Below are 56229 nucleotides of genomic sequence, written 5' to 3'. Positions count from 1 at the left end.
GGCCGAGGATGGTTTTTTTAAGCAGTGCCAGGTAGCTCGCTTTATCCAGCCCGTTAAAATAAACAGTTTGGTTGCCCGGGATATGGAAAGTATGCCTGTAATTCTCTCCCAGGTGTACCTGGAAACCATACAGCGAGGGGAAGCCCTGCAGCTCTATCAGCTTGGGGACAATGTTACCAGCGGCATCCTTACAAACGCCAAAATCTAAAGCGATAAAGTGCGAATGGTCGTTTTCTTTGGCCACCCGCCATTGTTCGGGGATGGCCCGTTCGGTAAGTTCTTTAAACCCGGGTTTTAGTATGGTGGCCACTATCTCCTCACCTGCCTGCAGCAGCTTATCCCTGAAATCATCCGTCAAAAAAACCGGCGTTTCGGCAATGCGGAACTCAATGGGGTTCTTCAGCCCGTCGTTTAGCGACAGTAAAAACTCCGCGTACTTTTCTTCGGTGAAGTTTTGGTTGTAGGCGCTTCTGATAGTTGGGTTCATGGTGGTTTGTTTTTCAGTAGCAATATGTTTAAAACGTCGAAAAAACGTCATGCCGAATTTATTTCGGCACCCCACATGCAAAGTTAACGTTCATGCAAAACGGATTAGCATAGTGGCTACCGTTAAGATGGGGTGTTGAAACAAGTTCAACATGACGATTATTTAATATTATGCCTCTAATCTCTCCACTCCCAATATCGCCTCATCTAAAAAATTAGGAATGATGGTGCTTTGCGTATGTGCTATTTTATCCGGGTCGTCCAGCCGCTGTAGCATCTCTTTGTATTTTGCTTCGCCGTGCTCGTTTATCACTTCGTCTTTTTTCTCCTCGCGCAGCAGCATGGTTTTGATACCCAGTGGGTCTGCCTCGGGGTGAAACTGCGTAGCGATAAAATAATCGTTGAAACGGATGGCCATCATGGCGCGGGGCAGATCAACATGAGGGCGTTCCTTCTCCCAGGCGAGTATTTTCATTCCCAGTTCGTCAAATCGTTTCATATCGGGGTTGATCACCTGCCAGCTCCGCGAATCTACGGTGTAGAACGGGTCGTACAGGTTCTCGAAAACCTGGTCCTGCTTCCCTTCTTCGGTTAAGTGCACCGGCAATATCCCAAACGATGGTGAGCGGCGCAGGCCGATCTCTCCCAACCCGTATTTGCGGCACATCAACTGGAAGGAATGGCATACAAAAAACACGTGTTTTTTATTGGTGCTTGGGCTTTTGTTGTGCGCGTCTAATTTATCAATCAGCCTGAAGTATTTCTTCTCCCACTCGGTACCTTCGCTATCAATCGGGCTGCCCGGGCCACCACTGGAGATGTAAGCATCAAAATTGGTACCCGGTACCTGCGCTTTGCGGCGCACATCAAAAACTTCGTAACTTAAATTAAGGCCGTGTTTAGCCTTGTAGCGCTCCAGTATCTCCCGGAAACCCCGCATCCCCTCATTTGCAATGCCATCATACAAATCAAGTATGGCAATCTTTATTTCCGGTTTATCTGTGTTCATTTTACTCTTAATCTTTTAGCCTCACCTAAATCCTCTCCAAAGGAGAGGACTTTAAAAGCCTTTTTTAGAACCCTCTCCTTTGGAGAGGGCAGGGTGAGGCTTTTATATCCCCTTCAGCGTTTGCGATGTGATATAATCTACAACGTCTTCAAAGTTATTGTTTTGGTTATAAACGGCCAACTGCCTGTCGGCGCCGGTGCCATGCTCCAGTATTTTATGCACATATTGCAGTTCTTCGCGGCAGCCCAGGTCGTCTACCACATCGTCTATAAAATCAAGCAGTTCCAGTATCAAAGCCCGGGTATTTACTTCCAGCTCTTTACCAAAATCAATCATTTTACCATCAATACCATAACGGGCGGCACGCCATTTATTTTCGTTGATGAGCGCGCGGTTGTACGTGATAAACTTCATATTGCTTAACCGCAGTTTGTACAGCTTGGCGCAAATACATTGGAACAGCGCCACAAAGGTCATGGTCTCGTCTATCAGCATCGGGCAATCGCACACGCGGAACTCGATGGTTTGGAAGAAAGGGTGCACCCGCAGGTCCCACCAGATCTTTTTGGCGTTGTCAATACAATTGGTTTTTACCAGCAGCTTTACGTAGTTGTCGTAATCTTCAATGCTGGCGAAGTAATCGGGGATGCCCGTCCTCGGGAATTTATCGAAAACCTTAGTCCGGAATGATTTGTAACCCGTGTTCCGGCCCTCCCAAAACGGCGAGTTGGTGGATAGCGCGTATACGTGCGGCAGAAAATACCGCGCCTGGTTGGCAATATGGATCGCCATGTCTCTCGACTGGATCCCCACGTGCACATGCAGCCCAAAAATAAGGTTTGAGCGGGCCGCTTCCTGCAGCTCGTCTACGATCTCAAAGTACCTCGGATGGTCGGTGATCAGCTGATGCTGCCAGTGCGAAAAGGGGTGTGTACCTGCCGCGCCAATGCGCAGCCCAATATCGCCGGCCAATTGGGCCACTGTTCCGCGGAGTTTGGTCACCTCTTTGCGTGCTTCATCGGTATTGCGGCAAATGTGGGTGCCCACCTCTACAACCGCCTGGTGCATTTCGGCCTTTACCTGGTCCTCATGGATCTTTTGCGCTGCATCTACAATTTTTTGCTCGTGCGATTTTAATTCCCTGGTAACAGGGTCAATCACCATAAATTCTTCTTCAACACCTAAGGTGAACTCGTTCATAATTGGTTAGGGGTTATGGTTTGGTTAGTACGTTTTCTTAACTATGTCATTTCGACCGAAGGGAGAAATCTTGTTGTTTATGCATGGCGGATATGCAAATTCCGCTTGCAAAATCTAACAAGTTTTTTCACTTCGTTCAAGAGGTAGTTCTCGTCGCTGCGCTCACTCGAAATGACAATAGTTTTAAATTATTTTCTATTTCTTCGCCGCTTTCTTAGGCGCTGCCGCCGCTTTCGCTTTCTTTGGCTTCGGCTCCTCAATAGTCGCTACCGATACATCCTCAGCCTTTGCTGTTTTCGCCGATGCAATAAGTGGTTTGCCGGTAGCGCCGGTTTTTACATATTCGCCCCAGGTAAGGTTATCCCTATCGTCCTTTTGGGCTTTGGCGCGTTCTATCGCATAGCTTGCTGCGGTTTCTACCACCCACTCAAAGTTATCCTGGCCAACGCTGGTAACTTCGGCATCCGGTGCCGGGTTGCAGAAATCTATAGCATAAGGGATCCCATCGCGTATAGCAAACTCTACGGTATTAAAATCATAACCCAAGTATTGGTTCAGTTGTAAAACGTACTTGGTAATAGTATCCAGCAGGGCTTTTGCTGCCGGTGCTTTGCCGTGTTCGTAACGCAAGTGGTGTGGGTTGCGGGGCTCATACTGCATAATGCGCACGTGTTTGCCGCCGATACAATAGCAGCGGAAGTAGTCATCAAAAATAATTTCTTCCTGAAGCAGCATCACCAGTTGCTTGGTTTGCGCAAACTTCTCCCAAAGATCTTCTTTGTCGCTGATCTTGTAAACGTCGCGCCAGCCGCCGCCGTCGAAGGGTTTCATGTACGCCGGGAAGCCCACGTAGTCAAAGATCCCGTCCCAATCCAGCGGGAAGGCGAGATTACGGAAGGAGCGGTCGGTGGTGCTATCCGGGTGGTCTTTGGAGGGCAGCAGTACCGTTTTCGGTACGGGCACGCCGAGTTTTACGGCAAGGGCGTTGTTAAAAAACTTCTCGTCGGCGCTCCACCAGAATGGGTTATTGATAACCGCCGTGCCGGTGATGGCTGCGTTTTTGAGCGATGCGCGATAGAAGGGCACATCCTGCGAGATGCGGTCAACAATTACCGAGTAGCCCAGCGGTTCGCCCTGCAGCATTTTATCAATGCGGACGAATTCCGCCGATATGTTTTTCTCTGCCTTTTCGTTTATCCGGTCTACAAATGCCTGCGGAAATGAATTTTCCTGTCCGAATAAGATGCCTATTTTTTTCATGGTAGTATGGTTGGTAGTAGATTTTATGTCTTGTCTCTAAATTCTTGTTTCTATTTAATTGTTGAAAGGTAATGCGGAAACATCTCTTTCCATATCGGCCAGTCGTGATTTGCATCGGGGCGAATGTCCAGCCAATGGTTAATGTTTTTAGCCTTCAAAATGTTTGACATCGTGATATTATAACCCTTGCACATATCATGCTCGGATGTACCCAGGATGATGTTCATCCGCCAAAGCCACTCGTTATTGCTGCCCGGCACAAAATCCACCGGATTGTTGTAATATACATTATCATCATGGTGCCCATCGGTAAACATCTTAATATCAAATGCGCCGCCCATGGTAAACAGGTGCGCCACCTTCTCGGGGTGTTTAAAAGCAAAGTTTGCCGCATGGTACCCGCCAAAGCTGCATCCGGCAACAGCCACGCGCCCAACACCGGTTTCGTGCTGCGCCCAGGGGATCAGTTCATCGGTGAGCATTTTATCGTACCAGGCATAATTACGGGCACGGTCGGCCGGGTGTATGCCTTTATCGTACCAGCTCCGGCCATCGATGGTATCGGGGCAGTAGATCTTCACCAGGCCTTCATCCACAAACCACTTTACACAGTCAATCAACCCAAAATCTTTATTCTGATGGAAACGCCCTTTGGTGGTTGGGAACAGGATCACGGGGTAACCCCGGTCGCCAAATACCAGCATTTCCAGGTCGAGATTGAGGTTTGGCGAATGCCAGCGGTGATATTGTTCGGTCAAAGCGTTGCGTTTAAGATGGTAAGATAGCAGTATCGCGTGTAAATGTCAACACTATGCCAAATAATTCTGTTTTAGTTAATTAATAAAAGTATTAGCCCTACTTTTGTACCCTTTATTATTAATTTGAACATGTACACATATAGTACAGCTATTGAAATGGCCATTAACGCACAGGAACTTATCATCCAATCAACCGTACTCGAACGCGAAGTTACCTGTACCCTGCTACTGCCCGATAACGCCGGGATAGAGCCCCTGCACCTTTTATTACTAAACGACGGGCAGGAAATTGAGAATTTAAAACTTACCGATACTTTAGAGAATCTATACGAGCGCAATTGCATTAAACCCGTTTTAATTGTTGCCATCCACGCCGGCGACGAGCGCATACAGGAATATGGCATTGCCGGCAGACCCGACTATAAAAAACGCGGCGCCAAGGCGGATCTGTACACCAAATTCATTACCACCGAGCTATTGCCGGAGATCCATAGAGCTACAGATATAGACCATTTTGAAAGCACCGCAATAGCGGGGTTTTCGCTTGGGGGCTTAACGGCGATGGATATCGCTTGGAACAACCCGGAGCTGTTTGACAAAGTTGGCGCGTTCTCCGCATCCTTTTGGTGGAGAAGCAAAGACCTTACCAAAGGCTACACCAACGATGACCGCCTGATGCACAGCCAGCTAAAAAACAGCGAAGCCAAACCAGCGCTAAAATTCTGGCTGCAAACCGGCACCAGGGATGAAACCGCCGACAGGAACAAGAACGGCATTATCGATTCGATAGACGATACCATCGATATCATCATCGAGTTGGAGAAGAAAGGTTACACTCGCCCCGCAGATATCCAATACCTGGAAGTTGTTGGCGGCAGCCACGATACGGAGACCTGGGGCAAAGCTATGCCTAAGTTTTTGCAATGGGCATTTGGGAAATAGGGAATGATTTTTGCAGGCTATATTTTAATAGTGATGCTTGTAAATATAACCTGCAAATTTTCGTTATATTTGTTATAAGGCTATAACACTCATTCAAATGAAAGAGCAAACAAAAGACAAACAGCAGATTATTAAAGAGAAATTTGGTATTAAACTAACACTAAATGAAGAACTTAATAAGTATTCAGGGCCGGAGTATGCACCAGAAAAGCTAAAAAAAATAGAGCAGAGGTTTGCTAAACAACCTACTCATAAATAATCATTTCTTTTCGATAAGAAAGCCTGAATAATAATATTTGCTTTTATCGTAGGGTTCAAATTCATCTTGGCTTGCGTCGTTCAACTTCCCATAAATATTAAAGGTTTCTATAAGGTCCTGGTATCCGTAGTTGATTGCCCGCTGATATAATAACGTTCTTCTATAATCGCTACCCGTTATATACACATCGTATCCGGGGTGCTCCTCCATAAAAACATAAACAATAATAGCTACTGTAGCCAAAAGCTTATTACGGTCGCCGTTATTTGTCGTACTTTCATAATCAAAACTATTGTCCGGCAAAAGTGTACCTAAAGCCAAATTGCAGGTATTGGCTCTCGATTGCAGCTTATCAAACCTTACAATTTTAGTCAAGTCTCCATGTCTACCCTGACTAACGAATGTAAAACTCAAATAATCGGCGGCGGTTTGTATTTCAGTATAACCTTCCTCGTTCATTATGGTAAAACTAATTAAAGAGCATTACAAGAATAGCAGATAAGATTTTATTTGTAGACAAGTGGGCCACAAAAATTATTATGTGTTACCTTTCAAGTTTGCCGGTTATATTGCGAAGTCGATATTTTTCACGTATTCCTTAAAAAAAATCGAATACGCATATTTCGTAAAATCTTTTAACCCTTCATTCGTCTGCATATTTATATGTACAACCTAATTCTTCCGCTGCATTCACTCATCCGCTGGCTGGTTCTGATCAGTTTGCTGGTTGCTATCTTCCGGTCGTACCAGGGCTGGCTGGGACGCAAAGCGTATAGTAAATTCGATGAAAACCTGAGGCAGTCCACCGTTTCCATTATTCATGTGCAATTTGTATTGGGCCTTTGGCTCTACGCCGTTAGCCCCATCACTACCTGGTTTATCCACCATTTTAGCGAAGGTGTGCGCCTGCGCGAGATCCGTTTCTTTGGTATGGAGCATATCACCATGATGTTCATCGCCGTGGCGATCATCACCGTTGGGTCGTCAAAAGCCAAACGGCAGGTTACCGACCGCGATAAATTCCGCACGCAGGCTATTTGGCTTACTATCGGTTTGCTGGTGATATTGAGCTCTATCCCGTGGGCTTTTTCGCCGTTGGTGCACAGGCCTTGGTTGAGGGGGTTTTAGAAGTTGTCTGAACCATGATTTATTGGATTTTGGATTTTCATGAGGCCCGTTTCGTTATAGGAAGTGGCTATTAAAATATCAAAACAAAAACTCGAAACTCAACGCAGTTTAAAAGAAATCCGAAATGACTTGGGGCTAAAGCCCCGCGCTTCTATACCGCGCCGGTTGAATCCCGTATTGCAATTTAAACGCACGACAAAATGCGCTCACATTTTCAAATCCGCACCTCCAGGTAATCTCATGTATTGGCTTATTGGTATTATTCAGCAGTTCCACCGCCCGCTTAAGCCTTACCTGAATCATATACTGATGTGGAGTAGTGTTAAAAACTGACTTAAACTGCCTGATCAATTGAGGAATTGACAAGCAGCACATACTACTTATCGCATCTAAACCGGGTTGTTCCATGTAATACGATTCTATAACATCCTTTGCAACGCATAATCGCTTATATATTTCAAGTCGTGTATGCTGTTTAACCGCGTTTATGTTGTTTGCATGGTTTATCCCCGAAACCTGTGTTCTGATCAAATGATTTAAAATAAACACCAGGTGTTCATCAACCATAGAATTGTTATATCCATAGCTGTTGAGTGAAGAAATCAGATCATTTAATTTTAATTGTAACTCATTATCAATATCGTTCAGTGTTTGAAAGAACTCCGGGTTTATCCGGCTGATCATAAAAGGATCATCAAGCTGAGATTCTTCCTGATAAAGCAAGTCGCGAAACACCGCCGATGCAAACTCCTCTTTAAAAAAAACCGACAAGCTCCTTACCGGTTCACCGCTATCTATCCGTGAGGAATAAGCCTGATTGTTGTTCATGATCAGAAATTTTGCCGGTCTGACGGCAATTTGACGATGGCCTATGCCGTACCATTCTTCGCCGCTTATTACCGTTTTAAAAGAAAGGCAGCCAACATGCAGATCGCACACACTGTGACTGCTCTGCGCATTAAAAATAATGTTATGCTTTTTGAACCGGCTAAAATGCGATTGTTCATCAAAACCGGCGACAGCGTGATCTGGAAAGTTATTGAAATACATATCGTTAGTCCATTAAATGTATCCGTTTATTTTCATTGCCCATCTATAATTGATCATTTGCGCACATTTTTCAACCGATTAAAAATATATCCTTGCAACCCTTATTGGTTCAAGGATAAAACAACACTCAACAACTTAATCATTTCAAATTAATATGGAAACAAGAAATAGAACAAATTTACTTTTAACCGCGGTGTGTTATACAAAAAAAGCATGCCTGCCGCTATTTTTTTGCCTGCTGCCAGTTGCCGCAATTGGCCAAAATATGCGGTACGATACCATACGTTATGCAAAAGTGTATTACCAAAAGCGCGTAGCTGCTTTTAACAGCGAAAAGGTAGTAAAATATAAAATTATATTTCTGGGAAATAGCTTAACGCAATTTGGCGACTGGAGCAAACTTTTAGGTGATTCAACAATTTTGAACCGGGGAATTGCAGGCGACAATACGTATGGTGTTTTAGCGCGTTTGAACGACATTATGATTCGTAAGCCAGGCAAGCTTTTTATCGAAATTGGAATAAATGACATCTCCCAAAATATTCCACAACAAATCATTTCAAAAAACATACTGTCAATTGTGAAACAGGTTCACAAAAATTCACCGGGCACACAGGTTTATATTACAAGTATTTTACCGACCAACGATAATGTGAAAACGGAGTATCCGGCATCATATCATAAAAACAAGCAGATAAATTTTATAAACAGCGAACTAATGCGGCATGCGGATGCGATCAATTACACTTACATTGATTTAAATAAACAGGTTAAAGATAAAAAGGGAGACCTGGATATCAAGTATGCAAAGCCCGACGGAATTCATCTTAATCAACTGGGTTATGGCATTTGGGTAAAACTTATAAATATGGAAATAATACACCATGCAAAGAAATGACCGAAGGGCATCGTCTGGTTTCTGCGCTTCGTACCCAACAGAAAAAGCGGAAGCAGGATTAAGCGATTTACACACTAAGCAGCGTTGATAACGTATAAGTTCCGATTCACCCAACATCTTGTCCCTCCTACGGCTCATCCAAGTGACAAAAAAACAATGTTTTCTGCCAACCACTATGTTACCCAACAATTAACTCTCCATCAAACAATTGTAAAAAGCAGCCAACCCTTTCAAATCCCGAAATTTAAGCGTATCTTTGCGCCAAATTTAGAAGGGCATTTTCATGCAAAAAATAAGAAATATAGCGATCATCGCACACGTTGACCACGGTAAAACCACATTGGTTGACAAAATTTTACACAGCTGCGCCATCTTCCGTGACGGACAAGAAACAGGCGAACTGATCTTAGACAACAACGACCTGGAGCGCGAGCGTGGTATCACCATCGTATCGAAAAACGTTTCGGTAATGTATAAAGATGTTAAGATCAACATCATTGATACCCCTGGTCACGCCGACTTTGGCGGTGAGGTTGAGCGTGTATTGAAAATGGCTGATGGCGTTTTATTATTATGCGATGCGTTTGAAGGCGCTATGCCTCAAACCCGCTTTGTAACCCAAAAGGCTTTGGCTTTAGGCTTAAAACCAATTGTGGTTGTAAACAAAGTGGATAAAGAAAACTGCCGCCCTGAGGAAGTTTACGAACAAATCTTCGAATTGTTCTTTAACCTTGAGGCTACCGAAGATCAATTGGATTTCCCTGTTATCTACGGTTCATCTAAACAAGGCTGGATGAGCACCGACTGGAAACAACCTACCGAGGATATTTTCCCGTTGATGGATGCTATTTTAGCAAACATCCCGCCGGCACCTATCGAAGAAGGTACCCTGCAAATGCAGATCACCTCGTTAGATTACTCCTCTTTCGTAGGCCGTATAGCCATTGGCCGTGTTGCCCGTGGTACTATCAAAGAAAACATGCCGGTATCGTTGGTGAAACGCGATGGTACTATCCAAAAATCACGTATCAAAGAGCTTTACACTTTCGAAGGATTGGGTAAAGTAAAAGCAACTTCGGTTAGCAGCGGCGATATTTGTGCGGTTGTTGGTATTGAAGGTTTTGATATTGGCGATACCATTGCCGATTTTGACAAACCGGAACAACTGGCCGTTATAAAAATTGACGAGCCTACCATGAACATGCTGTTCACCATTAACACTTCACCATTTTTTGGTAAAGAAGGCAAGTTTGTAACATCACGCCACCTGCGCGATCGTTTATACAAAGAGATGGAAAAAAACCTGGCGCTTAAGGTTGTTGAAACCGAGTCGCCGGATTCGTACCTGGTTTATGGCCGTGGTATCCTTCACTTATCTGTATTAATCGAGACCATGCGTCGCGAAGGTTACGAATTGCAGGTTGGCCAGCCGCAGGTTATCATCAAAGAAATTGATGGTGTTAAATGCGAGCCGGTTGAAACCCTGATTGTTGATGTACCGGGCGAAGTTGCAGGTAAAGTAATTGAGCTGGTTACACAGCGCAAAGGCGACCTGTTGATAATGGAGCCAAAAGGCGACTTACAGCACTTAGAGTTTGATATCCCTGCACGTGGTATCATCGGCTTACGTAACAACGTATTAACCGCAACCGGTGGCGAGGCTATTATGGCTCACCGCTTTAAAGCATACGAGCCATGGAAAGGCCAGATCCCTGGTCGTTTAAATGGTGTATTGGTATCTATGGATACCGGTAAAACCACTGCTTTCGCTATTGATAAGTTACAGGATCGTGGTCGTTTCCACATCGACCCCGGAACCGATGTTTACGAAGGACAGGTTTTAGGCGAGCACATCCGCGATAACGATTTGGTTATTAACTTAACCAAAGGCAAGCAGTTAACCAACATGCGTGCATCTGGTAGCGATACCAACGTGCGTATTGCACCTGCTATTAAATTCTCTCTTGAGGAGTCTATGGAGTACATCCAGGCCGACGAATACATCGAGGTAACCCCGCAAAGTATCCGTATGCGTAAGATCTACCTTAACGAGAACGAACGCAGAATTAACGCTAAAAAATTCCAGGCGCAGTAATTCAGAGGTTAATCTATAACCACATATACAGAAGGCATCCGTTTTACGGATGCCTTTTTTGTTTAAGTAAAAACAACTAATCTCCAACCTCTATCCTCTAATCTCTAAAACACTATCTTTGCGCAAACTATGCGTATACCCGCCATTAAAGGATTCGACCAGCAGGCCCTTGAAAAGTATTTTAAAAATACGGGGATGCTTTTTGTGGGGCGTGTAGGTGGCCTGCTTATCAATATGATAGTAGGCATATTGGTTGCCCGCTACCTTGGGCGCGCGCAAAATGGTATATTCAGCGGCGGCACTATTTATATCTATTTCTTTTCGGCAGTGGCCACCCTGGGGCTCGATCAGTTCATTGTAAAAGAGCTGCACCAATACCCCAACAACCGCGATCAGATCCTCGGCACATCCTTCTGGCTTAAAATAATGGCAGGGCTCTGCTGCGTGCCCTTAATATGGCTGGCTTACCACATTTATCCCGCCAAAGGCACCCCCTATTATTTTGTGCTGATACTTTCTTCTATCGGTGTATTACAGGCGCTAAACGTAATCGATTCGTACTTCCAAAGCGAAGTACAATCCAAATACATTATGCAGGTGCAGGTAACGGGCAAACTGGTATCCGCAGGAATTAAACTTTGGCTTATCTGGGCAAAAATGCCGCTGGTGTTTTTTGTTTACGCTTACGCGTTCGATTTCCTGTTGCTATCCATCGGTTATTTTTTTACCTACCAGCGCAAAGGCCGCAATATTTTCGATTGGACGTACAATCAGGCTCTCGCTAAGAAAATGCTGCTGCTCTCGTGGCCGCTCATCATATCCGGCGTTATGGTGGCACTTTACATGAAGATAGATGCCATTATGATCCAAAACATAAAAGGCGTAAAGGAAGCCGGGGCGTATGCAACCGTAGCTACATTAAGCGAGGCCTGGAATTTTGTCCCCGCGGTTATCGTTACTTCGCTTTTCCCGGCCATATTAAACGCCCGGCGCGACGACCCGGAGCGCTACCGTAAACGCTTGCAAAACCTGTACGATCTGATGGTATATCTAAGCGTACCGGCTGCCATTGTTATCACCTTTGCATCACATTTAATATATAAGGTTTATACGCCCGAATATGCTTACGCGGCGCCTACGCTGTCGGTGCATATCTGGTCGGGGGTGTTTGTGTTTTTAGGTGCGGCAAACGGGCAATATTTAGTTGCCGAAAATTATGTAAAACTCACTTTTATCCGCTCGGCCTTTGGTGCAGTGGTTAATATCATCCTCAACCTGATATTGATACCGCGGATGGGGATGATGGGGGCTGCCATTGCCACACTCATCGGTTATGCCTGTTCCACTTTTTTTATACTGCTTATTCCAAAAGTGAGGGCACAGGGGGTTATGATGCTGAAGTCGCTTTTATTTATTTCATTAAAAGATAATTCTTTTAAAAAATAGGTTATATTTGGCTAACTAAACCTTTTACAATGAGGAAAATATTTACTTTTTACACCATAATCATAGCAGCTATCACTGCACTTAGCTCTTGCGTAAAAGATCAGGTTGCTATAGATGATCTTAAAAAATCCTGCCTTTACGATGATAAAATAGATTATTTTAAGAGATGGGCAAATACCTTTACCGAGATTGATACTTACAACGCCGCCGGTGCAATTGAAAGCAAAACCTTCATCCACCCGATAGGCTACTTTCAGTTAAACAGCAACTCAACCTATAACGTTTTAAGCGATAACGTACCTCTGAGCGGTGCCTGGGATATTACCGATAGCTGCCAGTTGGTACTCGATCCTAAAGCTGCCCTCGAACGAAAATTTGATGTATTAAAACTCACCAACGATTCGTTAACCCTGCGCCGCAAAGCGGGCAACAAACTTTATACACAGCATTACGTAGCCTACAAGTGCCCCACCCTTGCGCAATTGCAAAATCGCTGGGATAACACTTCTATCTATGTAGAAAGCTATGACGCGAACGGTGTAACAGGTTATTACACCATATTTCCTATCGGGTTTTTCCAGCTTAATGCCAATGCATCTTACAACAGGGTAAGTGATGGCGTGCCCTTAGATGGCACGTGGAGTCTTACCGATGGATGCCAGTTGATGCTGGATAAAGGCACACCCTTAGAGCGGAGTTTCGAAATTCAGCGAGTTACAACCGATTCACTTACCATATGGAGGAAGGACCAGGCTACTCAAACCAACTATTTGCAAAAGTACGTTAAGCACTAAGCTTTGTATTTAAAAAACAGAGTTCGCAGCGTTTTGGCTACCAGCTGGTACCCTTGTACCTGTAAATAGGCGTATACTTCAGAACTGGTTAGGTTTTCAAAATCTATACGGTCTTCCACCAGGATGTACGATGGTTTGTATTTTGCCCAGTTGTTTGATTTTAACACCTGCAGGTCCAATCCTTCTACATCTATTGTTAAAAAATCTATTTGCTGGCCGGCAGGCAGGTATTTGTCCAGTACTTCTGATAGCGGCCAGGTTTCTATCTCTACTTCCCGGGTGATGTGGTATTTGGCTGATGTCGAGTCGCGTTCCTGTGAGATCTCTTTAGAAAAACCATTAAGAGCGGGTTCGTTAAAGCAATAAAAGGTTAACTTATCCTTTATGGCACTGATGCCGATATTTAAGTTGATATCGTTCTTTCTGAATATGTTAAATGCTTTTATAGCACCGGGGGTAGGTTCGATATTGATGCCGCGCCATCCTTTTTTGTAAAAATACTGGGTGTTAGAAAAACGGTATGGATGATGGGCGCCAACATCCACAAAAAAGCCTTTGTAGTTTTTTTTACCTTCATAAAAAGAGCGGAGCACCATATCTTCCCCTTCCTGCGAGTAAGAGTTTACCGCCTTAAAATAGTGTATAGGTAAGTATTTTAAAATGGCTTTTTTGAAATCAAACATAAGGGCAAATAAACGATAATCTTTACACACTTAAAAATGAAAAAGCCCCGGGATGTTTGCTGGCAGGCGGGCAAGATCGGCGATATTTAAATGTGGCATTCTGTACAAATTAACAGATGACGCTGAACGGGCTAACAGGGTTTACTATTTTAGGTAAATAAAAATATTTTAAACGTTTGTGCAATACGCTAACTTTACACGCTTAGGATATATTTATATTGATGCAACAATCTGCCATTAGCGGCAACGTAAAAACCGCGTACGACGAATTTTATCAAAAGCACGATGAGGCCTGGCGAATGCTCGGCGCTAAATACAAGGCACAGCATATTGTTGATGTTTGTACGGGCAAAAGCTTCGGCAAAGTACTGGAGGTGGGTGCGGGCGACGGCAGTATCTTAAAATACCTGTCGGACCAAAACTTCGCGCCCGAATACCATGCGGTAGAGATCTCGGCCAGCGGTGTGGAGCACATCAAAGCCGCCAATATCAAAGGTTTAAAATCGGTACTGGAGTTTGATGGTTACAAATTGCCGTTCGGCGATGATAGTTTCGATCTTATTATCCTCTCTCACGTATTGGAGCATGTAGAGCATGAGCGCATTTTGCTGCGCGAGATAAAGCGCGTAGCCCGCCAGTTTGTGATAGAGGTACCGCTTGATTATAAAGCCGGGGTAGATAAAAATATTAAACATTTTTTGGCTTACGGCCATATCAATGTTTATACGCCCACCAGCCTGCGTTATTTACTCATCACCGAAGGTTATGAGATAGAAAAGGATCTTACGTCGATGATAGAGCCCGAGGTGACCAGGTTTAATACCTACATCAACCAAAAGAAAGCCAAAAGTTTACTAACCGAGATCAAAATAGCTGCCGAGTATACCATAAAAAATACGCTAAGCAAACTTGGCGGGGGAAAAGCGACTGAAAAGTACGCAAACGCTTACACCGTACTTTGCAAAAAAACCGATAAACAGGCCGATATATTTTAAACAGACACGAATTGATCGAATTGATCCAATTTCACGAATTTTAAAAACTCAATGTCAAATTGATCGGCACTATGTACATTCACTCATTCGCTAACTCACTCAATCACTAATTAAATCCTTGCAATCCCCTGCCCCTATAGCACTATTTGTTTATAACCGGCCCGATCATACCCGCCGTACCATAAGCTATTTGCAAAAAAATTTACTGGCAGAAGAATCGCGCCTGTTTATTTTTTGCGACGGCGCCAAAACAGACGCAGATAAGGCAAGCGTAGATGAGGTGCGGCAGGTGGCCAAAGCAACCGGCGGTTTTAAAGCCGTAGAGGTGATAGAGCGTAAGCAAAACCTTGGCCTGGCCGATTCTATCATTGCCGGGGTAACGCAACTGGTTGCCGAGTATGGCAAAGTGATCGTTTTTGAGGATGATCTGCTCTCCTCTCCTCATACCCTGCAGTATTTTAACGACGGATTGGTACGCTACGCTGCCGAGGAAAAGGTGATGCACCTGAGCGCCTATATGTTCGATCTGAAAGATAAAAACCTGCCCGAAACGTTCTTTTTCCGGGCGGCATTCAGCTGGGGCTGGGCAACCTGGGCACGCGCCTGGAACCACTTTGAGCCGGATGTAGATAAGCTGATGGCACAATTTGATAAGCAGAAGATCGACAGCTTCTCTATCAATCACAGCATGAATTTCTGGAAACAGATGCTGGATTTTAAGGCCGGCCGAAATAATTCCTGGGCCATCCGGTGGTATGCCTCTATTTTTTTAAAGAACGGCTTAACTTTAAACCCGCTGCATTCGCTGGTGCATAACATTGGGCACGATGGCAGCGGAACGCACTCCAACATCGAAAACACCTACCAGGTGCAAATAGCTCAAAAACGGGTTAAATATTTCCCGGAAATTATTAAAGAAGATAAAAAGGCTTATGAAGCTATTAAGTATTTCCTTAAAAATAGAAAAGGTAGCCTTGTAAACCGCGGATTAATGTTTCTTAAACAGCTGAAAAGCAAATATCTGCATAAAAAAGCTTGATATTGGGTAATATGTTGATATATATAACAGTGTTAATAAATATTTATTAAAAAAAATTAGTCTGCTAAATCTATAGACATTATATTTGTGCGTTATTAAACCGATTATAAACCAATCGTTCTTTATGATTTAATAATAAGATCAGTAAAAAGCAAAAAAAAGAGAGGGCCCGAAAGTTCTCTCTTTTTGTTTTTAGAAACATGCTGCGGTTTTTTGTGTTATACCTAAAAACAGCTAAACCATGATTGACGAGAAAGACACTCACCCAGCAGATAAAGACGGCAAATACGAGTTTATGATCCATTACTCGGGCCGCGAGGTTCCATGCACGGTAGTAAAGGAACAAAACAAACTAAGCGTTTGCATAGAGGATAATATCAGTGCAGAGCTTACCCTTAACGATGATGGCACCCTGGTACAAACCGGCGGCACCGACCTGGCCGATTCGGCAGTGGAGTTTATTAAAAAAAGAATTTTAGAATAAAGGCTATCGGTCAACAATTAAAAAGGTGCTAAAGCTCAGCGATATTCTACGCGGCTTTAGCGCCTTGCATTTTTCAAATAGCTGTATTATCACTTCCAATTGCGTTTAGCCCCGCGCAGTGTTTGCCATGCATCCGGTTTATAAACTATTCACTATAAATGACCACTACCACGCAACTTAACCAAACGCTGCGCATACTGCTGCTTTTTGTATTGGTTTTTGGAATACTTTACATTGGCGCCCCGGTTTTTATACCACTCACATTCGGTGCCGTATTAGCAATGCTATTGCTACCGGTATGCCATTGGTTACAGCGCCGTGGTTTAAATAACGGCTTCGCGGCCGGGTTAAGCCTCGTTGCGTTATTAGTGTTGATTGGCGGGCTTATTTTATTGCTGGAAATTCAACTGAGCGATATTTTACAGGACCTATCTAAAATACAGGAACGCATTAACCAACTTATTGCCAACTTGAAAGATTACGTGCAGGATACGTTCGGCATCTCGCGCCGCGAACAGCAGAAGATGATAAAAGAACAGCAAGGCGACGGGATGGGTAAAGCTGCAGGCATGGTTACAACCCTGCTGGGCTCCTTTGCGGGTATTTTAATAGATACCGTTTTGGTGATGGTTTATACTTTTTTGTTCATCTATTTCCGGGCGCATTTTAAAAGCTTTATTTTAAGGGTGCTGAGCCGCCAAAACCGCGAAACGGCTAAAGATGTATTACAAAACGCAAGCACTGTTACCCAGCAATACCTGGGCGGGCTTGGGCTGATGATAGTGATGCTGTGGGTAATGTATGGCATTGGCTTTAGCATTGCAGGAGTGCATAACGCTATTTTCTTCGCGGTACTCTGCGGTATCCTGGAGCTTGTACCCTTTGCAGGGAATATTACCGGTACGTCTATCACCGTACTTATGGCTTTGGCGCAAAGCGGTGATACCAGGGTGGTTGTGGGTGTACTTATCACCTATGCCTGCGTGCAGCTCATCCAAACTTACCTGCTGGAGCCTTTGGTAGTGGGCGACAGGCTCAACATCAACCCGCTGTTCACCATCCTCATCATTGTAGTAGGCGAAGCTGTGTGGGGCATCCCGGGCATGATCCTCGCCGTGCCGCTTCTCGGCATATTTAAAATTGTATGCGATAGCAGCGAGCCATTAAAAGACATCGGTTACCTTATTGGCCCGCCCAAAGAAAAAAAGGGGGAGGATGGCAATTTTATTACCCGCATGTTTAAGGCATCAAAGTAATGCTGTTTGCCGTACAACGCCCGATCTAACGTGCAGCTATCCTATTATTAGCTTTAGATACCCCCTTTACATGCAGCGATATTAAACTGGCGTGCTTCATGCCGAGCGTTTGCCCCGGGTTCTCTTTAAGGTATAACTTTAGATAAGTATTCATGATAGCTTTAGAGATCCGGATATAATTATCCCGGTACTTTCCATCGGGAAAGGGAACAAGCGGCTTATCATAATACATCTTCCCATCTTTGTCTACAAATACCGAAAACGAATAATAGAAATCGCCGTAAGCTTTATTGATGACGATATCGTATTCCGGGTCCATGTAATCAGCAGAAGTATTGTAGTTATTTAACAGCCAATCGGCAACGGTCTTTTCCTTCACCACAGTGAGTATCGGGCTCTTGCTGATCAACTGTACCGGCTCCTGCGCGGCAAAAGCATCTTTCATATCGGCATTAGCTTTTGCCACTAATTCTTTTACAAAAAGGGTATCCCGTTTTTTATACCGCTGTAAAACGGCGGCAGTAGTGTGCAGGCTGTTTTTAATGTAATTATCGGCGTAAAACTTCATATAGATTTTTTCGCCCACTGTGTTCAGTGTGTCGTTGCGTGCCGCAAGCAATTCAAACACCAGGCTATCCTTACTCATGCGCCGCATTTTTAAATACGAGCGGTTGGTATTGATCACCGAATCGAACCCCAGCGCGAGCGGGAAATTAAGGAAAGCTTTTTTCACCGGGCTAAACAAAGCAACAGAATCGTCGGATACGAACCGCAACCGCCAGTCGGGGTTTAAATGATAACCATATTCATTAAATGAGAGTCCGTTTTGCTGGTAACGCCAAACTTCGGTGTAAGTGATGCCTTCTATCGATTTAAAGGAGATCGGCTTTTTGTTTTTTTTTAAACGGGGGTTGTTATAATCACAGCCGGCAAACGCCAATATCGCACATACCGAAAAAAGCAGTACAAAATTTTTAAGCAGTAATATTTTCATAGGCGTACTTTTATTCTGCCTGCAAGATAATAATAGAATTTAATTTTGAAAAACTTTTTTTTAACCTAATACTTCCTCCAGCACTTCGTGCGATCTGATGTGGCCGAAACCTTCGATATGCATGGCGTAATATTCCAGCAGCTTGCTAATGAGGTAGCGGCGCTCGTCGTTACTAAGTTTAATGTCCTCTATTTTACCAAAACCATTTTGCAGCAAATCGTGGAAATTTTTGGTGTGCGGCGGCGACAGATATGATGCACTATCGGGCTTGTAGTTGGTAAAAACGCCATCTTTCATATCGAAATAATTGGCATTGTTCAGCGACGTGCTATGCGGATAAAAACCCAGGTATCGCGTTAGCTGAACCAGGAAAACGAGGTGGAAGTTGGCCAGCCCCCGCGTGGCATTATCCAGCCATTCAACGGCGTTAAATATAAAATCGAAAATGTTCTCATCCGGCGTTTGCTGCTTTACGGCTTTATAAAGCACCTCGTTTAAAAACATGACAATGCAGCTTTTTATAATATCATAGGGGATGCTGAGCAGCACGGGCGAGTTCTTCAGTTCGGCAATGCGCTGGATGTTGCCGGCGGCTTTGTGGTATACCACCATATCAACCAAATGCAGCGGCTGCAGCATATTGCGGCTTATTTTTGCCTTTGGCTTTTTTACCCCATTGATGAGGTACGATTGCAGACCGAATTTTTCGGTGAAGATCTGTACCACTACGCTGCTCTCGCTGTAGTCGGTAGTTTTAAAAACGATGCCGCGGGTTTTATGCAGCATAACCCAAAAGCAGTGAAATTTTTGGCAGGAAGATGATAACACCGGTTAGGAGCGCAAAGAAGGCAACCACCAATACGGCTGCCGCGCTGATATCTTTTACATGCCCAGCCAGCTTATTATAGCCCGGCGATACCAGGTCGGTAAGGGTTTCTATCCCGGTGTTCAATAGTTCGGTGAGCAGTACCATGGCAATACAGAGGAGGATCCAGTTCCATTCGGCAGCGCTGATGTGCAGGTAAAAGCTTAAGCCAATAACCAGCACTGCGGCAAACACATGCACCCTAAAGTTCAGCTGGGTAGCAAAGGCGTATTTTAAACCACTAAAGGCAAAACCAAAACCGCGGATAAACTTCTTCATTACCTGTTAAGATACGCAAATCTGCACAAATTAATTTACAGGCAGGGTAAAGTAAAAGGTTGAGCCCTCACCCTTTTTGCTCTCTACCCAGATGTGGCCATCGTGGCGCTGCACAATTTCGGCGCACAGGTAAAGCCCGATGCCAAAACCGGATACCGTTTGCGTGTGGCTGCTTTCTACACGGTAATAGCGGTCGAATATTTTTTCAATATCCTGCGGCTTCACGCCAATACCCTCATCTTTCACGCTTATTTGCGCCATATTATTTATCAACCGGCATTCAACCTGTATATTTTTGCCCCTGGGCGAGTATTTAACCGCGTTGCTCAACAAATTGGATATCACCGAACCTATCTTGTCTCTATCTGCATTCAACACTATCGGTTCCGAATGGGTAAAGATGATATCGTGGCCGGCTATGGTAAGCCTGGCGTCGTCAATCATCTCGGCAACAAGCTCATCCAGGGCAAAATCATGCTTATTTAAAAATATCTTACCCGATTCCAGTCGCGATACGTTTAAAAACCCATTGATCATGGTGCTCATTTTCTTTACCTGTGTGTTCACTTTCTCCAATGCGCCAAGGGTAAAGCCGTCATCGTTGTTACGGGCTTTGTTATAAAGCATTTGGGCGTATGCGCTAAGCGAGGTAAGCGGGGTTTTTAGCTCGTGGCTCACCATGCCAATGAAATCGTTCTTACGCATCTCATCCTGCTTTTGCTCGGTAATATCAATAATGAGCCCCGAGAAATGCGAGAGTTTCCCGCTATCGTCCGGGTATAGTTTACCATAGGCACGCACCCAGCGTTTCTTCTGATCATGGTGGCCGACTACAGGGTGCTCCATTACGTAATTGCGACCCGTGGTAATGGCTTTTTCAACGGCTTTTGTCACCTTTTCTCTATGGCTATCCGGGATGGCCGCTGCTACCATTTCGTAGGTTACCTCTTCATCGGTATGGTAACCAAATTGCTCCTTTAATCTTGGCGAAACGATAAACTCGCGGGTTTCCACATCTAAAAACCAGGTGCCAACGTTGGCCGCCTCTATAGCAAAACGGGTTTTTTCTTCGGCCTTTTGTAGCTCTTTGCGGGCATTTACCTGTTCGGTAACTTCGGTTGCCACCATCATTATGCTGATTACTACCCCCTGTTCGTTTTTAACCGGCTGGTAAATAAAGTTAAAATAGCCGGCTTTTAATTCGCCGTTATGTTCTAAAATCGACAAGGCCTCGTTGCCATAATATGGCTCGCCGGTAACAAATACATTATCTAATAATTGTAAAAAAGGCTGGCCCTGAAGTTCGGGCAGCGCCTCGGCCAAAGGCAGGCCAATAATGGCGGATGTTTTGCCCCAAAACTGCAGCACCCTTTTGTTTGCGGCTTCCAATATCAGGTTTCGCCCGGTAAAGATCGATATGGCAACGGGTGCACGCTCTACCGCGTTGCGGAACCTGTTCTCGCTTATTTCCAGCTCAACAATAATTTTTTGCAAATCGTGCTGGGCCTCATTCAATTCTTCGTTGGTAGCATACAGCTCCTCGTTGGTAGCGGCAAGCTCTTCGTTAGATGCCGAGATCTCTTCGTTCAAGGCCTGCAGCTCGGCCTCGTTTTGTTCTAATAATTTGCGGGCTTCAACCATGCCGGTAATATCAACCACTGTGGCCATTATCGATTCTACTTCGCCTTCGGGCGTAAAAAGGGGGTCGTAAGAAAAATCAACGTAAAGATGTTTTGTGCCTGCCGGGGTAACTATATCTACCTCTATCTCGGGTATAGCAAGCCGCTGGCCGGTGTTAAAAACATCCTCCAGCATTTTAGGGAAAGGCTGGTTGATCAATTCCGGGAAAACATCCAGCAGTTTTTTGCCCAGTACCTCTTCGCTGGTACGGCTCCATATATCCAGTACCGATTGATTGGCAACGCCTATCACCATATCGCGCCCCTCTAAGATAGCCATGCTGACAGGTGTACCCATCACCATACTTTTTAAACGGTGTTCGCTGTGTTTAACTTTATTGCCTGCACGTACCTGTTCGGTAACTTCGGTGGCTACCACTATAACGCCGGAGATATCGCCTTCCGAATTTCTGAAAGGCTGATTTATAAAATTAAAATACCCTTCTTCCAGTTTACCGTTGCGGTTTAAAAAAACGCTGGCCTCGTTGCCAAAATAGGGTATCCCGGTGGTATATACCTGTTGCATGATATCAACATAAACCTGGCCTTCCATTTCGGGCAGTATTTGGACAACCGGCTTACCTACTACCGATCTGTCCCTGTCCCAAAGTTCCAAAAACTTATCATTGATCATTTCCAGCACCATATCGTAGCCCTTAAACAGCCCGATAGCCACCGGTGCCTGCAATATCATGTTACGGAAGTTGGCTTCGCTTTCCGTGAGGGCTTTTGTGCGCCTCGCTACACGTTCTTCCAGTTCGGTATTTAATTGCTGCAGCTTATCCTGTGTTTCCTGCAGTTGTTCGTTGGTAGCGCCAAGTTCTTCTATCGTAGTGGCAAACTCTTCGTTAAGCGCTTGCTCTCTTGCCAGCGCAGCCTCTGTTTTTTGTGCGCTTAAAAGGGCCTGCTGATTTAAATAGCGTTCCGTAACATCGGCGGCCGTATGCAGCAGGCAATAGGTTTTGCCCTGCTCATCTTTAATGGCACGATAGGAGAAATCGAAATAAAACGTTTGCAGCCTGCCGTTTACAACTAGGTTGGCCGGGGTATTTACATCCTCGTGGCTGATGCCGGTAGTTAAAACTGCCTGCATCATGCCAATGAAGGGCTGCCCCTTTAACTCGGGCAGGGCCTCTTCCAGCGGAAGGCCGATTACGCTTCTGTCTTTACCCCAAATAGCAAGCATAGCATCATTTGCCATTTGCACCGTTAAGTCCATAGAACTATGTATGGCGGTTGCGTTGTGCGATAATGATAAAACTTTCAGCAGCTCATCACTACTAAACCTGGAAGTATTATTCATTTAAACGATGTAAGAGAATATATTAATAAAAGCTATAATAAATTGCACAGTAATAACAGCAGAAACGAAGTATTCGTTTTGGTGCGGTTTGACAAAAAAATAGTTCTTATTTAGGGGATAAGGCTGTAAATATAGTATAGTTTGGTAACAATAAAAACACGTTGTTACGACACGTTTTTTTTACCCGTGAGCTCATCTTTAAGCAGTAAAATAAAACTGATACAGCCTGCAAGGCCGAAGCCGCCCGATGCCCCCCTTAATATATCAAATATAAGCGGGTTTTTAGGGGCGGGCGCCCAAAGAATAATGGCAAACAACAGCACGGAGACAGCAAGAAGTAAGATGGTGCGCGTAACCTGATTTTTCATTGGCGAAAGATATTAATTTTTCGCGACAAGCCTCCTTTTAAGGCTTGTTCGCGTTCGACATGCAGCGCGAACAGCCCGAACAAGCGTGATTTTAATAAATTATTACCGGATGTTATTTAATGTTCGCATCCAGCCAGGCTATGCGTTTGGTGAACCACTCCTTTACATGCGCAACCTCTTTGGGGTAAGTACCCAAAACAACCGGGTTGGGCCACACGTAGATATTCAGGATATTCCACCTGCTAAAATTTTTCCTTTGCGAAAACTCAAAGGCGGCTTCCGTTTTATCCATATTTTGCAGCATGGCAGGAATTGGCCCTGCCTTTAGTTCGGCCCATTTAGCTTTTACCTTCGCCGCAAATACGGGGTCCTGATACAGGCGGCCCATCCACGTCCCGTTTTTTACCCACCAGCCTTCCGGATTTACCGCTGTGCTATAGTCTACATTTCCTGCGCCGAGGTCAAAGTCCCAGGCGGGGCCCATGCCCAGTTTACCGCCCCTGTCCTTATAATAAAACATGCTCGAAAATTCCTGCGCATCCTGGTTCTTAAACACCTCGTTCACCAAAAACCAACTGATAAATGAATCTACATTGATATACTTTGCATACCCCTTATCCGGATCGGCAAAATCCGCAGAAAATATGGCGTTCTCGGTATCCTGCAAATAGGTTTTAATATAATTAAGCTGCTGTGCATTCGGTGCTTCCGGCGAGCGCAAATTCATCGGCATGTTTTTGTCCGTTGGCCAGTGTACAATTTCGCCGTTGCGCTGGTCAAGCTCAATTAAGTAGCCCCCGCTGATGGCTGCAGCGCTCACATCGCCCGCCTTAGGCTCGGGTATATTTACCCGGGCAGCGTTAATTTCTACCTGCTCGGTAAGTGTGTAGTTGCCTACATGGTCGCCGTTTAAAATAACTTCAACCGGGATGCCGTGCGGCGCAAAATCTGATTTGGCTCCCTGTGCCAATGCAAAGGCAAGATAATTGCGCATCAATGTTTTATCGGCATAATTGGCCAGCAGCACCCAGTTTTTCGCGCTTGCCAAACCAAGCACTTTATTCTTTGTATCAAACTTAAGGCGGTACGATTTCTTGGGCATAAGATCCCATGTAGAGTTGCCGCGCCCCTTCATTTGCAGGGGGATACTTTTCACTTCCTGCTCATACAGCCCCATGGTATTAATATTAAGCGTACCGGTTACATAATCCTCTTTTGATACCACAGGGCCCGAGGTGGTAAGGGTGAATACCGGCAGGCCCGTAAAATTAGAGATGGTTACCGTGTACGTTTTAACATCGTTACCGTTTGTTACGGTGTAAACTACCGGTTTAGAAAAATCGTTAACCGTAACGGCGCTGGTTTGTACTACGCTGCCCACTTTTACCACAGCGCCGGTTTTCGCTGTAAAGGTAGCTGCAAAGTTCATATCGGTTTCGGGCTCGGGTGTGGCACCGCTAAGCTTGTCGCCATTAACATATATAAGTACATTCTCACTTATTTTGCCGGTGTTGTTTTTTGCCTCCAAAGAGAATATAAAATCTTGCGTAGTATCTGGCAGGGGAATGCGGGGAGCATCTTTTTTACAGCCAAAGATGAACAGGACAAAGCACAGATAGGTAAGGTTTTTTTTCATAGGTTTTTTGCATTATAATACCATGCATAAAACCGAGCTGGGTTTAGCAGAATATCAAAGCTTAATAATTGGGTTTATATATTGGTATATATTTGGTTGCCAAAATAATGATATTTTATTGATAATTAAAGAGATGAGCCTAATGCGTAAATAGCTATCATTGCATACTTATGGATCTGAAACTGCATAATAAAGTGGCCCTGGTACTTGCGGCAAGCAAGGGCCTGGGCAAAGCTATTGGCACCGCCTTATCTGCTGAGGGCGCGATAGTGGTGATAGGCTCGCGCGATAAAACGGAGTTGGATAACACCGCTGCCGAAATAACAAAGCTTACCGGCAACCCGGTGCTGGCCCTAACCGTTGATGTAGCTGACGCGGGCCAAATTGCAGCTTTTGTAAAACAAGCCGCCGATACCTTTGGCCGGATAGATATCTTGCTGAATAACGCCGGCGGCCCGCCCTTTGATAAATTTGAAAACATTGATGACGAGCAATGGCTGCAGGCATTTAACCTCAACCTGATGAGTGTGGCGCGCACCAGTAAACTGGTACTGCCTTATATGAAACAAAGCGGTAGCGGGCGTATTATCAATATCATCAGCGGATCGGTAAAGGCGGTGCTGGCCGGCTCGGTGCTCTCTACCGCCATGCGGATGGGTGTGGTGGGTATGGCTAAACTGATGGCCGATGAATTTGGCCTCTATAACATCACCGTAAACAATGTTGCACCGGGACTGATCCTCACCGACCGGATAAAGCACACCCTGCCTAAAGATGTTGATACCGAACAGGCCATGAAGGATAAAGCTAAAAGCATCCCCCTCGGCCGCATAGGCGATCCTCAGGAACTTGCAGCACTGGTAGCATTCTTAGCTTCTGAGCAAGCAAGCTATATCAGCGGGCAAACCATACAGGTGGATGGTGGTGCAAGCAGGGCTATATATTAATTAACACAAATTTCACGAATTAGGCGAATTTCACGAATTGCCATTATTTTGCTCTGCAATTGCCGTTTGAGCGTATCACAACGTGACTTTTAAACAGATGCCTGCGCATCTCTCTCCCGTTTCCACTGCACACCCCAACTGAGGGTTGCTATTAGGGCACCTGCGGCTAATCCACCTGAAAAACCCTGCATGAAATCGGCCGTCTTATTGCCCCGAAAGTAGGGTGTAAAATTTGTGATGATGAACACGATAACGGCCAAAATAGTTAACCAAAAGGGCGATATAGAATTTCTTTTTCATGATGGTAAGATCTATAATCCAAGGAATAAGAACAAAGCAGCAAATGCCTTAATTTATTCTCATTCGTGGAATTCGACTAATTCGTGAAATTAGTTTTTCATTGATTTTTCTCTTATCGCCTTAAACTCCGAACCTGCTTTCCAACCGGGGAAAGTGCTTTCGTTACCCAGTTGCTGGCCCAGTTTATACATCAGGTCGGTGGTTTGGGCCATGCCCAGGGTGTTCATGCTGTCGCTGTAATTGTCTGATGGCTGGTGATAGCGATTATCGTTGTACTCTTTCAGTTGTTCGGTACCGTAGGCTTCGCCTTTTGTTATGGAGTTTGCACCGTTGTGCAGATCTAAGGCCGGCACGCCCACCTTTGCAAAATTAAAATGATCCGACCGGTAGTAACTGCCCGAGCCCGGTGTTTTATCGCCTACAACCGTCCAGCCGTAAGGTTTGGTAAGTGCTATTACGTAATCATCCAAATCGTTTTGCCCTTTGCCGGTGATAGAAAAGTCGCAGGTTTCGCCAAAATCAGATAATGCATCGATGTTAAGGTCGGCAACTGTTTTATTAAGCGGGTAAACAGGATGGGTACCGTAATATTCAGATCCTAAAAGCCCCTGCTCCTCGGCTGTAACCGCCAGGAAAACAATAGAGCGATTTGGTACATCCTTACCCTGCGTGAATTTTTTGGCAACAGCTAAAATAGCCGCTACACCGCTGGCGTTATCAACAGCACCGTTGTAAATGCTATCGCCTTTTATAGCCGGCATTTTAACCCCAAAATGATCCCAGTGAGCCGTGTATAAGATATACTCGCCCGGCGCGGTGCTGCCTTTAAGGGTGGCTATCACGTTATGCGAAGTAGAATACTTCAGTTTGTTTTTTAAGCTTACCGATACCGAGCTATTCAACGGTATCCCCTTAAAATCTTTTTTGCGGGCATAAGCGCGCATATCTTCGGTAATCCCGGCACCTGCAAGCAGTTTCTTGGCGCTCTCTTCGCTCAGCCAGCCCTCAACCTTGCAACGGTTCATGTGCTTATCAGCCTGGGTTAAGTATAGTTTTGAACCCGTGAAGCTGTTTTGGATCACCTGCCAGCCGTAGCTCGCTGGTTCGGTTTGATGAACAATGAGCACACCGGCAGCACCCTGGCGGGCGGCTTCCTCGTATTTATAGGTCCAGCGGCCATAGTAGGTCATGGTATCGCCTTTAAATAATTTTTCGGGCGCTTTAAAGCCGGGATCGTTCACCAGCACCACAACGGTTTTGCCTTTTACATCAAGGCCCGCGTAATCGTTCCACTTATATTCGGGCGCTACAATGCCATATCCCGCAAAAACAAGCGGCGAGTTTTTTAACTCCAGCGACGGCAGTTCCTGGCGGGTAGCGGCAACAAAATCGATGGTGTTTTTTACATCCATAGCTGCTTTGCCGGTTATCTGCATGGTCGGCGCAGCGGCAGGACCTATCTCCACCATCGGCACATCCTGGTAGTAGCTGCCGTTGTTGCCCGGCTCCAGGCCAAGCTTTTTGAATTGCGACGATATGTACGCGATAGTTTTATCCTCGCCGGCCGTAAACGGCTTGCGGCCCAGCAGCGAGTCGTTGGCCAAAACGGCTATATGCTGTTTTATATCGGCAGCCAGGGCCGTATCAGTGGCGGTGGCGGCTTCCTTTTTTTGATCAGATGTACAGCTTGCTAAAAAAGCTGCGAAGCCGGCAAGGGCAATAAAAGCAATGGATTTGATCTTCATGGGTTTGAGGCCTGTTTAAAAATCAAATATATAAAAGGCGCGGATTGTTTGCTTGTAATTTATTTGATGGAGAAGACAGCAGTGCTGGTTATTAACACTGTGGGTAAATAACCTTTTTTGCCAACGCCTCCTTAACTCAAAAATTTGCACTTTTGCAGCTCAGCAGATTTGCATCCCATGGACCAATATTTCATTATAGATTTCGATAGCACCTTTACCCAGGTAGAAGCACTTGACGAACTTGCCCGCATTTCCCTTAAAAACCACCCCGACAGAGAGGCTATTTACAAACAAATAGAAGACCTCACCAACGCTTCGATGGAGGGCCGCCTTTCGTTCACCGAAAGTTTGCAGGCACGGGTAAAGCTATTATGCGCTAACCGCGACCATCTGAAACAACTGATCACACACCTGAAGAAGAAGGTATCTACTTCTTTTTCGCGCAATACCATTTTCTTTAAAAACCACCAGGATGAGGTACTCATCGTTTCCGGCGGGTTCAAGGAATTTATTATCCCGGTTGTTACCGAGTATCATATTAAAAAAGAAAACATCTACGCCAATACTTTTGAGTTTGACGAGGAAGGCAATATTGTAGGGTACGACCGTACCAACCCACTCTCACAAGAAGGTGGCAAGGTAAAATTGCTGAAAGAGCTTAACCTGCCGGGAGAGATCTTTGGTATAGGTGATGGTTACTCCGATTTCCAGCTGAAGGAATCGGGCATGATCAAAAAATTCTTTGCCTTTACCGAGAATATCGAACGCAAATCTGTAGCCGAAAAGGCCGACCACATTACCCCAAGCTTTGATGAATTTTTGTACATCAACAAGCTGCCAAGGGCTATCTCCTACCCAAAAAATCGCATTAAGTGTTTAGTAGTTGGTGATATTGACGACGAGGCTTTAGGTCAGATGAAACGCGAAGGCTACAACCTGCGCCATAAAGATATTATTGAAGAAAAGTACCTGGACGAAGCAGGTGTATTATTCTGCGACGAGGCCAACCAGCCAACTCCGGAGCAGATCCAGAATGCGGGCCGCCTTAAAGTAATTGGTTGTTTCGGCAGGATAGGTCGCAAATTATCCGAAGCCGCTTGTGCCGCGGGTATCATCATATTCGACGACCCGAAGGATAACCCCCGCAATTCCGACTTTATCCCCAAGAGGGTTATCGCCTTTATGAATGAGGGCCGTACCCACATGAGCTGTAACTTCCCCGATCTGCAGCCGCCGCGCAACAACAACGCGCACCGTTTGATCCACATCCACAAGAACGTACCGGGTATCCTGGCCAAAATAAACGAAGTTTTCGCTCGTCACAACATCAATATAGTTGGCGAGTTTTTGGTGACCAACAGCCAGATAGGCTACGTTATCACCGATGTAAATACCGGCTACGAAGCAGGGGTACTAAACGAATTGAAAGCTATTGAGCAGACGATAAAGTTTAGGCTGCTTTATTAGGCAGTTCATGGATGATAGTTCATAGTAAAAGAGCTCCGGCCATGAACTATGAACCATCAACTATTAACCAAAGGCACCACCAGTACAGGCACCTGAGAACTGCGCACTACGCTTTCGGCTACGCTGCCCATCAGCAGGCGGTCGATCCCTGTGCGGCTGTGCGTACCTATAACGATCAGATCAGCCTTAAACTCCTTGCTGCAATGCAGTATGCCATCGGCTGTTGAACCATATTCGTTAAAATGCGTAACCTTCAAATTGCCTGCATATTTTTTTATGGTGCGGTTAACAATGTTATCGCTCATGTCTTCCTGTATGTTGAGTAGTTCCACCTCATTCACGCCCGAATCCTGAAAAGGCAGCCCGGTAATGGTATCGTTGGTGGTTACCGGCGTTACCATTGGCTCTACAATATGCACCAGCCCCACGTGGGCGTTGAATGTTTTAGCAAGGTCGAAGCCATAAGAGGCCGCGTACTCGGCAAATTTGCTGTCGTCTATACCGATAAGGATCTTATTAATATGCATGGTTGTAAGGGTTTTTGGTATTGCTTAATAAACAATTTGCAGGCAATATGTTTTGGCAAAGATGCAGCCGTTATAATTTATATTTTGCCAGCATCCTGTGCAGGTATTTAGGTTTGGCCGCCTCGCCTGCGGGCAATTTGGCATGGGCTACCCGCTGTGCCGGATAAATGCCGCCTTCGCCGCTAAAAAAATAGGCTGTAATACAGGCCACCGCAAAAAACAGGGCGTACTCGCCCCCAAAAAGTTCTATCCCCATTAGGGTGCAGGCTAAAGGTGTATTGGTAGCGCCGGCAAATACCGCTATAAAGCCAAGCGCGGCAAAAAGGCCGACAGGTGCGTTCATCAATTCGCCCAGCGTATTGCCGAGGGTAGCACCTATATAAAATAGTGGCGTAACCTCACCACCTTTAAAGCCCGTGCCTAAAGTTATTGCGGTGTAGATCAATTTCCATAACCAGCTAAACGCGAGGCTTCCGCCATGCTGAAAAGCCGATACAATGGTAACGGCGCCGGGGTACTCCGGTTCTACACCCAGGCTCAGATAATCGGGCCTGCCCAATAAATAAGTTAGGCCTATGATGAGTAAACCACCACAAACCAGCACCAGCCAGTTTACTTTGATCCATTTTAAAGCAACATTCTTAACCAAATGCACGGCATTGGCAAAGGCCATGCTTACCAGGCCGAAAACAGCCGCGGCGATTATCACTTTGGCAAGTAATATTAAACTCACCGGTAAATGCTGGCCATAAAGCACCTGGCCTGTGTCAACAATATCTACATGGTATAGCGTATGCTTAACGCCCCAAGCCGATACCGTGATATCGCCGATAAGCCCGGCGATAAGACAAGGCAGCAATGCTGTATAGTTAATACGCCCAATGGCAATCACCTCCAGCGCGAAGATGGTACCCGTTAAGGGCGTACCGAATACCGCGCCAAAACCTGCCGCTACGCCTGCTGTTAGCACGGTTTTTTTATCGGCTTCGTCCAGTTTAAACCAGTCGGCAAACAGGTTAGCGAGGCTGCCGCCAATTTGTACGGCGGTACCTTCGCGCCCGGCAGAGCCGCCAAATAAGTGGGTAATAACGGTGGTAACTAAAATAAGCGGGGCCATGCGTTTTGGCACCCCGGCACCGGGTTGGTGAATCTCGTCGATAATGAGGTTATTGCCCCGCTCGGCAGATTGGCCGTACCATTTGTATAGCAAATGAATAACAATACCCGCCAATGGCAACAAATACAGCAGCCACGTATGCCCAAACCTGTAGTGGATGGCCCAGCCAAGCAGCCATAAAAACAAGGCTACCATACTGCCGATAGCAATAGCCACGGGGATAACGATCACCGACCAGCGGATAAGATACTTTAAGAGATTGAACTGATTAGAAAAGAATTTTTTAAACATAACCTACATGCAAATAAATAAATATTTGGGTAGGCGTCATCAGCTTTGCAGCGGTTCAAATAGGCAGAACACCATTGCCTTTGTGTGTAGCAAATATATCTTTTATTTCGGATTTCGGAAATCTCAAATCCCACATCCGAAATCCTTCTTATCTTTGTCCAATGAGTATCTCTCCCGAAATAGAAAACAAATTAGCCCTGCTGCAGGAAAAATACGAGGCCATGGGGCAGGATATGAGCAGCTACCTGGATGGCTTGCTGCATGCCGATTTTTTAACCTATTGGGACTACATCCACCTGGATACTTTGCTGAGCCTGCAAAGCCCAAAAACACCCTTCCCTGATGAAGAGATCTTCATCATGTATCACCAGATAACGGAGCTATATTTTAAGCTGAGCTTGCACGAGTGCAAGCAAATTGCATCCGCCACCCCATTAACGGCAGAGTTTTTCACCAAACGCTTGCAGCGCATTAACCGCTATTTCGAGGCGCTTACCAATTCCTTCGAAATTATGGTGGATGGGATGGAGAAAGAGCAATTCCTGCAGTTCCGCATGTCGTTACTACCTGCCAGCGGTTTCCAAAGCGGGCAATACCGTATGATAGAGATCTACGCTACCGATTTTATCAACCTGGTGGCTAAGGACCAGCGCGAAGAATTGCGCGGTGCAACTATCGATGAGCAATTTGAGCACATCTACTGGAAATTTGGCGCTACCGAACTTTCTACCGGCAAAAAAACGCTCACCCTAAAACAGTTCGAAAAAAAGTACGCCAAAACGTTTATCGAACTGGGCAAAAGTGTTAGTACCACCAATTTTTACAGTTTGTATAAACAACTTACAGCAAACGGCGAAAATACTACCGCATTGGCCGAACAATTGAGACAGCTGGATATTAATGTAAACGTAAACTGGCCGCTCTCGCATTACAAATCTGCCGTGCGCTATCTGCACCGCGAACCCGAGGAAATAAAAGCCACGGGTGGTACCAACTGGCAAAAGTATCTGCCTCCGCGTTTTCAAAAACGAGTGTTTTATCCTTCGCTTTGGTCGGCAGAGGAGTTGGAGGACTGGGGTAAAGGTTGGGTTGAAAAAGTGGTGAGCGGGTTGTAGCAGCGGGGGCCGCTTTCACCATGGTACAGTAGCAGAGGGGCGCTGCTCCTGTTTATCAATTTTAGCGCACGGTTAACATGCTGTATTCCTTCACACGATCAGCTACCAGCTTTTGGATCTCGTCAAAACATTCAAACTTATTCATCACAAATAATGATTTCTTCGACGGGAATTTATTAATGAGGTAGATACCCTGCTTAGCGGGTTTTACCTGGCTGATATTCTCAAACGCTATGGCAACATCGGGCTGGCCCGATACATGCAGCGTAATTTTATCGTCATCAACGGTAAGCTCGGTGCTATCGGTGTTCAAAAAATATTTCTTGCGGCCGTAAAAGAAAAAACCTGTAAGTGCGGCCAAAATTACTGCAAAAACGGCTACGCTTATGGCATCGCCGGTGCGGTAAAGCAGGCTGTAAGAAAAAACGCCTATGATAGCAGCAAACGAAGCTAAGATGCTAATGGTCCACGCCCGCTTTAATTTAAGCCGGCCCTCCGTGGTCAGTTCATATTTCGACATGGTTGTTTAGGGTTTAAGCCTACTAATATACCTTTAGTAGTTTAAAAAGTGAAAAATCAGGCGAAAATTTTTTAACTTGCCATTTTTAGGATAACACGTACTGCCATGACCGAAACTCTGGACATCAAACTTACCAAAACATCACAATCGCGTTTAGCACAAACCGATTTTGACAATCTGCCCTTTGGGCGCACTTTTTCTGACCACATGCTTGTGGCAGATTACATCGACGGCGAATGGAAAAACTTCGAGATCGTCCCTTACGGCCCAATTGCCATGAGCCCTGCTATTTCTGCCCTGCATTATGGCCAGGCTTTTTTTGAAGGCATTAAAGCTTACAAACATGCCGATGGTACGGTCACTATTTTCCGCCCCGATAAAAATGCTATTCGTTTTAACAAATCGGCCGAGCGCCTTTGTATGCCAACGCTGCCCGAAGATATATTTGTACAGAGTATTGCCGCCGTGGTAGATATCGACCGCGACTGGATCCCAACCAAAGAGAACCACGCCCTTTACATCAGGCCGTTTATGTTCGCTACCGACCCATACCTGGGCGTAACGCCATCGGCTACCTATAAATTTGTAGTATTGCTTGGCCCTGTTGGCCCATATTTTTCTAAGACATTGCGCGTTAAAATAGAAACCTATTATACCCGCGCTGCCGAAGGCGGTATGGGTTATGCAAAAGCTGCAGGTAACTACGGCTCGTCTATGCTGCCAGCCCGCAAAGCTGCCGAAGAAGGTTTCGACCAACTGATCTGGACGGATGCCAAGGACCACGCTTACATTGAGGAAATGGGTGCCGCTAACGCGATGTTCCTGTTAGATGGTAAACTGATCACCGCCGAGGCTGGTAACACTATTTTGGATGGTGTAACCCGCGATACGGTTATTGCTTTAGCCAAAGAGTGGGGCATCACCGTTGAAGAACGTAAGGTTTCTGTTGCCGAAATTATTGAAGGTGCCAAAAACGGCAAATTAACCGATGCTTTTGGTGCCGGTACCGCCGCAACCATCGCGCCTGTAGGCTCTATCAGCTACAACGGTGAAGAATACTTCCTGAGCGATCCGGAAACACGGGAGTTTTCTAAACGTGTATTCAACACGCTGGATGCCATTAAATACGGCACCACGCCCGATACCCACGGCTGGAACTACGTTGTTTAATTTTTAGTTTCAGATATCTGGAGCCCTGCAAGAAATTGCGGGGCTTTTTTTGTTGCTTTTATCTTACCTGTATGTCATTTCGAACCAAGCGATAGCGAGGGAGAAATCTTGTTAGATATGCAAGGCGAACATGCAAAGCTCGCTACCTTGCATATCTAACAAGATCTCTCGTCGCTGCGCTTCCCTCGAGATGACAAGAAGCTTAGGATAGTTTACATCTCCGCCTTCACCACAATATAAGGCGACAGCGCTTTACTCTCCACCGGGATAACCTTGGTAAACACTTTCCCGGCTACCCAAATGGTTTTCATCAGCAATTTGGCAACAGCGGTTTGTTCGGATTTATTCTCCAGCCATACCGAAAATTTGCCGTGGTAATAAGCTTCCACATTTTTCAGCCCTAAAGCTTCGCAGCTGCTTTTCAGCAGGGCGAGGTCCATACTGTTAATGTTGTGCTTATCGTAGTTCTCTTTATCAAAGCTGCGCTGCACCCATCCGTTCACGCTTTTAAAGTTTGGCAGAGTGATGAACAGCGTACCGCCCGGCTTTAAAAATTTAAGGTGCTCGCCAATGATGAATTTAGTATCGTTAAAGTGCTCTATCAAGCCAAAGGAAAGCACCATATCGTACTTTTCGGCAGGTTGGCAGGTAAACAGATCAGCTTCAATGATACCGATATCGCCTTCTTTCAGATCGTTCGCTTCGAGCAGTTGATTTACCAGTTCGGGGTGGATAAAATAATCCAGCAGGGTGGTTTTTAATCCTTTATATTTTTTGAGGTAGATGGCATAGTAACCCGGGAAACCACCCAATTCAATGGCGGTTTTAGCACCCTTTTTGGCAATGATCTTGCCTAAAATATCCCCAAAAACATAATTGGGTTTCAGTTTAAATATCAGCCCTATCCTCGATTCCCAAAACGATTTCCAGAAGGCCCTGTCGGTTAAATTATTGTCCATTAAATATCGTTAGTTTGGGTTGCAACCCCTGTTTTCTTTTCCAATACCCGTGCCGGGTTGCCCACTGCTATGCTGTTTGCCGGGATATTTTTCACTACTACCGCTCCGGCACCTATTACTACATTATCGCCAATAGTTACATCACCAATGATGCAAACGTTTGGGCCGATATCCACATTATTGCCAATTTGCGGGCACTTGCTATGGCTACCATCCGCCAGTTTTTTGTGGCCGATGGTAACGCCGTTGCGCAGTACGCAGTTTTCGCCAAGGATGGTGCCGTAGTTTACAACGAGCCCCTGCCCGTGGTAAAACACCAGGTTTTTACCGGCGGTAAGTTTGCGCGGAAGCTCGATCCCTAAGCTCCATTCTACAAAAAAACGGTAGAACATAAGGTACGGGAAAAAGATAATTTTGAGCAGCATATAGCGGTTGATAGCATTTACCAGCCTGAACATAAACAGCACCAGCTGCGCTTTTATATTGCCCCGGTTGGCCCGCCAATCCTGGAATAAATACGCGAAAAAATTCATGCCTGTCTGCTAATTTTGCTGTGATGCTTCGTGTTGAAAAAGATGAAGCGTTCAAAAGTAAAATTTTTAATTTTAGTATCATTATACTTGCCCCGATAAATGACGTTACCAAATGAAGGTTGCCTTAATAAACACATCTGATTCGGGCGGGGGCGCCGCCGAAGCCTGTATGCGCTTATTAAAAGCCCTGCAATTGCAGCAGGTGGAGGTAACCATGGTAGTGCAGCACAAAAACCGCAACGAACCCGCAGTATATTCGGTAGAAAAAAACAAACTGGATAAACTGCATTCCAATTTCGATTTTTTTTACGAGCGGCTGCCCTTTATCGCCTTTAAGGCAAAGGATCGCAGTGTACGTTTTGCTTTCTCTACAGCCAATGCCGGTACGGATATCAGCAATGATCCCGTGATAAAGGATGCCGATATCCTGCACATCCACTGGACCAACTCCGGCTTTTTATCCATAGCCGATCTGGATACGCTGATCAAATTAAACAAACCCATCGTTTGGACACTGCACGATATGTGGATGTTTACCGGCGGCTGCCACTACGCCGGCGATTGTAATCATTTCGAATACGAATGCGGCAATTGTTATTTCCTGCGCAATCCTAAGCCCGACGATATTTCGCATACCGGCTGGCTCCGCAAAAGCAAACTACTGGGCGATACAAAAAATATCTCCTTTGTAACCTGTAGCAGGTGGCTGGGGGAGGTGGCTAAAACCAGCACACTGCTTAAAAACGCGAGCATCCAGGCTATCCCCAACCCTATTGATACCGAACTTTTTTCGCCGCGAAAGATGGATGAGGCAAGAAAGAAATGGGGGATCGATGCCGGTAAAAAGATCATCCTGTTTGGCGCGGCCAACATTGCCGACAGGCGCAAGGGGCTTGCTTATTTGGTAGAAGCCTTAGCTTATCTTAAAAATTATCCCGGCACGGAAAACGTGGAAATGGTGATCTTTGGTAAAAACAAACGTTTTGATACCGCTACCCTGCCTTTCCGTGTACATCAATTAAATATCATTACTTCGGCAAGCGACCTGGCCGAGATCTATAGCCTGGCCGATGTTTTCCTGCTGCCATCGATAGAAGACAACCTGCCCAACACCATTATGGAGGCCATGGCCTGCGGCACACCGGTAGTTGCTTTTGATACCGGCGGCATACCCGATATGATAGATCATGAGGTTAACGGCTACCTCGCTGCCTTTAAGTCCTCGGCCGATCTGGCTGCAGGCATCAATTACATTTTATCTGCCGCCAATCCCGCAATACTCTCAGATGCGGCACGCGAAAAGGTGCTGCGCGATTTTAATAACGAGAAAGTAGCCGGGCAATACATCAGCCTTTATCAATCAGTTTTGAAAGGAGCGAACGCATGAAGCCTACCCTATCGGTAATTACCGTTGTATACAACAATGTGGCCGATATTGGCCGCACCCTGCTTTCGGTGCTTAACCAAACCCACCCGGCAATAGAATATATTGTGATAGACGGCGGCTCCACCGACGGCACATTGGATATCATCAATACCTACAAAAGCCGCATCGCCAAACTCATCAGCGAACCGGATAAGGGCATTTACGATGCCATGAACAAAGGACTGGCCATTGCTACCGGCGATTATGTGATCTTTATGAACTCGGGCGATGAGTTTTACACCGCCGATACCGTTGATAAAGTTTTTGCCACTGCCGATGGTGCCGATATCTATTACGGCGAAACCGAAATGGTGAATGCCCGCCGCGAAAGCCTTGGTCAGCGCCGCCATAAAGCGCCGCGCAAATTTAGTTGGCGAAGCTTTAAATACGGCATGAGTGTAAGTCACCAGGCTATCTACATCCGCAGGGCGTTAACAACACCCTACAATCCGGCTTATCAATTGAGCGCCGATATCGACTGGATCATCCGCGCGGCTAAAAAAGCAAAAAAGATAGTTAAAGTGGAAGGCTACGTGGCGAAGTACCTGGTTGGCGGCATGTCTAAAGCCAAACACCGCCAAAGTTTAAAAGAGCGTTTTGCTATTATGAAAAAGCACTACGGGCTAATACCTACCATTTTAAACCACCTCGTTATCGCCATAGCCCTGGGTGCTTACTGGCTTAAAAACCGGCGAACGAATGATTAACGCCCTTGCCAAATTAAAGTACACACTGTCCTAAACTTCCGCCTTAAAGGTGCCCCCCCCTTTTTGCGTTAAGCAATTTTCGTGTTTTATTTCGCTAAAGCATGCTAAGCCCATGTTAAACTTGTAATTTTTTTAATTACAAATTAATTATTGGCATGGCGGTTGCATATACCTTATCAAACAAATAAGAAAACACTACTATGGAAACTACCACAGAAAAATCATTAGAAGTATTAAACGACTTAATAGAGATCAATAACGACCGTATAGATGGATTCACACGTGCAGGTAAAGACCTGGGCGAAGGTGATATCGATCTGAAGGCTGTTTTTGAACAATTTGCCAGCGATAGCCGTCAAAACGTGCAGGAGCTAAGCGCAGCAGTAGGCCAAATAGGTGGCGAATTAGAAACCGGCAATACCGTAACCGGCACTTTGCACCGCGCCTGGATAGATGTAAAAGCTACATTTACCGGTCACGACCGTAAAGCGATCTTATCAGAATGCGAACGCGGCGAGGATGCGATTAAAAAAGCATACCGCGATGCATTAACCGAAGATAACGGCTTATTGCCAGAGCACAGCGCTTTAATTGCAACGCAACAGCAAGTTATAAACGAAGGCCACGATACCATCAAGGCCTTAAGAGATGCACAGGTGTAAATCAACACATTATTGACAGGAGCCGCACGGTAAACCGTGCGGCTTTTTTTATTTTTTTAAAACGAATACACATTTATAAATCCAACGAAAGATTTTTATCGTTATATTTGTAATCATTATAAATAATACTTCTACATTAATTTTTTTACGCTGTGATCATACTTATCTTCTTCCTGGCTCACTGGTTTTTATCCCTGTTCTTTCAAACGTTCTTTCTGCATAGGTACGCCTCTCATAAAATGTTTACTACCAATATATTTTTCGAGCGCACCTTCTACATCATGACGTATATTTTCCAGGGTTCATCATTTTTAAACCCCAGAGCTTATGCCATTATGCACCGCGAGCATCATGCATATAGCGATACCGAAAAAGACCCGCACTCACCACACTTTTTTACGGATGTTTTCCAAATGATGTGGCACACCGTGTTAAGCTACCGCGACCATATTAAACGTTTAAAAGAACCGGAAGAACGCTTTAAAGGCAATTACCCCGAGTGGAAATTCCTCGATTATATTGGTTCTTCCATTATCTCCCGCTTGGTATTCGGTGGTTTATATGTAGCCTTTTACGTGCAGTTTGCTACCGCATGGTGGATGTTCTTGCTGATCCCTATTCACTTTATGATGGGCCCTATCCACGGTGCAATTGTAAACTGGTGCGGCCACAAATACGGTTACGCTAACTTTGATAATAACGACAAATCAAAAAACACCACCCCGTTCGACTTTTTTATGCTGGGTGAATTATTCCAGAACAATCACCACAAGCGCCCAAACAATGCAAACTTTGGCGCTAAATGGTTCGAGATAGACCCCGTGTACCCGATAATGAAACTCATGCACTGGGCCAGGATCATCCGGCTCCGAAAGGCGTATCTATAGTTTAGGTGAAAGGATAAAGGTAAAAGGCGAAAGGTAAATTCTTTCGCCTTTTCTGTTATATACTTACCGGCTGAGGATGCAAAGCCATTGAGCAAGAAAGCCAACCTTTTACCCTTAACCTTTCACCTTTTACCTTATATTTGCCCTTCGTAAAAAATCTATAATGAAAGTATCGGTATTAGCGCAGAATTTAAGCGGCTCTGAAATTATAAAAATAGCAGGCGAAATAAACGAATTAAAAAAACAAGGCCAAAACATTGCCAACCTCACCATCGGCGATTTCGACGCTGATATTTACCCTATCCCTACCGAACTGAAGGACGGCATTATTGATGCCTATAACCATAACCAAACCAACTACCCGCCCGCGGATGGGATGCTGAGCCTGCGCGAAAGCGTATCGGGCTTTTTAAAAAGCCGCATGGGTCTGGAATATGGTGCCAACGAAATATTGATCTCGGGTGGTTCACGCCCGCTGATCTATTCTACCTATTTAGCCCTGGTTGATCCGGGCGATTGGGTGGTTTTTCCGGCACCATCATGGAACAACAACCACTATTGCGATCTTACCGGCGCCGAAAAGCTTATCGTGCCCACCCGTGCCGAAAATAATTTTATGCCAACAGCAGATGAACTGCGCCCGCATTTAAAAGGAGCGACTTTGCTGGCCCTTTGCTCGCCATTGAACCCTACCGGCACCATGTTCAGCAAAAAGGACCTGGAAGAAATTTGCGACCTGGTAATAGCCGAAAACAAAAGCCGCCCCGCAGATCAAAAACCATTGTACCTGCTGTACGACCAGATCTACTCTCAACTCACCTTCGGCGAACACAAACATTACGACCCGATCACCCTGCGCCCGGAATTAAGGGATTACACCGTGTTTGTAGATGGCGGTTCTAAATGCTTTGCAGCAACGGGTGTACGCGTAGGCTGGGGCTTTGGCCCGGCCGAGATCATCAACAACATGAAAGCCATTGTTGGCCACATGGGTGCCTGGTCGCCCAAGGCAGAGCAGGTTGCCATGGCAGAATATTTGAAGAATGAGCCTGTTGTGGATACTTTCCTCGACAAGTTAAAGGCAGACATCCAGGCAAGCCTGAATACCCTGCACGAAGGCTTCCAGGCTTTAAAGGGCGAAGGTTTTAGCATAGATTCTATCGAACCGATGGGTGCTATCTACCTTACTGTGAAAGTTGATTATATAGGCAAAACCACAGCAGATGGCAAAATACTGGCCAACTCTGCCGATGTAAATTTTTACCTCATCAAAGAAGCAGGCGTGGCCCTGGTACCGTTCTCGGCATTCGGTACGGGCGATGATAGCGCCTGGTTCCGCGTATCTGTTGGGGCAAGCACCTTGCAGGAGATGAAGGATCTGTTGCCAAGGGTGAAAGCGGCGCTGGCGAAGTTGAAATAAGCCACACCCCAAACCGAATTGCCATTGCGAGGAGCGGCGGGGAGGCCGTGTGGGAGCGCGACGTGGCAATCTCATAGGACGAGCGTCGCTACTTTGCAGGTTTGCTAAATGTCCCATGAGGTTGCCGCGCTTCGCTCGCAATGACAAAATGGGAATTATGCACTAACTGCTTCCTGCTAAAGCCCGCTACAAACTGCCAACCAAGCTACGCTACGCTCGATATATACTTCACCAAACTCCTTTTAGCTACGGGCAATAAAGTTTGCTCCAGCGGAAACGCAATATCGCTTTGCACATAATACACCGCCGGGTTGGGCAGGTGCTTGTGCCGGCGGATCAGATCAAGCTTAATATATTCCGGCGTGGTGGTGATACTTTGCTCGTAGGTATCAATAAACTGTACGTTGATGCCGCGAAACTTGTCGTCTTTGTTCTCGAAAATGGTCACCTGGTATTCGTAGATGTAATTGGTACGTTCCTTGCCATTCCGTAAGCTAAAATAACCGTGATAGGGCATCAGCGGTACCAGCCCTATTGGGTCGATATTGAGGCGGCTTTCCACGAAATCGTAGATCTCCATGCCCGTTTGTATGGCCGGGTTCATTTTGCTGAGGGCGTAGTAAATAATGCTTTCTATCTCCGCCATCGATGTATCATCCTGTACTATTTTTTGATAGGTTAGTTTCACAGCTTCAATATCGGCCTTGGTGAGCCGTTGCGGAAAAGCCTGTTGCAGAGCGCTTTTATTGTTCTTAAAATCGAGCAGGTTGTTGTAATGAAATATCAGGTCGGTAAGGTTGGGGTATAGCCTGCTCTTATCAAAATGGCGGTTTATCTCCTGCAAATAATCCAGCAAAATGTATTTTTTGTGCTCAAAATCTATCGAGCCTTCTATGAACCAGTTGATGCCTAATGATTTCATACTTTAAACAGTTTTACGATTAGCTTAAATTAAATAAAAAACGTCAATTTGCATAATGCAACCAGGAACGCTTTTTTTAATACCCGTACCCCTCGCCGATGCCGCCTCGGCAAAATCATTTACTCCCTACCTCGTAGATACCATCAACGCGGTAAAAGAGTACATTGTAGAGAACGAAAAAACCGCCCGCCGCTTTTTAAAAGAGGCCGGGCTGAAAACCCCGCAAAGCGAACTGGTGATCCACGACTATGGCAAACACAACCGCGACAGTGGCTTAAAAGAGTTCTTTGCAGGTTTGATGGCCGGTAACGACGTTGGTTTAATGAGCGAAGCCGGATGCCCGGGAATTGCCGACCCCGGCGCAGATATTGTAGCCGAAGCGCACCGCAAAGGCATTAAAGTAGTGCCATTGGTGGGGCCAAGTTCGCTATTATTGGCGCTGATGGCTTCCGGGTTTAGCGGACAAAGCTTTACTTTCCACGGCTATATCCCCATTGATAAAGTGGAGCGCGCCAAAAAAATAAAAGAACTGGAAGCCTTGGCCGAGAAGAACCAAACGCAGCTGTTCATCGAAACACCCTTCCGTAACGATAGCATGCTGGATGATGTACTGAAAGCCTGCAAGCCACAAACAAGGCTTTGCATTGCCTGTGATATTACAGCGTCTACCGAATTTATAAAAACCATGAGCATAGGCGACTGGAAGAAACAAGTGCCCGATCTGCGCAAGCGCCCGGCTATTTTCTTACTCTTCCACGCCTGATGAACTGATGATAGCCCTGCCAAAACATACCGAGGTACTGATTGTAGGCGCCGGCCCTTCGGGGCTGATGATGGCCGCCCAATTGCTGCGCTACGGGGTTATCCCTACCATTATTGATACCCGGCAGGGCCCAACCAATCATTCTAAAGCATTAGCCGTGCAGGCCCGTTCGCTGGAGATCTATCGACAAATGGGTGTTATAGCCCAGGTATTAAAAGAGGGGAAGCCCGCGGGCGGCGCTATGCTGCATCGCGGAGAGGAAGTTATTGCCAGCCTGCCATTGCGAAATGCGGGCACCGGGCAAACGCCTTACCCTTATGTTTTAATGTTTCCGCAAAGCAAAAACGAACGCGTTTTACTGGACCACCTTACCTTAAACTGTTGCCCCGTTTATTGGCAAACCTCGCTTGTTGCATTAAAGCAAACAGCTGATGGCGTGGAGGCAGAGTTGGAAACCGGCGGTAACACCCAAACCCTTACCTGCAATTATGTTATAGGTGCCGATGGCGCGCATAGCGTGGTGCGCAAGCAATTGGGGATAGCATTTAACGGTGACACTTACCAGCATAAATTTTACCTGGCCGATGTGAAGATAAACAATGCCTTTACAGACGATTTTGTACACCTGTATCTGTCCGGCAAAGGCTTTGCGGGGTTTTTCCTGATGCCTGAAGCAGGTAACTTCAGGGTAGTTGGCAACCTGCCCGCTATATTGGATAATGATGCGGAAAAAACTTTTGATGATGTATTGCCTCACTTACGCGCGATAACCGCCCTGCCGCTGGATGTGGAACAGGTAAACTGGTTCACCATTTATAAGCTGCACCACCGAATGGCCGATAAATTTAACGATGGCCGCTGCTTTTTGGTGGGCGATGCTGCGCATATCCATTCGCCGGTTGGCGGCCAGGGTATGAATACCGGCCTGCAGGATGCATACAACCTCGCCTGGAAACTGGCGGGCGTAGTAAACAGACAGTTTGCCCCCGGCATATTAAACAGCTACGCGGAAGAGCGGATGCCTGTTGCCCGCGATCTGCTCAACAGCACCGATAAGGTGTTTAACATGGTTACCTCGCAGAGTTTGTTTAGTAATTTTATCAAACGCTTCATCGTTCCGCCGGCGCTTAAGTTCTTTTGGAAGAAGGACAAAATGCGAACGGCATTTTTTAAAGGCGTATCGCAAACGGGTATCAACTATCGCGACAGCAAACTGAACCTGCACCTCAGCCATAATTCCCAAATCAAAGCCGGCGACCGGCTCCCTTACCTTGAGATCTTCGACAAGAAGAAGCAAGAAAAAACAGATATCCACGCCTGGTGCAGCAAGCCCGGTTTCACGCTTGTCACTATTGGAATAATACAAGAAAATTACCTGTTTGCCCTGGCCAAATGGATAACCCAGCGGTATAACCAAACACTCAACTTCTTCCACCTGCCCCCATCTGAAAAGAACCAGCATATCCTCGATGCGTTTGAGATTCGCCCCGGGCAGCGCAAAGCCCTCATCATCCGCCCGGATATGCACATCGGGTATATGAATGATGCTGTAGATATTGAACTGATGGATAATTATTTGAGGGATGTGGTTGGGTTTACAGCGTAAAAACACACAATCCGCCACGCCCTCCTCAATTTTTCTGAACCATGATTTTCCTGATTATAGGATTACTTGAAGCTAAAAATCAAGGCAATCTGTCAATCCCGTAAATCAAGGTTCAGACAACTCTTTGCGTTAGGGATAGAAGTGGAAAGCCCGTAAACGCAGCGCAGCGAAGTGCGGACTTGTAACGGATAGCGCGGGCCGAAGGCAACGCCATTCTGCTGAAACCTTCCACAAAAAAGCCCCAACTCCTTTACAGAGCCGGGGCGGGGGATATAGCTAATATATAAATGTGGGCTAATTAACGGATGGCCTTTGCTGCCACAAATGTGCCCGCGGCATTAAATGCTACTACATATTTGGTGTTGTTCACCGTTATAAACACATCATAGCTTTGTATAACGCCCGCTTTACTTATTGAAAACGCCTTGTTAAATACATAGCCCGCATAGGTGGTAGTCAGGTAAGTAGTCGCCGGGGCAGGCAATGCTGCTTCTGTTACCGAAGCTATTTTACCATGATGGTTATCTATCAGCGCACGTTTTACCAAACTGCCCGCCGGGCTAATTGCGGTTGCATATAGGCCATTATTCTTACTAATGAGCACGTAGGTGCTATCGTGAGTTACAAAGGCGTGCAGCAGCGTATCAGCAGCGTAATTGGCCGTAAAATAAGTACTCACCGCTGCCGGGATGGCCGATAAGGCTATGGTATCGCGCGGGTGGCCGTTACGGTCGCCAAAGGGGCCGCCTTCGTGGAAACGGCGGCCATGTTTCAAGTCGTCGCCAATGCGTTGCTCCAGTACGCTTACAAAAGTGCCGTCGGCAGCAAATTTTAAACCTACCGGGTTGCCGTTAAATTGTATGGCCACAATGTAGTTTACCAAGGTACTCGTGCTGTCTTTTACCGAGAAGGCCTTTTTAAAGGTATAGCCCGCATAGTTTGCTGTTAAATAGGCAGCCACGGTGGCAGGTAGCGCACTAAAGGCAACGGTATCTTTTTTATCTCGCTTGCCCATACAGCCCACCAAATACAGGCTATCGGTACTGCCCGATAAACTAATAGAAGCGATGGCAATAGAGCCGGTAGAAGCAACGGCGGTTGCCAAGGCACTATTGGCAGCAGTGGTTGTAGTATCTGTCGCGGTATTGGCGGCATCTTTTGTACAGGACGAAAATGCACCAATACTGCCCAGCAGCATTAAACTGTAGTAGATAAATTTACTTTTCATGATTCTTGATTTTGGTTAAAAAATTGGTTTGCTATATATTCAATTGTTGTTTTGGCTGATTATGATGCCATCAGGTAATCCATTCGCGAAGCGAACAGGCTAATATCCAGCGGCTTTACAAACAGGGCCTCGCATTTATAAGCTTCGGCAAGTATTTTTTTGCTTTTGTAGGTAGTAACCACAATAATGGGAACGCCGTGCAATTCGGTATCTTCTTTAAAATCCCGGCAAATTTCCTGGCACTCATTGTTCAGCAACAGGTAATCTAAAATCACCAGGTCGGGTTTTAAAGCCTTGGCACTATCGTAAACCGCATTTGGATCGTAAGTAATGTGCACCTCAAAATTGCCCAGGTGCATCAGGTCGTCCACAACAGACAGTATGCGGTTATCTTTATCCAGTACCAGTATATGTTTTTTATCCTCAAAAGCTCTCATGGTATTATTTGCTAAGTTTTATGAAGCTAAAGTGCGGGTTTGCAGGCAGCTGCGGCGGAGAGTATCGTTTAACGGGTATAATGTATCGACTAAGGGGAACTTGATGTGCAGATGAATGATGTTTACTTAAGAACCGGCACGTTGCGTAGCCTCACCCCAACCCCTCTCCAAAGGAGAGGGGCTATAAATCCTCTCCTCTGGAGAGGATCTAGGTGGGGCCACTAACTCTTAAGCAAACGACATTGATGTGCAGATGGGTTTGCCAATTGCCAACTGCTTACCGTCAGCAGAATTATGGCAATGCCGACGGCCCTGCCTACCAGCAGGCAGGCCGCGCTTTACGCTCATACTGCGCAGGCCTTAACCACAAGGCCGGTATCCGCTGCAATCGCTATTGCGGTGTTAACCAGAATTTTTAGGATTAACGGATTATCCAAATTTTTGACGGCATGTCGATAAAAATCCCAAGAATCGTATAAATCCGCTCAATCCCGGTTCAGACCTACCTCAACACCAATACCCACCCGCTCAGCACATTCCCGTTCTTCAGGTCAATTTTATAATAATAGGTGCCGGTGGGTATCTGCTTGCCGTTATAGGTAGCATCCCATGCTTTCGGGTACCCCAAACTACTGAACACTACCGAACCGTAGCGGTTAAAAACCTGCGTGTTAGCTTCGGGGTAGGTATCCAGCGCACCAACCTCCCAGGTATCGTTAATGGCATCGCCGTTGGGGGTGAAGGTATTGGGGACGGTTACCTTTTTATATACGCGTACAAAAACATCGTCCGTAGCTTCTAAACCGCAGCCGGCGTTGGATAAAACGTGCAGCGTATAGGTAACGTCTTCCAGCGGACTTATCGTTGGTTTAAGATCTGTTATGTTATCAGAGCCATCAGAAGAGCTCCAGTAATAACTTACATTGCTGCCACCCGCGCTGCCGTCTAAAACTACAGATTGCCCCTGGGTGATGTGCTTATCGGCCCCTGCATTGGCTACCGGTTTCTTTAAAACATTAATGGTAACCGTTGCTGTACTGGTACAGGCGCTGCTGTTGCTTACGGTAACGGTGTAAGTGGTAGTTTCAGCAGGACTGGCAATTGGGTTGGCTATGTTTGGATCAGATAACCCTGTGACAGGCAACCAGGAATACGTTGCGCCTCCGCTTGCTGTTAGCTGGGTAGAAGCGCCTTCGCAGATCTCGTTACTTGCGGCACTCGCTACTGCAATAGGCTGGGCATTTACGCTGACATCTACATGCGCCACTACCTGGCAGTTTGATGCCGAAGTAACCGTTACGTAATAGGTGCCCGATGCCGCCTCGTTAACAGGGCTTATCACCGGGTTTTGCAGGGTTGATGTAAAACCGTTTGGCCCTGTCCAGGCCCAGGAAACACCGGCAGATGCGCTTAGCGATAAACTTTGCCCGGCGCAAACCGGCGAGTTGGAGGTAGCCGATGATGAGGGCGACGAACCTACAGTAAGCGTCAATTGGTTTGATGCCGACCTGCAAAGTGTAGAGGTAATATTATCCGTTAATGCCGTAACCACACGATATTTATAAGTGCCGGCTGTAGTTGGCGAGGTAAAAGTATAAGAGGCGGAAGTATTATTTGCTCCGGGCACATCTGCCCACGCGCCGCTGCTGTTTTGGTATTGCCACAGGATGGAGTACCCATCCGGCGCAGTGGTGCTTAAGGTATAGCTTGTTGGGTTATCCGAGCAGGCATCGGCTGTTACCGTCTCCGTAGTGCTGCTGAAGCTTGCTTTTATATCGGGCCCGTATGGCCGGAAAACAATATCATCTATTGCAAGGTCATTCGCAGGGGCACCGCCCGCGCTGTTGTTCGACATCTTGATCACCACATCAGAAACCCCGGCAGGCAAGGTGAAGTTAAACGGGTATTGGATCCATTGGTAACTGCTTTTTAGCGCGATATCGCCGGTATTAAAACTCTGAATGGGTGTGCCGTCGGTCTTCTCAATAGAGAAGGTAATATTAGGCGGACTGACATCCCTGCTCCTAAGCAAATTCACCACCCATGCCGAAAACTGGTATTTTGTATTGGAGCATAAAGCATGCACCGTACGCTTATAAAAATAATCGGTTTTTGATACACTGGCGTTCACCACCATCATATAGCCGCCGGCGTTGCCGGTATGGTCTGTTCCGCTCCACCAAACGTTGCCGGAGCCTGCCGTAGTGTTTTCGATGGTGTAGGAGCCGTCGTTAGGAAAATCGTTGCTGCTGTAAGTATAGCTCGCAGTACCCGAATCGGCAGACAGCGCTCCCGAGTGCGTGCTGCTGCCTGCGCCAAAAGTGATGTTCACTACCGGGTCGCCCAAGCTCTGGGCCCGGGTTTGGAGGGTAGCAGCAAGCAGAAACAACATCGCGCAAGCAAAAAAATGCGCAAAAGGTCTCCCTGCCCGCCTTTCACGGGAAATTTTTAAAGCAATAAACTGAAACATGATGTTAAAAAATGGGGCGTTGCGCAGCACACGCAAACGCCCCTATCGAACTATTATGAAAATTGAGAACAGTTATTTTTGTAACGAGAGCCGGGGAGCGGCACGCCTACCTAAACACCTAAATTGTCCGCCCCCTCCTGCTCCGTTTATTATTTTTGTTCCTTTAAATTAAATACCTCCACGGCAATATCGCCGCCGCCTGCGCCGCCTGCTATGTAAATTTTATGTTCGTGCACGGTACCACCTACGCCATTGCGTGCCTCGTTCAGGTCGGCAGTTTTTATCCATTCGCCGCCTTTGGCCGGGTCGTAATAATAGGTGTCCTTTTGCGGGCCGTTCGGCTGGCTATCGATGGCACGCTCGCCACCCATATAATATATTTTGCCATCCAAATTAACCGCCGTGCCGCCACCGGTACCCATGGGCAATTTAGCTTCAAGGGTGCTCCATTTACGCTTTTTAAAATCGTAACAATCCACGTTCAGCTCCACTTTACTAAAAAAGGCCCTAAAATTATCCTTTTCGTGGTAGCTGGTATTGCGGCCACCTATTGCATAAAGCTTATCGCCCACTACCACAGCCGCTGCATGGTCTCGAATGTGCGGCGCATCGGGCAAAGATTTCCATTTTTTGGTGGCCGGGTCGTACTCATCAAACATACCATTGGTGCCGCTGTTATGTCCGTGTGTAATTCCTGCAACCAAATAAAGCTTGCCTTTATATTCCGCGGCGCCCGCACCGGCGCGCCTTCTGTCGGCAGGTATATCGCCGCCTATTTCCCACATATCGTATTGCGTATCGTACACATACACATTAGTAATAGATGCCTGATCGGGATAGGTACCGCTTGTAAACGCGCCGAGCACGTATATTTTATTATTGTAGCCAACCGCCTGCAGATGATGCATGGTCACCGGTGCCATCGCTTTTTTCACCCAGGTTAGCGTAACCAGGTCCAGGTCTTCCACAGTCATGGCCGGGCCTTCGCCGCCAATTAAAAAGATCCCTTCTTCGGTACTAACAAAACTGCATTCGCTTCGGCCACTTAGTTTGTTCTTTGTTTTAAGTACTTCCCAGGTGCCGTCGCCCTTTCCCAAACCGGTGAAGGCAGCAGCCGAAATAAAGGCGATAAGGCAACAAAAAATGGTAACTCTTTTCATGATGATGTAAATTACTGTTGATGGATGGACAATTAATCAATGCCCCCTAATTTACAACAGAAAATCCGCCCCGGCTTACCCTTGTTCTGATTTTCTAAAACCGCCCCTGTTCCACCCTTATTATATCGTTCATTGATATAAAATTATGGCAGCCCGGGCTTAGTGACATGCATGTATCGGTAAATGTGGATTTTGTATCGACGGATGCGATAGCCAGCATCTAAGGAGGGATTAGCGCTAAAAGGTGCTATCAGGCAAATAAGAGTAAACTTTACCCGTGGATGGTTTCGCCCTTGCCGTAGTTTTGGATCACCTGCGCTTCAAACGTTAAGAATTCTGCCCAGCGCTTGTCTACATCAATTTCTACCGCGTGTTTTTTTGCCAGGCGGATAAACATGGCATAGTGGGTAGCCTCGCTTACCATCAGTTCGTAATAAAATTCGGAGAGGGCGGTATCGTTTATGTTTTCTGATAGCACTTTAAAACGCTCACAGCTGCGGGCCTCTATCATGGCCGAGAACAGCAACCTGTCTATCAGTTGCGCTTCGCGACCGCCGCCTACAATGATGAATTTGCGCAGCTCGTTCACATAATTATCCTTACGCTCTTTGCCGAGGGTGAAGCCCCGCTGTAACAGGATATCGTGCACGCGTTTAAAATGGTCCATTTCTTCCTGCGCCAGGGCTATCATTTCCTGTACCACATCGCTAAGGTTTGGGTTTTGAACGATAAGCGTAATGGCATTGGTAGCGGCCTTTTGCTCGCAGTAAGCGTGGTCGGTCAGTAATTCTTCTATATTACTTTCTACAACATTCTTCACCCAAAGCGGGTCGGTAGGCAATTGCAGTTTAAGGATTGTTTTCTCGCTCACAAGGGCAAAGATAGGTGTTGGAGGCGAAAGGTAAAAGGTTAAGGGTGAAAGGCTGGGTTTATGGGATCAATCATCAATAGTAAACGCAGGGTTATTTGATAAAAGTCGTGATTGGTGATGAATGGCAACCACATTTAGAACTTCATCGGAAACTACTTTATAAATAATCCTATAGTTTCTGAAGATTATTTCCCGATAGTTTTCATCGTCGAGTTCAGGTACCTTTTTTCCGATGAGGGGATGTCCTTGTAACTTATCAATAGCAGTTATAATTCTAACTTTTTCGACTTGTGCGTAATGAACGGAATCTTGCTTGATGTAATCAACAATCTCCTTTAGATTTAAGCGAGCGTTTTAGAAATAACAATCTTTACCACAGATCCATTTCTTTTTTCAAATCTTCCCAGTCTATTCCCTCACCATTTTGTATTTCTTTCTCGCCAATTTCTATTTTTTGAAGCAGCAGAATTTTCTCTACCAAATCATCCACCGAAACGTTTCAGGCATATGATCTACCAATTCCTTCACTTTTTCTTTCGTTAGCATACTCAATATCTCCTTTTTATAACTGTACGAAATTTACCTATACAAACCCTTGCTCTCTATAAACTTCAAAACAGGGTCGGGCACAAAATATTGCACGTTCTTTTTTTCGGCGATGGATTTGCGGATAAAGGTTGCCGATAGTTCCATCTGAGGTGTCATCGTGATGGTAACGGAGGAGTGCGAGGCAAATTCGGCGTTTTCGTGGCCCGGACGCGGGTAAACAAAGATGCGGTAATCGCGCAGGATAAGCTTATAATTCTTCCACTTATGCAGCGTGGCCAGGTTATCCGAGCCCATTATCAACGCAAAATCGTGCTCAGGATATTTCTCCTTTAAATGAGTGAGTGTATCAATAGTGTAGGAAGGCTGCGGAAGCTTCAGTTCCACATCGCTTACGGTAATGTTGGTGGCATTATCGGTGGCCAGCTTGGCCATCTCCAGGCGATCGTAAGTATTAATGAGGTCGCCGTATTTTTTAAGCGGGTTTTGCGGCGATACCACCAGCCACACTTTATCCAGCGCGGTATGGTTGGCCATGTAATTGGCAATTATTAAATGCCCTATATGTATGGGATTGAACGAACCGAATAGTAAGCCTATTTTCATTCTTGTTCATGGTTAATAGTTCATGGATCATAGCAAACAGGTTGTCTGCTATAGGTATTTTGTATTTCGGCTGCCCTCTAATGTGCTGGTATAGGGATGGCTATGAACAATGAACCATCAGCTATGAACCAATAAAATCTGCCACCAGCTTCTCCGCCTCTGCGCAAGCCGTTTCAAGATCGTAATTTTTGAGGATAATATCAAATTGCGGGGCGTAGTTTAGCTCTTTTTCGGCTTTTTCGAAGCGTTCCAGCAGTTTTTCGTTGCTATCAGTGCCGCGGCCGGTTAAACGGGCCTTTAAAACCTCTAAAGATGGCGGCTGCACAAATATGGCGAGTGCCTGTCCGTCGTATTTACGTTTCAGGTGGAGGCCGCCCTCTACGTCGATATCAAAAATAACGGTTTTTCCTTTTGCCCAAATGCGCTCAATTTCGGTACGCAGGGTACCGTAGAAGGTGCCGGTGTAAACTTCTTCAAACTCTACAAACTGTTTTTTGGCAATACGGTGGGTAAACTCTGGCAGGCTGATAAAATAATAATCTTTACCATCTTCCTCATCACCGCGGGCCGGGCGTGTAGTAGCCGAAATAGAAAATTCCAGGTTGGGTATTTTACCGAGCAAGTGATGCACAATAGTGGTTTTACCCGCACCCGATGGTGCCGAAAATATGATGAGTTTACCTTCTTTGGTCATTAGTTCATTTGTTCACTTGTTCATTGGGCAATAGTTGATCAGCAAACAGTTCGCCAACAGGCAAACCAATGAACTAATGAACCATTTAACCAATGAACTATAAAACGTTTAGTAATTGTTCTTTAATTTTCTCCAGCTCTTCTTTCATGCCTACTACCAGTTTCTGCATGTTGGCATCGTTGGCTTTAGAGCCGAGGGTATTAATTTCGCGGCCTATCTCCTGGGATATAAAGCCCAGTTTTTTGCCATTGGCATCAGCATTCTTCAGCGTCTCTATAAAATAATCGCAATGCGCTTTCAGCCTTATTTTTTCTTCGGTGATATCCAGTTTATCTATAAAGTAGATCAGTTCCTGCTCAAAGCGGTTCTTATCAATACTATCTGCACCAACGGCTTCGCTTAAAAACTGGTTTAAACGCTCGCGGATAACCGGTACGCGTTTTGGCTCTTCAATCTCCACCAGCTCAAGATTTTTAAGTATGATGCCAATGCGCATCTTAATGTCCTGCTCCAGCACGTTGCCCTCATCGCTGCGAAATTTTTGGAAGGCGGCCATGGCCTGGTTAAAGGTTTTTTCTACCAGTTTCCATTCGTCCTCTGATATCGATTCTTCTTCAAACTTAACCACCTCGGGTAAACCCAAAGCCAGCTGTAACAGGTTGCCGCCCTGCTCGTTCAATTCATCGCTAACGGCTTTTAACTGGTTGTAGTAATGCTTTAGCAAAACTTTATCAATACCGGCGGCTTTTACTTCCGCGGCGTTTGCCTGCTCGGCGTTGATGGATAAATTAACCTTACCGCGCTCTATTTGCTTGCTGCAATCGTTGCGTAGCTGAAACTCCTTCTCCGAGAAAATTTTTGGTAAGCGTAAAGAAAGTTCTAAAAATTTGCTGTTCAGGGATTTAATTTCGACGGTATATTTTGTTCTGCCCGAGTCGAAGCTGGCAATTCCATACCCTGTCATGGATTTTATCATGTGCAAAGATAGGCTTTTAGTCGGAAAGTCCGAAAAGTTGGGGAAGACGGAAGTCCGAAAGTCCGGGAAGTCGGGAAGACAAAAAAAGATGTTGGTTAAAGGTATATACCAATGTGAGCTTCTTTCGGACTTATCGGACTTCCGTCTTCCCAACTTCATCACGTTTAACACTTTTTCACATTTCAAATCGTTTTTTAGCTATAAGTTTGTACTATAAATATTTATGCCTTTGAAGCACCTGCTACCCTTCGTTTTATTTTTGATGCTCTGTTGCCCTTTTTATGCCAGTGCGCAGGAAGCAAAGGGAACCACCTATCGTAAAATATCAAACGACCGCCTATCGGCCGTTAAGGTAACCAACCTAAAAAACAGGATAGCGGCAACAAGCGACGAGCTGGGAAATTATACCATTAGAGCAAACATTGGCGATACGCTTGAATTTACAAAGCTGGATTATACGGTACAAAAACAAGAATACGAGGGATTTAGCATGGTGGTATACATGCAGCCCGAATTTAAACTGGGCGAAGTACGCATTACCGGCCAAACCAAAAAGCAGGAACTGAAAGAAATAATGGGTGCCTACCGCAGCAAGGGTACATTTTATAATGGCAAACCGCCCGCGCTGTCATTCCTTACATCGCCGATAACCGGCTTTTATGAACTGTTTGGCAAAAACCCGGGGCGGGCGCGCCGCTTTGCCACCTTTGCCAAGCACGAAGTGGAGGCCAGCGAGGTAGACCGCCGCTATAATAAACCCCTGGTAATGCGCATAACGGGCTTAAAAGACACCGCACAGGTACAAAAATTTATGGATTACTGGCGCCCATCCTTCGAGGACCTTAAAATATGGGCCGATTACGATCTCATCAAACACATCAAAACCAATTTCGAATATTTCCGGAAAGAAGGGGATAAGGGCGGGTTGCCGAAACTTTATTAGGAGCCCCCCAGCCCCCTGAAGGGGGAGCAGAATTTTAAAAGTCTCTAAAAATTATAAAGCCCATCTGTATTAACAGGTGGGCTTTATAATTTTCAAAAGTTCCCCTTTCAGAGGGCCTGCCTGCCGGTAGGCAGGGTTAGGGGGTTCGCCGCTATATGCCCAGCGCAGTACAAGCCTTTTCTGCCGCTAATTTCTCGGCGTTCTTCTTGCTGAATTCTTTCCCTGATCCCATTATTTCGCCATCGATACTGGCTTGTATGGTAAACAACTTAGGGCTTTCGCCATCCAGGTTGGTTATTACATCAAAACTGATATCCTTGCCATGGCGCTGGCACCATTCTATCAGCTTGCTTTTAAAATTGGTTTCGGTTTGCTCCAGTTTGTGGATATCGATATGCGATTTGATGATGTGGTTCACCAAAAAACTGCGGGTAAAATCGTATCCTTTATCCAGGTAAACAGCACCAATCAGCGCTTCGAAGGCATCGCCCAAAAGCGAACCCTGCCTGCCGGAGTTTAATATTTTGGTATCAAACTCTATCAGTTTATCAAAGCCAAGCTTTTTGCCCAGCGCATTAAGGTTGTTACGGCTTACAATTTTTGAACGGAGCTCGGTTAAAAAGCCCTCGTCTTCGTACGGGTAAAGCTTAAAAAGCACTTCGGCTACAACACTGCCCAGCACAGCATCGCCCAAAAACTCCAGGCGTTCGTTACTGTTCTTTACCCCTTTTTTTATACTTTGAGCTACCGATTTATGGCGAAAAGCCAACCGGTATAAAGATAAATTGCCCGGCACAAAGCCGAGCAAATTCTTTAAAACCTTAACGTATTTTCTATTAGGGGAAATATATAGCTTGTAAAAGCGGCTAAGTGGCATCCAACGAGTTTATTGCTGGTATTTTTTAAAGATCACCGATGCATTATGGCCACCAAAACCAAAGCCATTGCTTTGCACTACATTCACCTCGCGTTTTTGCGCGGTATTAAATGTAAAGTTGATCCGTGGATCAAAAGCAGGGTCATCGGTAAAGTGGTTGATAGTTGGTGGGATGATACCATTCTTCAGCGCCAAAATAGAGGCAATTGCTTCAACAGCGCCGGCAGCACCAAGTAAATGGCCCGTCATTGATTTTGTTGAACTGATGTTGATATCGTATACCCTATCGCCAAAGGCATCCTGTATAGCTTTTACTTCCTGCGGGTCGCCAATTGGGGTTGATGTTCCGTGTACGTTCACGTAATCAACATCCTGCGGGGTTAAACCTGCATCTTCTAAAGCAGCCTTCATCACCAATGATGCACCTAATCCATCCGGATGCGGGGCGGTCATGTGGTAAGCATCGGCACTCATACCGCCGCCAACCATTTCAGCATAAATTTTTGCACCGCGTTTTAAAGCGTGCTCCAATTCTTCTAAAATAATGGTACCCGCACCTTCGCCGGCAACAAAACCATCGCGGTCCAGATCGAACGGGCGCGAAGCGGTTGCAGGGTCATCATTACGTGTACTTAAAGCGTGCATGGCGTTAAAACCACCAATACCGGCTTCGTTTATAATAGCTTCGGACCCGCCGGTGATAAACATATTTGCTTTACCCAGGCGCAGGTAATTGAAAGCATCAATAAGCGAATTATTTGATGAAGCACAAGCAGAAACTGTTGTAAAGTTTGGCCCGCGTAAACCATATTTAATAGATATATGGCCGGGTGCTATGTCTGCTATCATTTTAGGGATAAAGAACGGATTGAACTTTGGTGTACCATCGCCTTTGGCAAAGTTTACAACCTCATCTAAAAACGTTTTTAACCCCCCGATGCCCGATCCCCAGATAACACCAATGCGGCTGGTATCCAGTTTTTCGAAATCTAATCCGGCATCTTTAACAGCTTCCTCGGTAGAGAACAAAGCATATTGCACAAACGGATCGAGCTTACGGGCTTCTTTTCGGCCCAAAAACCCTTCCGCGTCAAAATTCTTTACTTCGCAGGCAAATTTAGTTTTGAACTTTGAGACGTCAAAACTTTTGATAAAGGCAGCGCCGCTTACCCCATTGATCAAACTGTTCCAATATTCGGGAACGGTGTTACCAATTGGAGTAAGCGCTCCAAGCCCGGTTACTACAACTCTTTTAAACTCCATTTAACAGTTTTAAGAGGAGCTTATTTAACGTTTTTCTCAAGGTAAGCAACAGCCTGGCCTACAGTACCGATAGTTTCGGCCTGATCATCAGGAATTGCAACGTTAAATTCTTTTTCAAACTCCATGATTAATTCCACGGTGTCTAAAGAGTCCGCACCAAGATCGTTG

General features: G+C 45.7%; 56 protein-coding genes, 1 pseudogene and 1 riboswitch (2 of these 58 cut by a window edge). Of the genes and pseudogenes, 24 read left to right on the top strand and 33 right to left on the bottom strand.

Annotated elements, in window-relative coordinates; translation table 11 throughout:
- The 5 genes from IDJ77_RS18355 to IDJ77_RS18335 form a co-directional block, all read right to left on the bottom strand.
- Positions 1–487, bottom strand: the 5' portion of a protein-coding gene (locus IDJ77_RS18355) for a hypothetical protein (protein WP_191190437.1). It extends 707 nt beyond the left edge of the window; the window shows 487 of its 1194 coding nt (coding positions 1–487); the start codon lies at positions 485–487; its stop codon lies beyond the left edge, outside the window.
- Positions 488–655: 168 nt separating this feature from the next.
- Entirely contained in the window at positions 656–1495 is an 840-nt protein-coding gene (locus IDJ77_RS18350) for a type 1 glutamine amidotransferase (RefSeq protein ID WP_191190436.1), read from the bottom strand.
- 102 nt (positions 1496–1597) lie between these two features.
- Complete coding sequence (locus IDJ77_RS18345; protein WP_191190435.1) at positions 1598–2695, bottom strand: carboxylate-amine ligase; 1098 nt, start codon at positions 2693–2695, stop codon at positions 1598–1600.
- Between the two features lie 195 nt (positions 2696–2890).
- Positions 2891–3955, bottom strand: a complete 1065-nt coding sequence (locus IDJ77_RS18340) for an ATP-grasp domain-containing protein (protein WP_191190434.1) — start codon at positions 3953–3955, stop codon at positions 2891–2893.
- 50 nt (positions 3956–4005) lie between these two features.
- Positions 4006–4713, bottom strand: a complete 708-nt coding sequence (locus IDJ77_RS18335; RefSeq protein WP_191190433.1) for an esterase family protein — start codon at positions 4711–4713, stop codon at positions 4006–4008.
- Between the two features lie 129 nt (positions 4714–4842).
- Here IDJ77_RS18335 and IDJ77_RS18330 point away from each other — a divergent pair, with 129 nt between their 5' ends.
- Positions 4843–5655 carry an alpha/beta hydrolase gene (locus IDJ77_RS18330; protein ID WP_191190432.1) on the top strand — a complete coding sequence of 271 codons (813 nt, stop codon included), beginning with the start codon at positions 4843–4845 and terminating at the stop codon, positions 5653–5655.
- A 97-nt stretch (positions 5656–5752) separates the two neighbouring features.
- A complete protein-coding gene (locus IDJ77_RS18325) occupies positions 5753–5914 on the top strand; it encodes a hypothetical protein (RefSeq protein WP_191190431.1) in 162 nt (53 codons plus the stop codon).
- Here IDJ77_RS18325 and IDJ77_RS18320 read toward each other — a convergent pair whose 3' ends face one another.
- Complete coding sequence (locus tag IDJ77_RS18320) at positions 5915–6373, bottom strand: DUF6934 family protein (protein ID WP_191190430.1); 459 nt, start codon at positions 6371–6373, stop codon at positions 5915–5917. It abuts the gene before it with no gap.
- A 204-nt stretch (positions 6374–6577) separates the two neighbouring features.
- Between IDJ77_RS18320 and IDJ77_RS18315 the strand changes: the two genes are divergently transcribed.
- The gene (locus IDJ77_RS18315) at positions 6578–7042 is read left to right on the top strand and encodes a hypothetical protein (RefSeq protein ID WP_191190429.1); all 465 of its coding nucleotides are present in this window, start codon (positions 6578–6580) and stop codon (positions 7040–7042) included.
- A 135-nt stretch (positions 7043–7177) separates the two neighbouring features.
- Here the strand turns inward: IDJ77_RS18315 and IDJ77_RS18310 are convergent, their stop codons facing one another.
- The gene (locus IDJ77_RS18310) at positions 7178–8092 is read right to left on the bottom strand and encodes a helix-turn-helix domain-containing protein (protein ID WP_191190428.1); all 915 of its coding nucleotides are present in this window, start codon (positions 8090–8092) and stop codon (positions 7178–7180) included.
- Positions 8093–8246: 154 nt separating this feature from the next.
- Here IDJ77_RS18310 and IDJ77_RS18305 point away from each other — a divergent pair, with 154 nt between their 5' ends.
- The 4 genes from IDJ77_RS18305 to IDJ77_RS18290 all read left to right on the top strand — a co-directional run bounded on the left by IDJ77_RS18305 (position 8247) and on the right by IDJ77_RS18290 (position 13325).
- Positions 8247–8990: a GDSL-type esterase/lipase family protein gene (locus tag IDJ77_RS18305; protein ID WP_191190427.1), complete on the top strand. Its 744-nt coding sequence runs from the start codon at positions 8247–8249 to the stop codon at positions 8988–8990.
- A gap of 283 nt (positions 8991–9273) precedes the next feature.
- On the top strand, positions 9274–11085 hold the full coding sequence (gene typA, locus IDJ77_RS18300) for a translational GTPase TypA (protein WP_191190426.1): 1812 nt from the start codon (positions 9274–9276) through the stop codon (positions 11083–11085).
- Positions 11086–11214: 129 nt separating this feature from the next.
- The gene (locus tag IDJ77_RS18295) at positions 11215–12531 is read left to right on the top strand and encodes a flippase (RefSeq protein ID WP_191190425.1); all 1317 of its coding nucleotides are present in this window, start codon (positions 11215–11217) and stop codon (positions 12529–12531) included.
- 29 nt (positions 12532–12560) lie between these two features.
- On the top strand, positions 12561–13325 hold the full coding sequence (locus IDJ77_RS18290) for a hypothetical protein (RefSeq protein ID WP_191190424.1): 765 nt from the start codon (positions 12561–12563) through the stop codon (positions 13323–13325).
- Here IDJ77_RS18290 and IDJ77_RS18285 read toward each other — a convergent pair.
- Positions 13322–14008 (bottom strand): FkbM family methyltransferase, encoded by a 687-nt coding sequence (locus IDJ77_RS18285; RefSeq protein WP_191190423.1) that lies wholly within the window; start codon positions 14006–14008, stop codon positions 13322–13324. The genes IDJ77_RS18290 and IDJ77_RS18285 overlap by 4 nt on opposite strands.
- A gap of 221 nt (positions 14009–14229) precedes the next feature.
- Between IDJ77_RS18285 and IDJ77_RS18280 the strand changes: the two genes are divergently transcribed.
- From IDJ77_RS18280 to IDJ77_RS18265, 4 genes are all read left to right on the top strand, one after another.
- A complete protein-coding gene (locus IDJ77_RS18280; RefSeq protein ID WP_191190422.1) occupies positions 14230–15003 on the top strand; it encodes a class I SAM-dependent methyltransferase in 774 nt (257 codons plus the stop codon).
- A 118-nt stretch (positions 15004–15121) separates the two neighbouring features.
- Positions 15122–16042: a glycosyltransferase gene (locus IDJ77_RS18275; protein WP_191190421.1), complete on the top strand. Its 921-nt coding sequence runs from the start codon at positions 15122–15124 to the stop codon at positions 16040–16042.
- Between the two features lie 241 nt (positions 16043–16283).
- A complete protein-coding gene (locus tag IDJ77_RS18270; protein WP_191190420.1) occupies positions 16284–16526 on the top strand; it encodes a hypothetical protein in 243 nt (80 codons plus the stop codon).
- A 158-nt stretch (positions 16527–16684) separates the two neighbouring features.
- Positions 16685–17782 (top strand): AI-2E family transporter, encoded by a 1098-nt coding sequence (locus IDJ77_RS18265; protein WP_191190419.1) that lies wholly within the window; start codon positions 16685–16687, stop codon positions 17780–17782.
- A gap of 25 nt (positions 17783–17807) precedes the next feature.
- Here IDJ77_RS18265 and IDJ77_RS18260 read toward each other — a convergent pair whose 3' ends face one another.
- From IDJ77_RS18260 to IDJ77_RS18235, 6 genes are all read right to left on the bottom strand, one after another.
- Positions 17808–18776 carry a hypothetical protein gene (locus IDJ77_RS18260; protein ID WP_191190418.1) on the bottom strand — a complete coding sequence of 323 codons (969 nt, stop codon included), beginning with the start codon at positions 18774–18776 and terminating at the stop codon, positions 17808–17810.
- 60 nt (positions 18777–18836) lie between these two features.
- Positions 18837–19562 carry a DNA repair protein RecO gene (gene recO / locus IDJ77_RS18255; protein ID WP_191190417.1) on the bottom strand — a complete coding sequence of 242 codons (726 nt, stop codon included), beginning with the start codon at positions 19560–19562 and terminating at the stop codon, positions 18837–18839.
- Positions 19552–19920, bottom strand: coding sequence for a diacylglycerol kinase family protein (locus tag IDJ77_RS18250; protein WP_191190416.1), 369 nt, complete (start codon positions 19918–19920; stop codon positions 19552–19554). Before IDJ77_RS18250 ends, recO begins: the two co-directional genes overlap by 11 nt.
- Before the next feature lie 30 nt (positions 19921–19950).
- Positions 19951–22902, bottom strand: coding sequence for a PAS domain-containing protein (locus tag IDJ77_RS18245; RefSeq protein WP_191190415.1), 2952 nt, complete (start codon positions 22900–22902; stop codon positions 19951–19953).
- A gap of 164 nt (positions 22903–23066) precedes the next feature.
- Positions 23067–23270 (bottom strand): hypothetical protein, encoded by a 204-nt coding sequence (locus IDJ77_RS18240; protein WP_191190414.1) that lies wholly within the window; start codon positions 23268–23270, stop codon positions 23067–23069.
- Positions 23271–23382: 112 nt separating this feature from the next.
- Positions 23383–24906: a CotH kinase family protein gene (locus IDJ77_RS18235; protein ID WP_191190413.1), complete on the bottom strand. Its 1524-nt coding sequence runs from the start codon at positions 24904–24906 to the stop codon at positions 23383–23385.
- Positions 24907–25076: 170 nt separating this feature from the next.
- Here IDJ77_RS18235 and IDJ77_RS18230 point away from each other — a divergent pair, with 170 nt between their 5' ends.
- Complete coding sequence (locus tag IDJ77_RS18230; protein WP_191190412.1) at positions 25077–25853, top strand: SDR family oxidoreductase; 777 nt, start codon at positions 25077–25079, stop codon at positions 25851–25853.
- A 389-nt stretch (positions 25854–26242) separates the two neighbouring features.
- Here the strand turns inward: IDJ77_RS18230 and IDJ77_RS18225 are convergent, their stop codons facing one another.
- Positions 26243–27898 carry a M28 family metallopeptidase gene (locus IDJ77_RS18225; RefSeq protein ID WP_191190411.1) on the bottom strand — a complete coding sequence of 552 codons (1656 nt, stop codon included), beginning with the start codon at positions 27896–27898 and terminating at the stop codon, positions 26243–26245.
- A 177-nt stretch (positions 27899–28075) separates the two neighbouring features.
- Here IDJ77_RS18225 and IDJ77_RS18220 point away from each other — a divergent pair, with 177 nt between their 5' ends.
- Positions 28076–29365 carry an HAD-IB family phosphatase gene (locus IDJ77_RS18220; protein WP_191190410.1) on the top strand — a complete coding sequence of 430 codons (1290 nt, stop codon included), beginning with the start codon at positions 28076–28078 and terminating at the stop codon, positions 29363–29365.
- A gap of 56 nt (positions 29366–29421) precedes the next feature.
- On the opposite strand, the gene IDJ77_RS18215 is transcribed toward IDJ77_RS18220, so the two are convergent.
- Both IDJ77_RS18215 and IDJ77_RS18210 read right to left on the bottom strand, forming a co-directional pair.
- Entirely contained in the window at positions 29422–29892 is a 471-nt protein-coding gene (locus tag IDJ77_RS18215) for a universal stress protein (RefSeq protein ID WP_191190409.1), read from the bottom strand.
- 70 nt (positions 29893–29962) lie between these two features.
- Entirely contained in the window at positions 29963–31300 is a 1338-nt protein-coding gene (locus IDJ77_RS18210) for a voltage-gated chloride channel family protein (protein WP_191190408.1), read from the bottom strand.
- 23 nt (positions 31301–31323) lie between these two features.
- A riboswitch (Fluoride riboswitch) is annotated at positions 31324–31388 on the bottom strand.
- Positions 31389–31461: 73 nt separating this feature from the next.
- On the opposite strand from IDJ77_RS18210, the gene IDJ77_RS18205 reads away from it, so the two are divergent.
- Positions 31462–32415: a tryptophan 2,3-dioxygenase family protein gene (locus IDJ77_RS18205; RefSeq protein ID WP_191190407.1), complete on the top strand. Its 954-nt coding sequence runs from the start codon at positions 31462–31464 to the stop codon at positions 32413–32415.
- Positions 32416–32476: 61 nt separating this feature from the next.
- Here the strand turns inward: IDJ77_RS18205 and IDJ77_RS18200 are convergent, their stop codons facing one another.
- Positions 32477–32935, bottom strand: a complete 459-nt coding sequence (locus tag IDJ77_RS18200) for a hypothetical protein (protein ID WP_191190406.1) — start codon at positions 32933–32935, stop codon at positions 32477–32479.
- 105 nt (positions 32936–33040) lie between these two features.
- Between IDJ77_RS18200 and IDJ77_RS18195 the strand changes: the two genes are divergently transcribed.
- Positions 33041–34105 (top strand): branched-chain amino acid aminotransferase, encoded by a 1065-nt coding sequence (locus IDJ77_RS18195; protein WP_191190405.1) that lies wholly within the window; start codon positions 33041–33043, stop codon positions 34103–34105.
- A gap of 212 nt (positions 34106–34317) precedes the next feature.
- Here IDJ77_RS18195 and IDJ77_RS18190 read toward each other — a convergent pair whose 3' ends face one another.
- Positions 34318–35064: a class I SAM-dependent methyltransferase gene (locus IDJ77_RS18190; RefSeq protein ID WP_191190404.1), complete on the bottom strand. Its 747-nt coding sequence runs from the start codon at positions 35062–35064 to the stop codon at positions 34318–34320.
- Positions 35064–35597, bottom strand: coding sequence for a DapH/DapD/GlmU-related protein (locus IDJ77_RS18185; protein ID WP_191190403.1), 534 nt, complete (start codon positions 35595–35597; stop codon positions 35064–35066). Before IDJ77_RS18185 ends, IDJ77_RS18190 begins: the two co-directional genes overlap by 1 nt.
- A 112-nt stretch (positions 35598–35709) precedes the next feature.
- Between IDJ77_RS18185 and IDJ77_RS18180 the strand changes: the two genes are divergently transcribed.
- From IDJ77_RS18180 to IDJ77_RS18160, 5 genes are all read left to right on the top strand, one after another.
- A complete protein-coding gene (locus IDJ77_RS18180; RefSeq protein ID WP_191190402.1) occupies positions 35710–36984 on the top strand; it encodes a glycosyltransferase family 4 protein in 1275 nt (424 codons plus the stop codon).
- Complete coding sequence (locus IDJ77_RS18175; protein WP_191190401.1) at positions 36981–37730, top strand: glycosyltransferase family 2 protein; 750 nt, start codon at positions 36981–36983, stop codon at positions 37728–37730. Before IDJ77_RS18180 ends, IDJ77_RS18175 begins: the two co-directional genes overlap by 4 nt.
- 200 nt (positions 37731–37930) lie before the next feature.
- Positions 37931–38392: a ferritin-like domain-containing protein gene (locus IDJ77_RS18170; RefSeq protein ID WP_191190400.1), complete on the top strand. Its 462-nt coding sequence runs from the start codon at positions 37931–37933 to the stop codon at positions 38390–38392.
- Positions 38393–38544: 152 nt separating this feature from the next.
- Complete coding sequence (locus tag IDJ77_RS18165) at positions 38545–39279, top strand: acyl-CoA desaturase (protein WP_191190399.1); 735 nt, start codon at positions 38545–38547, stop codon at positions 39277–39279.
- Positions 39280–39442: 163 nt separating this feature from the next.
- Positions 39443–40699 carry a pyridoxal phosphate-dependent aminotransferase gene (locus IDJ77_RS18160; RefSeq protein WP_191190398.1) on the top strand — a complete coding sequence of 419 codons (1257 nt, stop codon included), beginning with the start codon at positions 39443–39445 and terminating at the stop codon, positions 40697–40699.
- A gap of 205 nt (positions 40700–40904) precedes the next feature.
- On the opposite strand, the gene IDJ77_RS18155 is transcribed toward IDJ77_RS18160, so the two are convergent.
- Entirely contained in the window at positions 40905–41621 is a 717-nt protein-coding gene (locus IDJ77_RS18155) for a hypothetical protein (RefSeq protein ID WP_191190397.1), read from the bottom strand.
- A gap of 55 nt (positions 41622–41676) precedes the next feature.
- On the opposite strand from IDJ77_RS18155, the gene IDJ77_RS18150 reads away from it, so the two are divergent.
- Together IDJ77_RS18150 and IDJ77_RS18145 are read left to right on the top strand one after the other, a co-directional pair.
- A complete protein-coding gene (locus IDJ77_RS18150) occupies positions 41677–42384 on the top strand; it encodes an SAM-dependent methyltransferase (RefSeq protein WP_191190396.1) in 708 nt (235 codons plus the stop codon).
- Between the two features lie 7 nt (positions 42385–42391).
- Positions 42392–43990, top strand: coding sequence for an FAD-dependent monooxygenase (locus IDJ77_RS18145; RefSeq protein ID WP_191190395.1), 1599 nt, complete (start codon positions 42392–42394; stop codon positions 43988–43990).
- A 298-nt stretch (positions 43991–44288) separates the two neighbouring features.
- On the opposite strand, the gene IDJ77_RS18140 is transcribed toward IDJ77_RS18145, so the two are convergent.
- Together IDJ77_RS18140 and IDJ77_RS18135 are read right to left on the bottom strand one after the other, a co-directional pair.
- Positions 44289–45218: a PepSY-like domain-containing protein gene (locus tag IDJ77_RS18140; RefSeq protein WP_191190394.1), complete on the bottom strand. Its 930-nt coding sequence runs from the start codon at positions 45216–45218 to the stop codon at positions 44289–44291.
- A gap of 59 nt (positions 45219–45277) precedes the next feature.
- Entirely contained in the window at positions 45278–45655 is a 378-nt protein-coding gene (locus tag IDJ77_RS18135) for a response regulator (protein WP_191190393.1), read from the bottom strand.
- A 245-nt stretch (positions 45656–45900) separates the two neighbouring features.
- Between IDJ77_RS18135 and IDJ77_RS18130 the strand changes: the two genes are divergently transcribed.
- Positions 45901–46074 carry a hypothetical protein gene (locus tag IDJ77_RS18130; RefSeq protein WP_191190392.1) on the top strand — a complete coding sequence of 58 codons (174 nt, stop codon included), beginning with the start codon at positions 45901–45903 and terminating at the stop codon, positions 46072–46074.
- Between the two features lie 83 nt (positions 46075–46157).
- Here the strand turns inward: IDJ77_RS18130 and IDJ77_RS18125 are convergent, their stop codons facing one another.
- The 7 genes and pseudogenes from IDJ77_RS18125 to IDJ77_RS18095 form a co-directional block, all read right to left on the bottom strand.
- Positions 46158–48047, bottom strand: a complete 1890-nt coding sequence (locus IDJ77_RS18125) for a gliding motility-associated C-terminal domain-containing protein (RefSeq protein WP_191190391.1) — start codon at positions 48045–48047, stop codon at positions 46158–46160.
- A 227-nt stretch (positions 48048–48274) separates the two neighbouring features.
- Positions 48275–49285 (bottom strand): Kelch repeat-containing protein, encoded by a 1011-nt coding sequence (locus IDJ77_RS18120; protein ID WP_191190390.1) that lies wholly within the window; start codon positions 49283–49285, stop codon positions 48275–48277.
- Positions 49286–49556: 271 nt separating this feature from the next.
- Positions 49557–50156 (bottom strand): tRNA-(ms[2]io[6]A)-hydroxylase, encoded by a 600-nt coding sequence (gene miaE, locus IDJ77_RS18115; RefSeq protein ID WP_317174354.1) that lies wholly within the window; start codon positions 50154–50156, stop codon positions 49557–49559.
- Positions 50157–50222: 66 nt separating this feature from the next.
- Positions 50223–50492: pseudogene (locus IDJ77_RS28045) on the bottom strand (type II toxin-antitoxin system RelE/ParE family toxin); the annotation flags it as partial.
- A 243-nt stretch (positions 50493–50735) separates the two neighbouring features.
- Positions 50736–51308, bottom strand: a complete 573-nt coding sequence (gene nadD / locus IDJ77_RS18105) for a nicotinate (nicotinamide) nucleotide adenylyltransferase (RefSeq protein ID WP_191190389.1) — start codon at positions 51306–51308, stop codon at positions 50736–50738.
- Between the two features lie 121 nt (positions 51309–51429).
- Entirely contained in the window at positions 51430–52002 is a 573-nt protein-coding gene (gmk, locus tag IDJ77_RS18100) for a guanylate kinase (protein ID WP_191190388.1), read from the bottom strand.
- A gap of 97 nt (positions 52003–52099) precedes the next feature.
- Entirely contained in the window at positions 52100–52978 is an 879-nt protein-coding gene (locus IDJ77_RS18095; RefSeq protein ID WP_224751152.1) for a YicC/YloC family endoribonuclease, read from the bottom strand.
- A gap of 229 nt (positions 52979–53207) precedes the next feature.
- On the opposite strand from IDJ77_RS18095, the gene IDJ77_RS18090 reads away from it, so the two are divergent.
- On the top strand, positions 53208–53921 hold the full coding sequence (locus tag IDJ77_RS18090; RefSeq protein ID WP_191190387.1) for a hypothetical protein: 714 nt from the start codon (positions 53208–53210) through the stop codon (positions 53919–53921).
- 151 nt (positions 53922–54072) lie between these two features.
- On the opposite strand, the gene rnc is transcribed toward IDJ77_RS18090, so the two are convergent.
- The 3 genes in view from rnc to IDJ77_RS18075 are tightly spaced (at most 20 nt apart) and all read right to left on the bottom strand, a layout consistent with a single transcriptional unit that may run on beyond the window.
- Positions 54073–54798: a ribonuclease III gene (gene rnc, locus IDJ77_RS18085; RefSeq protein ID WP_191190386.1), complete on the bottom strand. Its 726-nt coding sequence runs from the start codon at positions 54796–54798 to the stop codon at positions 54073–54075.
- 9 nt (positions 54799–54807) lie between these two features.
- Positions 54808–56061: a beta-ketoacyl-ACP synthase II gene (fabF, locus tag IDJ77_RS18080; protein WP_191190385.1), complete on the bottom strand. Its 1254-nt coding sequence runs from the start codon at positions 56059–56061 to the stop codon at positions 54808–54810.
- Positions 56062–56081: 20 nt separating this feature from the next.
- Positions 56082–56229: the 3' portion of an acyl carrier protein gene (locus IDJ77_RS18075; RefSeq protein WP_031266521.1), read on the bottom strand. The gene runs 89 nt beyond the window's last position; only the last 148 of its 237 coding nucleotides appear in the window; its start codon lies off the right edge, out of view — the gene reads right to left on this strand; the stop codon is at positions 56082–56084.

Source organism: Mucilaginibacter pankratovii (assembly GCF_014773265.1).
In the GTDB taxonomy this organism is placed as follows: Bacteria; Bacteroidota; Bacteroidia; order Sphingobacteriales; family Sphingobacteriaceae; genus Mucilaginibacter; species Mucilaginibacter pankratovii.
This window is presented reverse-complemented; position numbering and strand designations above follow the sequence as displayed.

What these genes read in the sequence shown, in the direction of transcription:
- IDJ77_RS18350 (WP_191190436.1), bottom strand. Translation starts at nt 1,495, where the DNA reads ATGAACACAGATAAACCGGAAATAAAGATTGCCATACTTGATTTGTAT.
- IDJ77_RS18345 (WP_191190435.1), bottom strand. Translation starts at nt 2,695, where the DNA reads ATGAACGAGTTCACCTTAGGTGTTGAAGAAGAATTTATGGTGATTGAC.
- IDJ77_RS18340 (WP_191190434.1), bottom strand. Translation starts at nt 3,955, where the DNA reads ATGAAAAAAATAGGCATCTTATTCGGACAGGAAAATTCATTTCCGCAG.
- IDJ77_RS18330 (WP_191190432.1), top strand. Translation starts at nt 4,843, where the DNA reads ATGTACACATATAGTACAGCTATTGAAATGGCCATTAACGCACAGGAA.
- IDJ77_RS18325 (WP_191190431.1), top strand. Translation starts at nt 5,753, where the DNA reads ATGAAAGAGCAAACAAAAGACAAACAGCAGATTATTAAAGAGAAATTT.
- IDJ77_RS18320 (WP_191190430.1), bottom strand. Translation starts at nt 6,373, where the DNA reads ATGAACGAGGAAGGTTATACTGAAATACAAACCGCCGCCGATTATTTG.
- IDJ77_RS18315 (WP_191190429.1), top strand. Translation starts at nt 6,578, where the DNA reads ATGTACAACCTAATTCTTCCGCTGCATTCACTCATCCGCTGGCTGGTT.
- IDJ77_RS18310 (WP_191190428.1), bottom strand. Translation starts at nt 8,092, where the DNA reads ATGTATTTCAATAACTTTCCAGATCACGCTGTCGCCGGTTTTGATGAA.
- IDJ77_RS18305 (WP_191190427.1), top strand. Translation starts at nt 8,247, where the DNA reads ATGGAAACAAGAAATAGAACAAATTTACTTTTAACCGCGGTGTGTTAT.
- typA (WP_191190426.1), top strand. Translation starts at nt 9,274, where the DNA reads ATGCAAAAAATAAGAAATATAGCGATCATCGCACACGTTGACCACGGT.
- IDJ77_RS18295 (WP_191190425.1), top strand. Translation starts at nt 11,215, where the DNA reads ATGCGTATACCCGCCATTAAAGGATTCGACCAGCAGGCCCTTGAAAAG.
- IDJ77_RS18290 (WP_191190424.1), top strand. Translation starts at nt 12,561, where the DNA reads ATGAGGAAAATATTTACTTTTTACACCATAATCATAGCAGCTATCACT.
- IDJ77_RS18285 (WP_191190423.1), bottom strand. Translation starts at nt 14,008, where the DNA reads ATGTTTGATTTCAAAAAAGCCATTTTAAAATACTTACCTATACACTAT.
- IDJ77_RS18280 (WP_191190422.1), top strand. Translation starts at nt 14,230, where the DNA reads ATGCAACAATCTGCCATTAGCGGCAACGTAAAAACCGCGTACGACGAA.
- IDJ77_RS18270 (WP_191190420.1), top strand. Translation starts at nt 16,284, where the DNA reads ATGATTGACGAGAAAGACACTCACCCAGCAGATAAAGACGGCAAATAC.
- IDJ77_RS18265 (WP_191190419.1), top strand. Translation starts at nt 16,685, where the DNA reads ATGACCACTACCACGCAACTTAACCAAACGCTGCGCATACTGCTGCTT.
- IDJ77_RS18260 (WP_191190418.1), bottom strand. Translation starts at nt 18,776, where the DNA reads ATGAAAATATTACTGCTTAAAAATTTTGTACTGCTTTTTTCGGTATGT.
- recO (WP_191190417.1), bottom strand. Translation starts at nt 19,562, where the DNA reads ATGCTGCATAAAACCCGCGGCATCGTTTTTAAAACTACCGACTACAGC.
- IDJ77_RS18250 (WP_191190416.1), bottom strand. Translation starts at nt 19,920, where the DNA reads ATGAAGAAGTTTATCCGCGGTTTTGGTTTTGCCTTTAGTGGTTTAAAA.
- IDJ77_RS18245 (WP_191190415.1), bottom strand. Translation starts at nt 22,902, where the DNA reads ATGAATAATACTTCCAGGTTTAGTAGTGATGAGCTGCTGAAAGTTTTA.
- IDJ77_RS18240 (WP_191190414.1), bottom strand. Translation starts at nt 23,270, where the DNA reads ATGAAAAATCAGGTTACGCGCACCATCTTACTTCTTGCTGTCTCCGTG.
- IDJ77_RS18235 (WP_191190413.1), bottom strand. Translation starts at nt 24,906, where the DNA reads ATGAAAAAAAACCTTACCTATCTGTGCTTTGTCCTGTTCATCTTTGGC.
- IDJ77_RS18230 (WP_191190412.1), top strand. Translation starts at nt 25,077, where the DNA reads ATGGATCTGAAACTGCATAATAAAGTGGCCCTGGTACTTGCGGCAAGC.
- IDJ77_RS18225 (WP_191190411.1), bottom strand. Translation starts at nt 27,898, where the DNA reads ATGAAGATCAAATCCATTGCTTTTATTGCCCTTGCCGGCTTCGCAGCT.
- IDJ77_RS18220 (WP_191190410.1), top strand. Translation starts at nt 28,076, where the DNA reads ATGGACCAATATTTCATTATAGATTTCGATAGCACCTTTACCCAGGTA.
- IDJ77_RS18215 (WP_191190409.1), bottom strand. Translation starts at nt 29,892, where the DNA reads ATGCATATTAATAAGATCCTTATCGGTATAGACGACAGCAAATTTGCC.
- IDJ77_RS18210 (WP_191190408.1), bottom strand. Translation starts at nt 31,300, where the DNA reads ATGTTTAAAAAATTCTTTTCTAATCAGTTCAATCTCTTAAAGTATCTT.
- IDJ77_RS18205 (WP_191190407.1), top strand. Translation starts at nt 31,462, where the DNA reads ATGAGTATCTCTCCCGAAATAGAAAACAAATTAGCCCTGCTGCAGGAA.
- IDJ77_RS18200 (WP_191190406.1), bottom strand. Translation starts at nt 32,935, where the DNA reads ATGTCGAAATATGAACTGACCACGGAGGGCCGGCTTAAATTAAAGCGG.
- IDJ77_RS18195 (WP_191190405.1), top strand. Translation starts at nt 33,041, where the DNA reads ATGACCGAAACTCTGGACATCAAACTTACCAAAACATCACAATCGCGT.
- IDJ77_RS18190 (WP_191190404.1), bottom strand. Translation starts at nt 35,064, where the DNA reads ATGGACAATAATTTAACCGACAGGGCCTTCTGGAAATCGTTTTGGGAA.
- IDJ77_RS18185 (WP_191190403.1), bottom strand. Translation starts at nt 35,597, where the DNA reads ATGAATTTTTTCGCGTATTTATTCCAGGATTGGCGGGCCAACCGGGGC.
- IDJ77_RS18180 (WP_191190402.1), top strand. Translation starts at nt 35,710, where the DNA reads ATGAAGGTTGCCTTAATAAACACATCTGATTCGGGCGGGGGCGCCGCC.
- IDJ77_RS18175 (WP_191190401.1), top strand. Translation starts at nt 36,981, where the DNA reads ATGAAGCCTACCCTATCGGTAATTACCGTTGTATACAACAATGTGGCC.
- IDJ77_RS18170 (WP_191190400.1), top strand. Translation starts at nt 37,931, where the DNA reads ATGGAAACTACCACAGAAAAATCATTAGAAGTATTAAACGACTTAATA.
- IDJ77_RS18160 (WP_191190398.1), top strand. Translation starts at nt 39,443, where the DNA reads ATGAAAGTATCGGTATTAGCGCAGAATTTAAGCGGCTCTGAAATTATA.
- IDJ77_RS18155 (WP_191190397.1), bottom strand. Translation starts at nt 41,621, where the DNA reads ATGAAATCATTAGGCATCAACTGGTTCATAGAAGGCTCGATAGATTTT.
- IDJ77_RS18150 (WP_191190396.1), top strand. Translation starts at nt 41,677, where the DNA reads ATGCAACCAGGAACGCTTTTTTTAATACCCGTACCCCTCGCCGATGCC.
- IDJ77_RS18145 (WP_191190395.1), top strand. Translation starts at nt 42,392, where the DNA reads ATGATAGCCCTGCCAAAACATACCGAGGTACTGATTGTAGGCGCCGGC.
- IDJ77_RS18140 (WP_191190394.1), bottom strand. Translation starts at nt 45,218, where the DNA reads ATGAAAAGTAAATTTATCTACTACAGTTTAATGCTGCTGGGCAGTATT.
- IDJ77_RS18135 (WP_191190393.1), bottom strand. Translation starts at nt 45,655, where the DNA reads ATGAGAGCTTTTGAGGATAAAAAACATATACTGGTACTGGATAAAGAT.
- IDJ77_RS18130 (WP_191190392.1), top strand. Translation starts at nt 45,901, where the DNA reads ATGTGCAGATGGGTTTGCCAATTGCCAACTGCTTACCGTCAGCAGAAT.
- IDJ77_RS18125 (WP_191190391.1), bottom strand. Translation starts at nt 48,047, where the DNA reads ATGTTGTTTCTGCTTGCTGCTACCCTCCAAACCCGGGCCCAGAGCTTG.
- IDJ77_RS18120 (WP_191190390.1), bottom strand. Translation starts at nt 49,285, where the DNA reads ATGAAAAGAGTTACCATTTTTTGTTGCCTTATCGCCTTTATTTCGGCT.
- nadD (WP_191190389.1), bottom strand. Translation starts at nt 51,308, where the DNA reads ATGAAAATAGGCTTACTATTCGGTTCGTTCAATCCCATACATATAGGG.
- gmk (WP_191190388.1), bottom strand. Translation starts at nt 52,002, where the DNA reads ATGACCAAAGAAGGTAAACTCATCATATTTTCGGCACCATCGGGTGCG.
- IDJ77_RS18095 (WP_224751152.1), bottom strand. Translation starts at nt 52,978, where the DNA reads ATGATAAAATCCATGACAGGGTATGGAATTGCCAGCTTCGACTCGGGC.
- rnc (WP_191190386.1), bottom strand. Translation starts at nt 54,798, where the DNA reads ATGCCACTTAGCCGCTTTTACAAGCTATATATTTCCCCTAATAGAAAA.
- fabF (WP_191190385.1), bottom strand. Translation starts at nt 56,061, where the DNA reads ATGGAGTTTAAAAGAGTTGTAGTAACCGGGCTTGGAGCGCTTACTCCA.